Origin of the sequence: Microvirgula aerodenitrificans DSM 15089, assembly GCF_000620105.1 — a bacterium.
GTDB classification, from domain to species: domain Bacteria; phylum Pseudomonadota; class Gammaproteobacteria; order Burkholderiales; family Aquaspirillaceae; genus Microvirgula; species Microvirgula aerodenitrificans.
The window spans coordinates 53481-111151 of sequence record NZ_JHVK01000001.1 but is presented as its reverse complement, the minus strand read 5'-3'; the positions used below and the strand labels follow the sequence as shown (position 1 = coordinate 111151).

47 protein-coding genes and 1 pseudogene (2 of these 48 cut by a window edge) are annotated in these 57671 nt (G+C 64.9%); 12 read left to right on the top strand and 36 right to left on the bottom strand.

From position 1 onward, the window contains the following. From Q352_RS0100540 to Q352_RS0100490, 11 genes are all read right to left on the bottom strand, one after another. A protein-coding gene (locus tag Q352_RS0100540) for an ABC transporter substrate-binding protein (protein ID WP_028497641.1) crosses the window boundary here: on the bottom strand, nucleotides 1-452 show its 5' end (the start). Its footprint begins 1144 nt before the window's first position; the window shows 452 of its 1596 coding nt (coding positions 1-452); it begins with the start codon at nucleotides 450-452; its stop codon lies beyond the left edge, outside the window. Between the two features lie 216 nt (nucleotides 453-668). Then, the gene (locus tag Q352_RS0100535; protein WP_028497640.1) at nucleotides 669-863 is read right to left on the bottom strand and encodes a DNA gyrase inhibitor YacG; all 195 of its coding nucleotides are present in this window, start codon (nucleotides 861-863) and stop codon (nucleotides 669-671) included. Between the two features lie 8 nt (nucleotides 864-871). After that, the gene (gene zapD / locus Q352_RS0100530; protein ID WP_233495191.1) at nucleotides 872-1636 is read right to left on the bottom strand and encodes a cell division protein ZapD; all 765 of its coding nucleotides are present in this window, start codon (nucleotides 1634-1636) and stop codon (nucleotides 872-874) included. A gap of 25 nt (nucleotides 1637-1661) precedes the next feature. Continuing rightward, entirely contained in the window at nucleotides 1662-2276 is a 615-nt protein-coding gene (coaE, locus tag Q352_RS0100525; RefSeq protein WP_028497638.1) for a dephospho-CoA kinase, read from the bottom strand. A 52-nt stretch (nucleotides 2277-2328) separates the two neighbouring features. Continuing rightward, nucleotides 2329-3114, bottom strand: coding sequence for a prepilin peptidase (locus Q352_RS0100520; protein WP_036384672.1), 786 nt, complete (start codon nucleotides 3112-3114; stop codon nucleotides 2329-2331). A 9-nt stretch (nucleotides 3115-3123) separates the two neighbouring features. Next, nucleotides 3124-4380 (bottom strand): HlyC/CorC family transporter, encoded by a 1257-nt coding sequence (locus Q352_RS0100515; RefSeq protein WP_028497636.1) that lies wholly within the window; start codon nucleotides 4378-4380, stop codon nucleotides 3124-3126. A gap of 136 nt (nucleotides 4381-4516) precedes the next feature. Beyond that, nucleotides 4517-5590, bottom strand: coding sequence for a porin (locus Q352_RS0100510; RefSeq protein ID WP_028497635.1), 1074 nt, complete (start codon nucleotides 5588-5590; stop codon nucleotides 4517-4519). A gap of 372 nt (nucleotides 5591-5962) precedes the next feature. Further along, entirely contained in the window at nucleotides 5963-7597 is a 1635-nt protein-coding gene (gene groL, locus Q352_RS0100505; RefSeq protein ID WP_028497634.1) for a chaperonin GroEL, read from the bottom strand. Between the two features lie 52 nt (nucleotides 7598-7649). Continuing rightward, on the bottom strand, nucleotides 7650-7937 hold the full coding sequence (gene groES / locus Q352_RS0100500; protein WP_028497633.1) for a co-chaperone GroES: 288 nt from the start codon (nucleotides 7935-7937) through the stop codon (nucleotides 7650-7652). A gap of 179 nt (nucleotides 7938-8116) precedes the next feature. Beyond that, nucleotides 8117-12802: an autotransporter outer membrane beta-barrel domain-containing protein gene (locus Q352_RS0100495; RefSeq protein ID WP_169735622.1), complete on the bottom strand. Its 4686-nt coding sequence runs from the start codon at nucleotides 12800-12802 to the stop codon at nucleotides 8117-8119. A gap of 278 nt (nucleotides 12803-13080) precedes the next feature. Next, entirely contained in the window at nucleotides 13081-14394 is a 1314-nt protein-coding gene (locus Q352_RS0100490; protein WP_028497631.1) for a sodium-dependent transporter, read from the bottom strand. A 271-nt stretch (nucleotides 14395-14665) separates the two neighbouring features. Here Q352_RS0100490 and lhpH point away from each other — a divergent pair, with 271 nt between their 5' ends. Next, nucleotides 14666-15673, top strand: coding sequence for a trans-3-hydroxy-L-proline dehydratase (lhpH, locus tag Q352_RS0100485; RefSeq protein WP_028497630.1), 1008 nt, complete (start codon nucleotides 14666-14668; stop codon nucleotides 15671-15673). A gap of 23 nt (nucleotides 15674-15696) precedes the next feature. After that, nucleotides 15697-16614 (top strand): bifunctional Delta(1)-pyrroline-2-carboxylate/Delta(1)-piperideine-2-carboxylate reductase, encoded by a 918-nt coding sequence (gene lhpI / locus Q352_RS0100480; protein ID WP_028497629.1) that lies wholly within the window; start codon nucleotides 15697-15699, stop codon nucleotides 16612-16614. On the opposite strand, the gene Q352_RS0100475 is transcribed toward lhpI, so the two are convergent. Beyond that, nucleotides 16607-18187, bottom strand: coding sequence for an ABC transporter substrate-binding protein (locus Q352_RS0100475; RefSeq protein ID WP_028497628.1), 1581 nt, complete (start codon nucleotides 18185-18187; stop codon nucleotides 16607-16609). The two genes, lhpI and Q352_RS0100475, sit on opposite strands and share 8 nt — an antisense overlap. 110 nt (nucleotides 18188-18297) lie before the next feature. Further along, on the bottom strand, nucleotides 18298-19689 hold the full coding sequence (gene ccoG, locus Q352_RS0100470; protein ID WP_084299681.1) for a cytochrome c oxidase accessory protein CcoG: 1392 nt from the start codon (nucleotides 19687-19689) through the stop codon (nucleotides 18298-18300). A 139-nt stretch (nucleotides 19690-19828) separates the two neighbouring features. Between ccoG and Q352_RS0100465 the strand changes: the two genes are divergently transcribed. Beyond that, complete coding sequence (locus Q352_RS0100465; RefSeq protein WP_036384665.1) at nucleotides 19829-21247, top strand: aminotransferase-like domain-containing protein; 1419 nt, start codon at nucleotides 19829-19831, stop codon at nucleotides 21245-21247. Nucleotides 21248-21276: 29 nt separating this feature from the next. Here the strand turns inward: Q352_RS0100465 and Q352_RS19300 are convergent, their stop codons facing one another. The 9 genes from Q352_RS19300 to Q352_RS0100420 all read right to left on the bottom strand — a co-directional run bounded on the left by Q352_RS19300 (nucleotide 21277) and on the right by Q352_RS0100420 (nucleotide 33833). Further along, on the bottom strand, nucleotides 21277-21810 hold the full coding sequence (locus Q352_RS19300; RefSeq protein ID WP_051528579.1) for an ABC-type transport auxiliary lipoprotein family protein: 534 nt from the start codon (nucleotides 21808-21810) through the stop codon (nucleotides 21277-21279). Continuing rightward, nucleotides 21807-22712 carry an MlaD family protein gene (locus tag Q352_RS0100455; RefSeq protein WP_028497625.1) on the bottom strand — a complete coding sequence of 302 codons (906 nt, stop codon included), beginning with the start codon at nucleotides 22710-22712 and terminating at the stop codon, nucleotides 21807-21809. Before Q352_RS0100455 ends, Q352_RS19300 begins: the two co-directional genes overlap by 4 nt. Further along, nucleotides 22712-23506 (bottom strand): ABC transporter ATP-binding protein, encoded by a 795-nt coding sequence (locus tag Q352_RS19295; protein ID WP_199489747.1) that lies wholly within the window; start codon nucleotides 23504-23506, stop codon nucleotides 22712-22714. The genes Q352_RS0100455 and Q352_RS19295 overlap by 1 nt, the downstream gene beginning before the upstream one ends. 2 nt (nucleotides 23507-23508) lie before the next feature. Continuing rightward, on the bottom strand, nucleotides 23509-24621 hold the full coding sequence (locus tag Q352_RS0100445) for an MlaE family ABC transporter permease (RefSeq protein WP_028497624.1): 1113 nt from the start codon (nucleotides 24619-24621) through the stop codon (nucleotides 23509-23511). 38 nt (nucleotides 24622-24659) lie between these two features. Then, a complete protein-coding gene (locus Q352_RS0100440; RefSeq protein ID WP_028497623.1) occupies nucleotides 24660-25241 on the bottom strand; it encodes a DJ-1/PfpI family protein in 582 nt (193 codons plus the stop codon). A 142-nt stretch (nucleotides 25242-25383) separates the two neighbouring features. After that, nucleotides 25384-26796, bottom strand: a complete 1413-nt coding sequence (locus tag Q352_RS0100435) for a glutamate synthase small subunit GltD family protein (protein WP_028497622.1) — start codon at nucleotides 26794-26796, stop codon at nucleotides 25384-25386. A 138-nt stretch (nucleotides 26797-26934) separates the two neighbouring features. Continuing rightward, nucleotides 26935-31386 (bottom strand): glutamate synthase large subunit, encoded by a 4452-nt coding sequence (gltB, locus tag Q352_RS0100430; protein ID WP_028497621.1) that lies wholly within the window; start codon nucleotides 31384-31386, stop codon nucleotides 26935-26937. A gap of 318 nt (nucleotides 31387-31704) precedes the next feature. Beyond that, on the bottom strand, nucleotides 31705-32613 hold the full coding sequence (hemF, locus tag Q352_RS0100425; RefSeq protein ID WP_028497620.1) for an oxygen-dependent coproporphyrinogen oxidase: 909 nt from the start codon (nucleotides 32611-32613) through the stop codon (nucleotides 31705-31707). Between the two features lie 71 nt (nucleotides 32614-32684). Continuing rightward, complete coding sequence (locus Q352_RS0100420; protein WP_028497619.1) at nucleotides 32685-33833, bottom strand: trans-sulfuration enzyme family protein; 1149 nt, start codon at nucleotides 33831-33833, stop codon at nucleotides 32685-32687. A gap of 299 nt (nucleotides 33834-34132) precedes the next feature. Between Q352_RS0100420 and Q352_RS0100415 the strand changes: the two genes are divergently transcribed. Further along, nucleotides 34133-35902: an AMP-dependent synthetase/ligase gene (locus Q352_RS0100415; protein WP_028497618.1), complete on the top strand. Its 1770-nt coding sequence runs from the start codon at nucleotides 34133-34135 to the stop codon at nucleotides 35900-35902. 180 nt (nucleotides 35903-36082) lie between these two features. Here the strand turns inward: Q352_RS0100415 and Q352_RS19290 are convergent, their stop codons facing one another. The 6 genes from Q352_RS19290 to queG all read right to left on the bottom strand — a co-directional run bounded on the left by Q352_RS19290 (nucleotide 36083) and on the right by queG (nucleotide 41014). Beyond that, nucleotides 36083-36655 (bottom strand): GNAT family N-acetyltransferase, encoded by a 573-nt coding sequence (locus Q352_RS19290; RefSeq protein ID WP_211249580.1) that lies wholly within the window; start codon nucleotides 36653-36655, stop codon nucleotides 36083-36085. Further along, nucleotides 36634-37026 (bottom strand): VOC family protein, encoded by a 393-nt coding sequence (locus tag Q352_RS0100405; RefSeq protein ID WP_028497617.1) that lies wholly within the window; start codon nucleotides 37024-37026, stop codon nucleotides 36634-36636. The genes Q352_RS19290 and Q352_RS0100405 overlap by 22 nt, the downstream gene beginning before the upstream one ends. A 107-nt stretch (nucleotides 37027-37133) precedes the next feature. Continuing rightward, nucleotides 37134-37364, bottom strand: coding sequence for a hypothetical protein (locus tag Q352_RS0100400; protein WP_028497616.1), 231 nt, complete (start codon nucleotides 37362-37364; stop codon nucleotides 37134-37136). Between the two features lie 314 nt (nucleotides 37365-37678). After that, nucleotides 37679-38788, bottom strand: a complete 1110-nt coding sequence (locus tag Q352_RS0100390) for a porin (RefSeq protein ID WP_028497615.1) — start codon at nucleotides 38786-38788, stop codon at nucleotides 37679-37681. A 270-nt stretch (nucleotides 38789-39058) separates the two neighbouring features. Further along, entirely contained in the window at nucleotides 39059-39868 is an 810-nt protein-coding gene (gene murI, locus Q352_RS0100385; protein WP_028497614.1) for a glutamate racemase, read from the bottom strand. Between the two features lie 39 nt (nucleotides 39869-39907). Next, complete coding sequence (gene queG, locus Q352_RS0100380; protein ID WP_028497613.1) at nucleotides 39908-41014, bottom strand: tRNA epoxyqueuosine(34) reductase QueG; 1107 nt, start codon at nucleotides 41012-41014, stop codon at nucleotides 39908-39910. On the opposite strand from queG, the gene tsaE reads away from it, so the two are divergent. Together tsaE and Q352_RS0100370 are read left to right on the top strand one after the other, a co-directional pair. Next, entirely contained in the window at nucleotides 41013-41480 is a 468-nt protein-coding gene (tsaE, locus tag Q352_RS0100375) for a tRNA (adenosine(37)-N6)-threonylcarbamoyltransferase complex ATPase subunit type 1 TsaE (RefSeq protein ID WP_028497612.1), read from the top strand. The genes queG and tsaE overlap by 2 nt on opposite strands. Next, entirely contained in the window at nucleotides 41462-42727 is a 1266-nt protein-coding gene (locus tag Q352_RS0100370) for an N-acetylmuramoyl-L-alanine amidase (protein ID WP_028497611.1), read from the top strand. Before tsaE ends, Q352_RS0100370 begins: the two co-directional genes overlap by 19 nt. Nucleotides 42728-42790: 63 nt before the next feature. On the opposite strand, the gene Q352_RS0100365 is transcribed toward Q352_RS0100370, so the two are convergent. Both Q352_RS0100365 and Q352_RS0100360 read right to left on the bottom strand, forming a co-directional pair. Beyond that, nucleotides 42791-43531, bottom strand: coding sequence for a beta-ketoacyl-ACP reductase (locus Q352_RS0100365; RefSeq protein WP_028497610.1), 741 nt, complete (start codon nucleotides 43529-43531; stop codon nucleotides 42791-42793). Nucleotides 43532-43911: 380 nt separating this feature from the next. Further along, nucleotides 43912-45543: an ABC-F family ATPase gene (locus Q352_RS0100360; RefSeq protein ID WP_028497609.1), complete on the bottom strand. Its 1632-nt coding sequence runs from the start codon at nucleotides 45541-45543 to the stop codon at nucleotides 43912-43914. Between the two features lie 198 nt (nucleotides 45544-45741). On the opposite strand from Q352_RS0100360, the gene dapA reads away from it, so the two are divergent. Further along, nucleotides 45742-46617, top strand: coding sequence for a 4-hydroxy-tetrahydrodipicolinate synthase (gene dapA, locus Q352_RS0100355; protein ID WP_028497608.1), 876 nt, complete (start codon nucleotides 45742-45744; stop codon nucleotides 46615-46617). Nucleotides 46618-46637: 20 nt separating this feature from the next. Continuing rightward, nucleotides 46638-47801, top strand: a complete 1164-nt coding sequence (gene bamC / locus Q352_RS0100350) for an NlpB/DapX family lipoprotein (protein WP_028497607.1) — start codon at nucleotides 46638-46640, stop codon at nucleotides 47799-47801. Nucleotides 47802-48637: 836 nt separating this feature from the next. On the opposite strand, the gene Q352_RS0100345 is transcribed toward bamC, so the two are convergent. Beyond that, the gene (locus Q352_RS0100345; RefSeq protein ID WP_028497606.1) at nucleotides 48638-49780 is read right to left on the bottom strand and encodes a cupin domain-containing protein; all 1143 of its coding nucleotides are present in this window, start codon (nucleotides 49778-49780) and stop codon (nucleotides 48638-48640) included. Between the two features lie 100 nt (nucleotides 49781-49880). Between Q352_RS0100345 and Q352_RS0100340 the strand changes: the two genes are divergently transcribed. Further along, the gene (locus tag Q352_RS0100340; protein ID WP_028497605.1) at nucleotides 49881-50366 is read left to right on the top strand and encodes an FKBP-type peptidyl-prolyl cis-trans isomerase; all 486 of its coding nucleotides are present in this window, start codon (nucleotides 49881-49883) and stop codon (nucleotides 50364-50366) included. 142 nt (nucleotides 50367-50508) lie between these two features. On the opposite strand, the gene prmC is transcribed toward Q352_RS0100340, so the two are convergent. From prmC to Q352_RS0100315, 5 genes and pseudogenes are all read right to left on the bottom strand, one after another. After that, nucleotides 50509-51318 (bottom strand): peptide chain release factor N(5)-glutamine methyltransferase, encoded by an 810-nt coding sequence (prmC, locus tag Q352_RS0100335; protein WP_028497604.1) that lies wholly within the window; start codon nucleotides 51316-51318, stop codon nucleotides 50509-50511. Further along, nucleotides 51318-52595, bottom strand: a pseudogene (mgtE, locus tag Q352_RS0100330) (magnesium transporter); the annotation flags it as partial. The gene prmC and the pseudogene mgtE, both read right to left, overlap by 1 nt. A gap of 440 nt (nucleotides 52596-53035) precedes the next feature. Next, nucleotides 53036-53719: a monofunctional biosynthetic peptidoglycan transglycosylase gene (mtgA, locus tag Q352_RS0100325; protein WP_028497602.1), complete on the bottom strand. Its 684-nt coding sequence runs from the start codon at nucleotides 53717-53719 to the stop codon at nucleotides 53036-53038. Between the two features lie 272 nt (nucleotides 53720-53991). Next, on the bottom strand, nucleotides 53992-54816 hold the full coding sequence (aroE, locus tag Q352_RS0100320) for a shikimate dehydrogenase (protein ID WP_028497601.1): 825 nt from the start codon (nucleotides 54814-54816) through the stop codon (nucleotides 53992-53994). A gap of 48 nt (nucleotides 54817-54864) precedes the next feature. Further along, nucleotides 54865-55314: a rhodanese-like domain-containing protein gene (locus Q352_RS0100315; RefSeq protein WP_028497600.1), complete on the bottom strand. Its 450-nt coding sequence runs from the start codon at nucleotides 55312-55314 to the stop codon at nucleotides 54865-54867. Between the two features lie 328 nt (nucleotides 55315-55642). On the opposite strand from Q352_RS0100315, the gene glnA reads away from it, so the two are divergent. The 3 genes from glnA to glnL form a co-directional block, all read left to right on the top strand. Further along, entirely contained in the window at nucleotides 55643-57061 is a 1419-nt protein-coding gene (gene glnA, locus Q352_RS0100310) for a type I glutamate--ammonia ligase (protein ID WP_028497599.1), read from the top strand. Between the two features lie 251 nt (nucleotides 57062-57312). Next, the gene (locus tag Q352_RS0100305; RefSeq protein WP_028497598.1) at nucleotides 57313-57585 is read left to right on the top strand and encodes a hypothetical protein; all 273 of its coding nucleotides are present in this window, start codon (nucleotides 57313-57315) and stop codon (nucleotides 57583-57585) included. Nucleotides 57586-57657: 72 nt separating this feature from the next. Next, nucleotides 57658-57671 carry the start of a nitrogen regulation protein NR(II) gene (gene glnL / locus Q352_RS0100300; RefSeq protein ID WP_028497597.1) on the top strand. The gene runs 1042 nt beyond the window's last position, so the window shows 14 of its 1056 coding nt (coding positions 1-14); the start codon lies at nucleotides 57658-57660; its stop codon lies off the right edge, out of view.

Genomic DNA, 57671 nt, shown 5'->3' with positions numbered 1-57671 from the left:
TTCTCGACCTTGGCAATGGTCTGATTCATGCCCATGTCGGTGAAATACGGGAATTCGGTCGGATAAGCCTTGCGGAACGCATTGTTGCGGTCAAGCATGCGATCGAAGGTAAACACGACGTCGTCGGCGTTGAAATCACGCGTCGGCTTGAAATAGTCGGTGGTGTGGAATTTCACGCCCTTGCGCAGATGGAAGGTATAAGCCAGACCGTCCGGCGCAATATCCCATTTTTCGGCCAGGCCCGGCACGACTTTGGTCGAGCCGCGCTCGAATTGCGACAGGCGGTTGAATACGGTTTCGGCTGACGCGTCGAAATCGGTGCCGGTGGTGTACTGGGCCGGGTCAAAACCGGCCGGGCTGCCTTCCGAGCAATAGATCAGGGTGCCGGCAGCATAGGCCTGGGCCATGAAACCGGTTGCGGCTAGCGCCAGCGCGAGCTTCTTGATGCGCATATTCTCTCCAGTGTAGCGTCGTTATGGTGCGCGTGGTTCCACACGCATGTGCTAAAGCTACACAATGGAAAAACAATGGCGCAAGCGGAATATGCATTCTGTTGCGCTGCATCAGAGTCCAATGTCGGACAATTAGATCAAATCAGTAAAAATACAAGGCGATTTCAATAAATCCCGTGACAAACGGATAAACGGCCATCCCGACATACCCGCTTGTCAGTGGGTAAAATCCTGCCCGTTTTCAGTATCAGCCCGGGGATCGGCCGGTTCGCATGGCACGGTATAGCGACCCTCGGCCCATTGCCCGAGGTCGATCAGTTTGCAGCGCTCGCTGCAGAACGGCCGCCAGCGGCTCTCGGCGGTCCATTCGACCGGGCGGGAGCAGGTCGGGCATTTGACGACGGTGGTCATGGAAATCCTTACAGCTTGCAATAGGTCAGCGTGAACTCGATGTCCTTGCCGACCGGACGCGGCCGCTCGTTGCCGGTACCCGGCTGCACGAAACGGACGTTGATCGCGTACTTGTTGGCCGACAGTTCCGGCACGACACCATACAGCTCGTCGATGACGATGCGGATCATGTGGACGATGCGCCCCCCGGACATCTGCTGGAAATTGCCGCCACGGGCGACCAGCGGATAGGTCTTGCCATTGTCGCGCAGCAGCTGCAGCAGCACGTCGGCAGCAGCACGGGCCGGCTTCAGCGGCGCATACCAGCGATCGACGTCAGCGCGGCGCATGGCATCGGGCCGGTGCAGCCAGAAGTGATAGGACGGCAGGTCGAACTCGCACACCCCGCCGGGAATGCCGGAGCGCTGGCGGATGGTCGACAGCCATTCGTTCTCGCGCAAATGCTGGCCGACGCGACTGGTAGAGTCGAACAGACCGCTCATCGCCGCTTCGATATCGGCCAGCACCGCGTCCAGCGCGTCTTCGGCAATGGCCGGATTGTCGCGCAGCGCATCCAGCGCATGCTTCTGCCGGTCGAGTTCCTGCAGCAGCTCGCCCTTGACGTCGGAACGCGCACCGATCTCCGAAATCTCGAACAGCGACAGCAGCGCCGCATGATGGTCGGTCGGGGTACCGCGTTCCATGAAGTGCGCAAGACGCTGGAACAGATCTTCGAGGCGCAACAACAGACGGATGCGCTCGGCGATGGGAAACTCGAAGCTGATCACAGGCACTGTCGCAGCAAGAGGTTGATCGGGGTCAGGCGGCTGCCAGCGTCAGGTAGTCGTGGTGTTTTTCCGCCACGGCCAGCGCCAGCGACGACAGCGAACCGCTATTGTCGACAATATCGTCCGCCTGCGCCAGCCGCGCGTCACGCGGCATCTGGGCCGTCATGATAGCCCTGACCTGATCGGCCGCCAAGCCACTACGTGCCGTGACCCGCGCTACCTGCATCCATTCCGGGCAATCGACGGCCAGTGTGCGCTGGCACAGGTCGGCATAACCGCCGGTCTCGAACAGCAGCGGCACCACCAGCAGCACATAGGGGCCACAGCTGGCGGCAATCTGGCGCCGGCTTTCCGCATTGATGCGCGGATGCAGAATGGCATTCAGCCGCTGCCGTTCCGCCTCATCGCCGAACACCCGCGCCCGCATCGCCGCACGGTCCAGGCTGCCGTCAGCCAGCGCGAACTGCGGGCCGAATGCCGCCACGATGTCGGCCATCGCCGCCCCGCCGGCCACGGTCAGGTCGCGTGCGATCTGGTCGGTATCGACCACCGGCACGCCGTGCGACGCAAACAGGTCGGCAACGGCGCTCTTGCCACTGCCGATACCCCCGGTCAATCCGACCACAAACGGTGCTTTTTTTGTCATGCCTCACCCCTGGTCGCCATCAGTCTGATTTCACCCACGCCGATTCCTTCTGTCAAAACGGTGCGCGCCACAGCACGACCACGGCTGCAGCAGCAAGATACGGGCCAAACGGGATGGCATCATGACGATGACGCCGACCGGACGCGATCAGCAGCACGCCGACCAGCGCCGCCGACCCGGCTGCCAGCAGCAGCACCGGGCCCAGTTGCGGCCAGCCCAGCCAGGCGCCGATCGCCGCCAGCAGTTTGAAATCGCCATGCCCCATGCCATCCCGGCCGGTCAGCAGTGTGCATGCGCGACAAGTCAGCCACAAGACAGCATAGCCGCCCGCCGCGCCGATCACGGCGGCGGGGAGCGGCGCAAAACCGTCGGCGGACAGATTGAACAGCAGGCCCAGCCACAGCAGCGGCCGGGTCAGGCTGTCCGGCAGCAAACCGGTACGGGCGTCGATGACGGCCAGCGGCAGCAGAAAACCGCACAGCAGCAGTGCCCCCGCCAGCGGCCAGCCGGCGCCAAAGTGCCAGGCCAGCGCCGCCGCCAGCAGCATGCTGCCGGCCTCCAGCAACGGATAGTGCCAGCCAACGGGCGTGTGGCACGCGCGACAGCGGCCACGCAGCCCCAGCCACGACAGCAGCGGCAGGTTCTCCCATGCGCCCAGCACGTGCCGGCAATGCGGGCAATGCGAGCGTGGCGCCCACAGCGTATCGGCACTGTCGCCGAGCAGCCGTCGCGGCAAGCGGTGCACCAGCACGGTAAAGAAGCTGCCGAACAGCAGCCCGAGCACGGCGCAGCCCGCGATCAGCGGTGCCGGCGCAATCAGCGCGAGGACGCCATTCATGGCCGGGACTCAGCCCGGAGGCCGGATGCGGACCCGGCGCACACCCTTGTCGCCGGCCTGCACCACTTCGAACACGCAGCCATGCAGCTTGAAGCAGGTGCCCGGCTCGGGGATGTCCTGGAAGTATTCGAGCACCAGACCGTTGACGGTACGCGGTCCGTCGACCGGCAGCCGGGTATCGAACTTGCGGTTCAGGTCGCGCAGCTGCTCGCTGCCATCGACCAGCACCGAGCCGTCGGCCTGGCGGTCGAGGTGGGTGGCAAAGGTTGGCGCCGAGGTGGTGAACTCGCCGACCACCTGTTCGAGAATGTCTTCCAGCGTCAGCAGCCCCTGCATCTCGCCATACTCGTCGACGACGATGCCGATGCGGCGGCGGTTTTCCTGGAAATTCTGCAACTGGGTGAACAGCGGCGTGCCGGCCGGCACGTAGTACGGCGAGCGCAGCACGCTGCGCAGCCGCAGCGGTGTCAGTGCCGTGTCGGTCAGGCCAAGCACCTTGCGCGTATGCAGCACGCCGATCACATTGTCGCTGGAACCCTCGCAGACCGGCAGCCGGGTGTGATGGCAGGTGCGCAGCTGGCGCACGATATCGTCGATGTCATCGGCCAGGTCGATCATTTCGATCTGCTGGCGCGGGATCATCACATCATCGACCGTGCAGTTCTGCAGCTCGAACAGGTTCAGCAGCATCGACTGGTGCTTCTTGGCAATGAACTGCCCGCTTTCCAGCACCAGCACCCGCAATTCTTCCGGTGTCAGCTGCGTCGTTTCCGGCTCGGGCTGCACGCGCAGCAGACGGATCAGCCCGTGGACGAACAGGTTGACGAACCAGACTACCGGATAGGCGAGTTTCAGCAGCAACGTCAGCGGGTAGCTGGCGGCCAGCGCAATCCGTTCCGGGTGGGTGGCGGCAATGACTTTCGGCGTCGCCTCGGCAAACACCAGAATGGCGAAGGTCACCAGCACGGTGGCAATGCCGAGCGCGATCTCGTTCTGTCCGACCAGGCGGAAGGTGATGACCGTCGCCAGTGACGCCGCCGCCGCATTGACGAAGTTGTTGCCGAGCAGGATCACGCCGAGCAGCTTGTCGGTACGGGCCAGCAGCGCCTGCGCCAGCTTTGCCCCGCGATGGCCGTGCAAGGCCCGGTGTCGCAGCCGATAGCGGTTGACCGCCATCATGCTGGTTTCGGACATGGAAAAAAACGCCGACAGCACCAGCAGCAGGATCAGGGTGGTCAGCAACAGCGATAAGGGAATGTCGTCCAAGGTCGGTTTCGGGACTGGGTAGAACGGAAAGTATTGCCAGTGGCGACCCGCAGGTCAAGGCAGATGCAAAAACCCCGCCTGACGGCGGGGTTTTCCGTAACCGGCCGGAGCCGGTCATGCATTCCAATCGTAACGATTAGAACTTGTGTTGCACGCCAACGGCGAAGGTTTGTTCGCTGCTGACTTCGTTGGCCTTGTGGTCAACATAACCGTACGAAGCGTAGGTCGTGGTGCGCTTGGACAGGGCGTAGTCAACACCAACCACGTACTGGTTCAGGGCGCTGTCGGCAATCTTGTTGTCGTTTTGCTTGATGTCCCAGACACGGTTGTACGTGAACTTCGGCGTGAAGGCACCGATGGTGTAACCCACGGTCAGTGCAGCTTCCTTGGTCTTGAACTCGTCATTGCCACCAACGGCCAGGTTGGCCAGTTGGGCGTACGGGCTGTTGTCACCGTACATCTTGCTTTGACCGTAGGACACCACTGCCAGCAGGTTGTTGGCGTTGTAGCCGCCTTCAACACGCCAGTAGTTGGCGTTCTTGTCGCCAGCAGCGTTGTTGTCCTGGAAGCCGACATAGCCAGCGTCAACGAAGTAGCCGCTGTTTTCGTAGCCGAGGCCCAGGTTCCAGGTGTTCTTGTTGGTGCGATCGTCACCAACATAGGCACGCTGCTCGTCAGCACCGTACAGGGCGGTGAACTTGAAGCCGGCAAAGTTCGGGCTGTCGTAACGCACGGCGTTGTTCACGCGGCCGTCCAGCAGGTTAGCCGAGTTGTACGTCGAACCGTTCACGCCTGCGCCGTAGATCCAGGCGTCAAACTTTTCCATGTCCGAGTTCAGGTACGTGCTCAGACGACCCAGGCGGACGGTACCGAAATCACCGGTCAGGCCGACGAAGCTGTCGCGGGTCGCCCAGGTGTTGTTGTAGCCGTTGCCCGAACCCGAACCGGTGGTGCCGTCGATGTTCAGGCCTTGCTCGACTTGCCAGATGGCCTTCAGGCCATTGCCCAGATCTTCGTTGCCCTTGAAGCCGATGTACGAACCGGTGTCGTCGATGCGGACGCCACTCTTCAGCTTGCTGGTGTTGCTGTCGAAGTTGTAGCCGTTCGACTTGCCACCTTCAACGCTGGCTTCGATGTTGCCGTACAGGGTCACGTCGGCCATAGCGGCCAGCGGCAGTGCAGCAACGGCCAGTGCGATCAGTTTTTTCATGGTCAGTTACCTCTTTGGAGTAAATCAGCGGGTCGATGCGCCCGACTTCTAAACATCGGATCAGCACGTGCTCTGTGCTTTGTGTGAACTCACTATACGGTGCTTTGTTGCTATTTCGCCAACGCAATTCACGTTTATGCGTCTTTTTTGCAACATGCGGCCGAAACAACACGCAAATACATGATTCTATTGAATTTTTATTGTGACGACATTGTTGCACATTAGCAACATATGATTGATGACGTGGCAAAAACACGCCATTGCCCGGTCGGGATTCCGCGCCTGGCGGCCAGCGGCAGGCCATGAAAACCCCCCGCGAACCTGCGTTCGCGGGGGGTTTGCCGGGCATGGCGCGAGCGCCATGCAGCGGTATTACATCATGCCGCCCATGCCACCCATGCCGCCCATGTCCGGGGCCGACGGCTTGTCGTCCGGCACTTCGGCGATCATGCAATCGGTGGTCAGCATCAGGCCGGCGATCGAGGCGGCGTGTTGCAGCGCGCTGCGGGTCACCTTGGTCGGATCGAGCACGCCCATTTCAACCACGTCACCGTATTCGCCGGTGGCGGCGTTGAAACCGAAGTTGCCCTTGCCTTCGTAGACCTTGCTCACCACCACGCTCGGCTCGTCGCCGGCGTTGGCGACGATCTGGCGCAGCGGAGCTTCGATCGCCTTCAGCACGATCTGGATACCGGCGTCCTGTTCGGCATTGCTGCCCTTCAGGTTGCTCAGGTTGCCACGGGCGCGCAGCAGGGCCACGCCGCCGCCAGGAACGATGCCTTCTTCAACGGCGGCACGGGTCGCGTGCAGCGCGTCTTCGACGCGGGCCTTCTTTTCCTTCATTTCGACTTCGGTCGCGGCACCGACCTTGATCACGGCCACGCCGCCGGCCAGCTTGGCCACGCGTTCCTGCAGCTTTTCGCGGTCGTAGTCGCTGGTCGCTTCTTCGATCTGCTTGCGGATCTGGTCGACACGCGCCTTGATGGCGGCTTCCTGGCCGGCACCGTCGATCAGCGTGGTGTTTTCCTTGCCGATTTCGACGCGCTTGGCCTGGCCCAGCTGTTCCAGCGTGGCCTTTTCCAGCGTCAGGCCGACTTCTTCGGCGATCACGGTGCCGCCGGTCAGGATGGCGATGTCTTCCAGCATGGCCTTGCGACGGTCGCCGAAGCCCGGTGCCTTGACGGCCACGGTCTTCAGGATGCCGCGGATGTTGTTGACCACCAGGGTAGCCAGCGCTTCACCATCGACGTCTTCAGCGATGATCAGCAGCGGACGGCCCGACTTGGCCACCTGTTCCAGCACCGGCAGCAGGTCGCGGATGTTCGAGATCTTCTTGTCGAACAGCAGCACGAACGGGTTGTCGAGCTGGGCGATCTGTTTTTCCGGCTGGTTGATGAAGTACGGGCTCAGGTAGCCGCGGTCGAACTGCATGCCTTCGACCACGTCGAGTTCGTCTTCCAGGCCCGAACCGTCTTCAACGGTGATCACGCCTTCCTTGCCGACCTTTTCCATCGCGGCGGCGATCTTTTCACCGATCACGCTGTCGCTGTTGGCCGAAATCGCGCCGACCTGGGCGATTTCCTTGCCGGTCGCGCACGGCTTGGAGATTTTTTTCAGTTCTTCAACGATGGCGATGACCGCCTTGTCGATGCCGCGCTTCAGGTCCATCGGGTTCATGCCGGCGGCAACGTACTTCATGCCTTCCTGCACGACGGCCTGGGCCAGCACGGTCGCGGTGGTGGTGCCGTCACCGGCAACGTCGTTGGTCTTGGAAGCCACTTCCTTGACCATTTGCGCGCCCATGTTTTCGAAGCGGTCCTTCAGTTCGATTTCCTTGGCGACCGACACACCGTCCTTGGTGATGGTCGGCGAGCCGAAGCTGCGCTCCAGCACCACATTGCGGCCCTTCGGGCCCAGGGTCACCTTGACGGCGTCAGCCAGCACGTTGACACCAATGACCATCTTGGCACGAGCGGAATCACCGAATTTTACGTCTTTTGCAGCCATGTTCTTTTACTCCAGGAAATTGGATCGGGACAACGGGACGGGACCGGGTCGATTACTCGACGATGCCCATCACGTCTTCTTCGCGCATCACCAGCAGCTCTTCGCCGTCAACCTTGACGGTCTGGCCGGCGTACTTGCCGAAGATGACCTTGTCGCCCTTCTTGAGCTCCAGCGGACGGCGTTCGCCGTTTTCCAGAATCTTGCCATTGCCGGCGGCGACGACTTCACCCATGTCCGGCTTTTCTGCCGCGTTGCCCGGCAACACGATGCCCGAAGCGGTTTTCTCTTCGGCTTCGAGGCGTTTGATCACAACACGGTCATGCAGGGGGCGGATTACCATGGAAAAACTCTCCTGTACTCGAGTAGTTATCTGAAACAATCAGAAAACACTAAAAAAATCAGCGATTTGGCACGAGCGACTGGCACTCGTCCGTTGCGAGTGCCAATGGTATGGGCGAGGAAAGGGCTTTTCAAGGGTTGGCGGGCAAAAAAATTGCGGCGAATGGCCGCCGCACTGCGCTACCAGCTCATGTGCATGACGAGTTCGGCACGGCGGGCACCGCCGTGGCCGCCCGGTGCGCCCTGCCAGTCCAGGCTGCCGCGCACGCTGGTTTGTTTGCCCAGCCGGATGTCCAGACCGGCCCCGGCATCGGCCAGCATGCCGCGCATGCCGGTCCGGAACGGAAGATAGCCGTTGCCGGAAGAGAAGGATGCGCCCGGCCTGGCGGCGGACTCCCGGCCCAGCCCGGCACGAACCCAGACCGATGACGACGGCGATGCCGCATGCTCGCCGAGCAGACCGACCCGGGTCTGCAGCGACTCCATCCCGCCGAAGCGGACCTGGGCCGCACCATCGGACGCCGCGTCCAGCCGGATGCGCTGGTAGCTCAGCCGGACCTGAGGCGTCAGCCGCCAGGACGGGTCGACCCGCAGCGGGAAGCCGGCCTCCAGTGACACTGCGCCGCCATGGCCGCGGCTGTGCAGCGGCCGCACCTGGGCGGAGACGGAACGCACGCGGTATTGACTGGCCTGGGCCACGGCATCGACATAGGCCCCGCTGTCGGCCTGCCAGTTCCAGTAGCCGCCCAGCGTGCGCCCGTCGAGCTGGTCATGGCCGGCACGACGACCGTCATCGTGATCGACGGTGGCGCTGGCCTGGCCGATGGCCAGATACAACCCGCCACGCAGCACCGAGCCGTCCCGCCCATGACGGAGCAGCAGGTCATGACCAGCCTGCAGTGCCTGCAACTCGCTCGCATACCGCGGCCCGTTCGCCAGTATGCCGCCGCCATCGTAGTGGCCCGCCTCGTTGATCGCCCGCCCCCAGGCCGCCGGCAACGGCCGGGTGGTGGCCAGATTCGTCGCCCGGACCTCGCGCGTCGCCAGCATCGTCTGGCCATAGGCCAGCGCCATGGCCGGCACGACGGCATACAGCGAGGTTTCACCGCGGTAGTCGGGTCTTTTGCCATCATCCGGCGTATCCGCCTCATCGCTGCGCTCCGAACGCAGATACCAGTTGTCCGCCGTACCGGCCCCCTGGCCGCCGCGATACAGGCGGTAGGCGTACGGACCGGCCAGTACCGGCGCGTCGAGCCGGAACGCCTGAGCCCCGGTTTGCCCCCCGTTGCCGGTTTCGATCAGCAGGATGCCATCGCCCCGGGTCTGGGCACCGGCACCACCGACATTGACTACCTGCAGTGCGGTCTCGCCACTGGCGCGACCGCCATCCAGCAGTACGCGGTCAGCCGGCGAATCATCGCCGTCCAGCCGGGCATGAACCCGCAGCCAGGCAGAGCCGGTGCCACGGTAGTCACCTTGCAGCACCAGCGCATTGCCGACACCGGCACCGCCGAGCAGGATGCCGCCCCGGTTGTCCAGCGCCCCGCGGATTTCCAGTCTGCCGGTCCCGGACAGCCGCGTCGCAGCGTCAGCCACCACCAGATAGCCGTCGTTGCCGACATCGCCGACCACGACGCCGTAGCCACCCAGCACCGCCCCGCCGGCAACCGTGACCGGGCCGCCGCCTCCCAGCGTCGCGGCGGCATTGTCCAGTAGCAGTCCGCCGCCCTCAATGCGGGTACCGCCACGGTGATCGAGCCCCTGCCCGGCCAGCACGACACCGCTGCCGCGCTTAACCAGTTCGCCGGCCCCGGTCAGCGCATTCAGCAGCCGTCCCTCACCGGCAACGTCGAGAAGCAGCACACCCTCATCCGTCACACTGGCGCTGCCGAGCTGTCGCGTGTCGGTCACGGTCAGCCGGCTGTCGGCATCGATGTCGAAGCGACCGGCAAAGCCGTCATTGGCGCCGGACAGCGTCAGGCCGCTCTGCACCAGTTGCACATCCCCCCGGCCATCCAGCGCATTGGACAGCACGCCATTTGCCGCGTCGAAGCGCAGCGTGCCATCGTTGAAAATGCCGCCGCGTCCCAGCCCGCCGACATCGTCCACGACTGCGCTGGCGCCTGCCGCGATCTGCGTCGTTACCGCCAGCGCAGGATTGGCACCCTCCAGCCGCAGCTCGCCACCGGTCAGGGTCAGCAGGCCGCTGCCGGACAGCGTGCCGGCCGCGATGCGGCCGCCATTGCCGATACTCAGCCCGCCGCCGTCGAACGCCACGCGCGACCCGGTCCGGGCTTCGAGGCGGCCCGAGCCCCAGGGCGGCAGTACCGACAGCTGGCCGCCGGACAGCTGCAGATCGCCATCAATCAGCAATTCCCCCACGCCCTGCACATGCCCGTTGGCTGCAACGGTCGCCCCGGCATCGATGCGCAGCTGCGAGGTCTGTCCGAGCACATTGTCGTTGCCCAGTACCAGTGTCTTGCCGGAGACCTGCGTGGTGCCGGTGTAAGTGTTGGCCGCATTGTTCAGGGTAATGCTGCCGGCAGCCTCGATCAGCAGATTGCCGCTGCCGGTCAGCCTGGCATGCAGCGTCGAACCCGCCAGGGTGCCGTCGTCCCCGGTCAGGTGCAGCAGCTGGCCGGCCTGTATGTCGAGCCGGTGCAGGCCGTAGCCGACATACAGCCCGTCGTTGCCGGCACCGGTACCCAGATAAAAGCCATAGTCGCCAACGGCAACGGCCAGTCCGTGCTGCTCGATGCCGATCTGTCGTTCCGTTCCCAGCACCGTGCCATTCTGGTCGATCAGCGCCAGCAGGCTGGCGCTGCCGGTGATGCCGGTCGCACTGATCAGCCGGCTGACGATGGTATCGTCCTGGCGCAGCAGGGTCGGCGCCCGGCCATCCCATGCTTCGCCCGGCGTGTAGCGGTCGGGCACATAGGCCTGCACGCTGCCGCCCTGCAGGTCCAGCCGGCCGGTGGAGATCTCGCTGATGATGGTGGCCGGTGCCTCGGTCGGCAGTACCAGCGCACCGCCGGCAATGGACAGCTGTCCCAGCGCCAGCCGGTCATTGTCGACGGTGGTGGTATTGCCGCTTTCCAGCCGCAGTGTCGCCCGGGCCAGTTGCGCCGCCTGGTCGCCGTCCAGGTTGAACTGGCTGCGGCCCAGCGCCAGCGTGCCGGCAAATGCGGACCCCGCCCCGCTTCCCAGCCGGAAATCCGCAGACGGCGTTCCCAGGTCAACCCGTACCGTGCCGCTCCCCGTCAGTGCCCGGTCAAAGGTCCACGCCTGCGGCGTCGCGGCGAAATCGAGCAGGTAGACGGCGCCGGCTGCGACCGATACCGAATCACCGCTGATGGCACGGGCCGAATCCAGCCGCAATGTGCCAGCCTCGACCCGGGTCGGCCCGCGATAGCTGTTCGCGCCATTGAGGGTCAGCATGCCGCTGCCGGACTGGGTGAGCCCGCCATCGCCACTGATCGAGCGGGAAAAAGCCGTGTCATCGGCGCGGTCAAATACCAGTTCGCCATTGTCGATGATCGACCCATTGAACGAACCACTGGCGGCCCCCTCACCGATCCGCAGTGTGGCCCCCTGCGCAATCGTGGCCCCGCCCCGGCTGTCGACGGTGCCGCCGAGGGTCAGCCGTCCCTGCCGGACCGACAGGGTGTCGGCGGCGGTGCCGATCAGTGCCACATCGCCGCTGAGCGTCCAGTCGTCGCCGGCCATGGTCAGGGAACGGAATCCGTCACCGGCGCCCGCGCCCACGAAGCGGCTGTCTTCGACCGCGCTGCCCAGCAGTGTCAGCGTATTGTTGCTGCCGGCACTGAGCACATCGCCGTCCAGCACCGAACCACTGTCCAGTTCGAGCACATTGCCGGCGCCCCCCAGCCGGATCGCAGTGCCTGCCTCGCCGCGGATCCGGCCACGATTGCGTATCCGGTTGCCCGACGTCTGCAGGTCGATGCCGGTCTGTCCGCTGATGCTTGCACCAGGTCCGTTGTCGATGGTTGCCACGGCACCGCCGGTCACGCGCAGCCCTGCCGACCGGGTGCCGGTCAGCGAGCCGGTATTGCTGACCGTCGCCTGCGAACCCGTGATGAGCAGTCCGGTGGCACCGCGAACCGACCCGGTATTGCGGACCGTGGCATGCCCCTGAGCCCCCCCTTCGACGAAGATGCCATCGCTGGTCGTACCGCCTGCATCCACCGTACCCGACTGCGTGATATCCACCGTACCGGCATTGATCGTCCGCGCCTCGATGCCATTGGCCAGCGCGGTCTGCACCGTCCCGCTGTTGGTCACCGAGACATCGCCGCCCTGCAGGCTCTGCGCATACAGGCCGCGGGCGGTTGCACCCCGGGTGCTGATGCTGCCGGTGGATACCACGGAGGCGTTATTGTTCACCTGGACGAAGATGGCCCGCGCGTCGGCACCAAAGGTGGTGATATTGCCGTAGTTGATTACCGTTCCTGACGCACTTCCGACCGTCCCCCGGATGGAAATCCCACGGGCATAATCCTGCCGGGTGGTGATGGTCGCCCCCGCCTCGACCAGGACCCGTGCCGATCCGGCTTTGGTAAGCTTGCTGCTGCTGATTCCGATACCGACCGTATAGGGCCCGTCATTTTCGGCTGCACCGCTGGTATCGACAGCTACCTTGCCGGTCACGGTCAGATTGATATTGGCGTCGGTATAGCTGATACCATTTGCGTACGGGTTTTTCTGTCCGGCACTGCTGCCAGAGCCATTGCAACTGACGGTCAGACCGGTACCGCATTCATTGATGGCCCAGGCCGGGCCGGCAACCGTCCACAGCATTGCCGTGCCGACCAGCCAGCCCCTGCCGGTCGAAAGAGAAACCTGCACAGAATGAGCGTAAACCACACGATTCTCGATAAAAAAGACATCTTGCGGGTACCACAAGAAAATGGCATCGCCTGCAACCATGATTGGCGAAACAGGTAAACAGGGCAGATATCACCCTGACCTGGCGCATATCGGCAGGTTGCTCTTTTTTCATGAGAAAGGAAGGGAGAATACTGATTTCGTGCTCTCCCTTCATCGAACAGACAATAAAAACCTTCTATTTGATATTATTTTTTATTCAATAACGATTTAAAAACCGCCGCATCAAAAAAAGATTTTCATATATTCCAGACCAGGATCACGCCGATCAATACCGGTGCAAACAGCCGACACATCCAGCGCATTGCCACCGTCATTCCGGCGGGCAGCTCGAGCTCGTCGCGCAGCGTCGGCCAGATTTTCCAGCCGGCAAACAGCGCGGTGCCGATACCGCCGAGCGGCAGCAGGATATTGCTGGCGCCATAGTCCATCAGTTCGAACACATTGCGGTCGAACCACTTGTAGTCGGCCAGCAGACCGAACGACAGCGACGCGGGGATACCGGCGGCAAACACCAGGGCGGACACCACCAGGGAAGCGCGACGGCGCGACACACCCCAGTCGTCGATCGGCAGCACCACGATCAGCTCCAGCAGCGAAACCGACGAGGTCAGTGCGGCGAACAGCAGCAGGGCGAAGAACGCCAGGGCAAAGCCCTGACCGAACGGCAGGTGGTTGAACACGATCGGCATGGTCATGTAGGTCAGGCCGGGCCCGGCGGCGGCATCGAGGCCGAAGGCGGCGATGGCCGGGAAAATCATCAGCCCGGCCAGGATCGATGTCAGCGTGGTCAGCCCGGTCACCCACAGCGCCGCCCCGGTCAGCTTGACGTCGCGTCCCAGGTAAGAGCCGTAGGCGAGCATGCAGCCGGCGCCGACCGACAGCGAAAAAAAGGCCAGCCCCAGCGCGTCGACCAGCATGGCCGGCGTAACGCGGGAAAAGTCGGGCGCCAGGAACATCGCCACCCCGGCCGATGCGCCCGGCAGGGTCAGCGAACGGACGATCAGCACCAGCATCAGCAGGAACAGCGCCGGCATCATGATCTTGCCGGCCCGCTCGATGCCTTTCTGGATGCCGGACATCACCACCACCAGCGTCAGCAGGACAAACAGCGCCAGGGTCAGCAGCGGCTCGACCGGGCTGGACACATACTGGCCGAACAGGGCGGCCAGCGCCTCGGGCGAATCGCTCATGACCCGACCGTCGATCGCACGCCACAGGTAGCCGAGCGTCCAGCCGCCGACCACGCAGTAGAACGACAGCACCAGAAAGCCGCACAGCACGCCGGCGTAGCCGACCAGCGGCCAGCCACCGCCGCCCAGCTTGCGCAGCGCGCTGACGGCGCCGCAGCCGGCGGCGCGACCGATGGCGATTTCGGCCAGCAGCAGCGTCAGGCCAAGGGTGAAGGTAATGGCGACAAAGATGGCGAGGAAGGCGCCGCCACCATTCATGGCGGTCACATACGGAAACTTCCAGATCGAGCCGAGGCCAACGGTCGCACCGGCCGATGCGAGGATGAATCCGACCCTGGATCCCCATTGCGAGCGGGACATTGCATTCTCCTTTTGAGTGGGAATGCCGCCGCCAGGGACAGGCAGGAATGACAAGGCCGCCCTGTGCGGCGGCCTGTCGTAAGCAAAGAAATACCCGACGCCGCCCTTGTCAGGCGCGCCACCATCCGGCGAGAAAAACGGCTGTCATCGAAATATTCATATGTGGCGCCACCATGCCTTGCCCGGCGCCTCCGCGTCAAGCATTCTGTCCTGTCCCCACCGTGGCGACTGACCGGCACGGCCCCCGATCCCCGACCCGAAGCGAGGCTCCATGAACCTGAACCGCATGATCAGTACCGTCGAGATGCACACCGGCGGCGAACCGTTCCGCATCGTCACCAGCGGCCTGCCGAAGCTGCCGGGTGCGACCATTGTCGAACGGCGCGCCTGGGCCAGGGACCATATCGACGCGCTGCGCACCGCCCTGATTTTCGAGCCGCGCGGTCATGCCGACATGTACGCCGGTTTCCTGACCGACCCGGTCAGCGACAGTGCCGATTTCGGCGTGATCTTCGTTCACAACGAGGGCTACAGCGATCACTGCGGCCACGGCACCATCGCGCTGGCCACCGCCGCCGTGGCGCTGGGCTGGGTCGAGCGCACCGAGCCGGAAACCCGGGTCGGCATCGATGCGCCGTGCGGTTTCATCGAGGCTTTCGTCGAGTGGGATGGCGAGCGGGCCGGCGCGACGCGCTTCGTCAATGTGCCGTCGTTCCTGTATCTGCGCGATGTCGAGGTCGACACGCCGTCGTTTGGCCGCGTGCGCGGCGACATCGCCTTTGGCGGCGCATTCTATTTCTATACCCCGGGCGAACCGCACCAGTTGCAGATCCGCGAACACGAGGCCGAACGGCTGATCCGCTTCGGCGCCGAGGTCAAGGCGGCGGCCAACCGGGCGTTTCCGGTGGTCCATCCGCTGATTCCGGAAATCAACCATATCTACGGCACCATTGTCGACAACACACCGCGTCACGCCGGTTCGACCCAGGCCAACTGCTGCATCTTCGCCGACCGCGAAGTCGACCGTTCACCGACCGGCTCCGGCACCGCCGGCCGCGCGGCACAGTTGCATGCCCGCGGCCTGCTGACCGCGGACGACACCCTGGTTAACGAATCCATCATCGGCACCCGGATGCAGGCCCGCATCCTGCACGAAACCCGGGTCGGCGATATCGACGCGGTCATCCCCGAAATCAGCGGCCAGGCCCATCTGTGCGGCTTTGCCAACTGGGTCATCGATCCGCACGATCCGCTGACCCATGGTTTTCTCGTTCGCTGACCCCTTTCCCGGAGACCCGGACCATGTCCCCATCCGCCCCGCCCCGCGTATTTGACGCCACCGCGACGGCCGGCCTGCTGCCGTATCCACAGCTGGTCGACGCACTGGAACAGGCCTGCCGCGACTATGCCGCCGGCCGTATCGACTGCCCGGAGCGCCAGGTCGTACCACTGCCGCAACACGGCGTGATGCTGTCGATGCCGGCCGTGGCCGAACGCCTCGCCATTCACAAACTGGTCAATATCACCCCGGCCAACCGCGAGCGCAGCTTGCCGACCCTGCACGGCCAGGTGTCCGCCTACGACAGCGTGACCGGCCAGTTGCTGCTGATCCTGGATGGCCCGACCGTCACCGGCCGCCGTACCGCCGCCATCTCGCTGCTCGGCCTGCGCGCGCTGCTGCCGCAGGCGCCGACGGCCGTGCTGCTGATCGGCACCGGTACCCAGGCGAAGAATCATGCCGAAGCGCTGGCCGCGCTGTATCCGGGCATCACGCTGTATGTGCGCGGCTCGGCCCCGGGCCGCGACGAGGCATTCCGCCGCGAACTGGCGACGCTGGACGCCGACCTGCGAGCGGCGCCGGAACAGACGCCGGCAGTCGATGCCGTCATCACCCTGACCACCAGCCGCACGCCGGTCTACCACGATGCCGCCCGTGCCGGCCGGCTGGTGATCGGCGTCGGCGCCTTCCAGCCGACGGCGGCGGAAATCGCGGCGGACACCATTGCCGCCAGCCGGCTGTTCGTCGACGATCCGGCCGGCGCCCGCCACGAGGCCGGCGACCTGATTCTGGCCGGAGTCGACTGGGAGCGGGTCGAGCCGCTGGTGTCGGCGCTGGACCGGCGGCCGGACGACGGCCGGCCCATCGTCTGCAAGACGGTCGGCTGCGCCGCCTGGGACCTGGCGGCGGCCGGGCTGGCGCTGTCGAGGCTGGCTACCTGACCACGACCGGCGCGAAGTCCTGGCGGCCGAACGGACTGACCCGGTAGCCGCCGACTTCGCGCCGGACCAGCACCGTTGCGGTCGGATGGGCCAGCGGCACCCACAGTGCCTGGTCGTGAATCCACCTCTGTGCCGCCACGTACTGCCGGGTGCGCTCGGCCACATTGGCGGTACGCTTGCCGGCCTCGATCTGGCGATCGAGCGTCGGCGAGCAGTAGCGGGCGAAATTGGTGCCGGAGGTCACGGCCGCACAACTGAACTGCGGGGTCAGGAAATTGTCCGGGTCGCCATTGTCGCCGGCCCAGCCCATGAACAGCAGATCATGCTCGCCGGCCTTGCCACGCTTGATCAGCTCGCCCCATTCGATGACCTTGATCGAGGCGCGAATGCCGACGCGGGCCAGATCGGCCTGCAGCAGCTCGGCACCGGCGCGCGGGTTCGGGTTCAGCGTACTGCCGGACGGACGGGTCCAGATCGTGGTCTCGAAGCCCTTCGCCAGCCCGGCCTCGGCCAGCAGCGCCCGCGCGCGTGCCGGGTCGTGCGGCCACGGTCTGACGTCGCGGGCATAGCTCCAGGTATTCGGCGGGTAGATCTGGGTCGCGGCCACGGCCGTGCCGCCGAACACGCTGTTCAGATAGGCGGTGCGGTCGAAAGCCAGGTTGATTGCCTGGCGCACCTTCGGATTGTCCAGCGGCTTGTGCTGGCTGTTCAGTGCCACGAACGCGGTCATGAAGGCCGGCACCGACAGCGCCTGCAGCGCCGGATTGCCACGGATGCCGGCCACATCCTGCGGCTTCGGCGACAGCGCGATCTGGCATTCGCCGGCACGCAGCTTCTGCAGCCGCACGGTGGCATCGGGCACGATGCTGAACAGCAGCCGTTCGACCTTCGGCTTGCCACCGAAATAGTCCGGATTGGCGACGTAGCGAACGGCCGCATCCTTCTGGTAGGCCCTGAACACGAACGGCCCGGTGCCGATTGGCTGGCTGTTCAGCAGCGCCGGCTTGCCGGCCGCCATCAGCTTGTCCATGTACTCGGCCGAGTAGATCGACGCAAAGCCCATGGTCAGCATCGGCAGGAAGGTCGCGTCGGCCTCGTTCAGGGTAAAGCGGACGGTCTGGTCGTCGATCCGGTCCACGGCGCGCACCAGCTTCGGCAACTGCATCGACTGCGCATGCGGGAAGCCGTTGACGGCGATCCGGTGCCACGGATGGTCCGGCTTCAGCATGCGCTCGAAGCTCTGCACCACGTCGTCGGCGTTCAGCTTGCGCCCCGGCCTGAAGTAGTCGGTGGCATGGAACGCCACGTTGCGGCGCAGGGTAAAGGTATAGCTCAGGCCATCCGCGCTGACGGTCCAGCGTTCGGCAAGCCCCGGCACCACCTTGCCGGCGCGGGCATCGAACTCGACCAGCCGGTTCATCAGCACATCGGCCGAAGCGTTGGTGGTCACCAGCGAGTTGTACTGGACAACGTCGAAGCCTTCCGGACTGGCGTCGGTGCAGACAGTCAGCGGCTTCGCCATGGCCAGCGCCGGCAGGAGCAGCAGCAGCGGGATCAGGAGCGATAGTTTCATCAAGGGGGTCCGTCAGTGTTTCAGTCCGATAGTCCCTTTATATCGCATCGTCCCGCCAGGCTGCAGCATCGATATGCCACTTGCGAATAACCGGAAACGCTATAGGCGGATCATTCGGCGATGAAACTGGCGTCGGTTTCCAGCGCCTCGCCCTGCTGCGGCACCAGGCGGAAACGGAACGGATGACTGCCGCGCGGCAGGTCGGCGGTATCGGCACGCACCCAGGCGTAGACCGTCGCATCCCCGTTCGCCTCGACCCGGATTTTCTCCGGCCGGGTGCTGACGCTGGCAGACGGCAGGCCTTCCACCTCGACCCGGTAATCCTGTGCGCTTTCGCCGTAGTTCATCACCCGCAGCGTAAAGCCGTTTTCCAGCAGACCGTCGTCGGCTTCCCGGCTCAGGAAGGCGCGGTCGCGCAGGACGTTGAACTTGTACGGCTGGTGCTGCCACAGGCCGACGCCCATGGCCCCGATCACGGTGGCCATCAGCACGGCGTAGACCACCATGCGTGGCCGGAACAGGGTCTTCCAGCCAAACAGCCGGCCGACGCCGCGCGCCATGGCATTCTGCGAGGTAAAGCGGATCAGTCCGCGCGGCGCACCGATCTTGTCCATCACCGTGTCGCAGGCGTCGATACAGGCGGCACAGCCGATGCACTCGTACTGCAACCCCTCGCGGATATCGATGCCGGTCGGGCACACCTGCACGCAGATACTGCAGTCGACACAGTCGCCACGCGGCTTGTCGCCCTGCTTGCGCGAACCGCGCGGTTCGCCGCGCACCGGATCATAGGAGATGATCAGTGTGTCATCGTCGAACATCGCGCCCTGGAAGCGCGCATACGGGCACATGTGCTTGCACACCTGCTCGCGCAGCAGACCGGCCAGCACATAGGTGAACACGGCATAGAACAGCAGCCAGAACTGGGTCCAGCCCCCCAGCGCAAACCACGAGCCGCTGGTGGCAATGTCCTGGATCGGCGTGAAATAGCCGACAAAGGTCGCACCGGTCAGCAGCGCAAACCCCATCATCAGGCCGTGCGACAGGCCCTTGCGCCACAGCGTGTTCCACGCGCGCGGCGCCGCATCCAGCCGCATCCGCGCCGGGCGGTCGCCCTGCACTGCACGCTCGATCCACAGCATGATCTCGGTGTAGACCGTCTGCGGACAGGCGTTGCCGCACCACAGTCGCCCGGCCAGTGCCGTCCAGCCGAACAGGCCCAGGGCGCTGACGATCAGCAAACCGGCCAGGTAGACCAGATCCTGCGGGCCGAGAATCAGGCCGAACAGATAGAAGCGTTCGTGGTCGATATCCAGCAGCACGGCCTGACGGCCATTCCACTGCAGCCACGGCAGGCCGAAGAACACGGCCTGGGTGATCAGTACGGTCAGCACGCGAATGGTGTTGAAACGACCGCGCGTCAGGCGCGGATAGATCTTGTTGCGCGCATCGCGGGCCGCTTTGGCACTGACGCGATGCAGGGGTTGGACGGTGGTCGACATGACGGCTCCGGGCGGAATGGGAGAACGTCGCGCAGGCTATACCCCGTCTCTGGTATCAGGAACACACAGGTTTTTGCATTTTCAATGCATACAGATGCGACAATGCCACCCGGATGCGATGTTCCACGGTAAAGCCCCCATGCCACCAGAAGCCACAGCCCCCGTACGCAAGTTCCGACTGCTGACCGATACCCTGATCCATGCCATGCGCAGCGGGGCGATGAAACCCGGCGACCGCCTGCCATCGGTGCGCGCGCTATGCCGTATCCACCAGCTCAGCACCAGTACCGTGCGCCGCGTACTGGAGGACCTGGAAGCGGCCGGCCTGATCGAGGCGCAGCCGCGACGCGGCTATTTCGTTCTCGAACCGCGCATGCCGTCGCCGTCGCCGTCCGCGTCCCGGCCACAGAAGGTCGCGGTCGCACCGCTGGCGCTGCGCCTGTTCGACGCGCTGCGCGACAGCCATATCGCGCCGTTCGGCTCGCCGTTCATCGAACCGGCCTGGCTTGATCTCGACCGGGTCAACTACCACCTGCGCCAGGCCGCCCGGCGCTTCTCCCCCGAGCGCGGGCTGCGCGACCTGCCGCCCGGCAGTGACGCGCTGCGCCAGCAGATCGCCCGCCGCGCCCTGCATCAGGGGGTCACGCTGGACTGGGAGGAAACCGTCATCACCTGCGGCGCCATGGAGGCACTGAACCTGGCCCTGCGCGCCGTGGCCCGGCCCGGCGACGTGATCGCGGTCGAATCGCCCACTTTCTACGGCCTGCTGCACGCCATCGAAAACAACGGCATGCAGGCGCTGGAGATCCGCACCGACCCGGCACGCGGCATCGACCTCGACGAACTGGATGCCGCCATCCCGCGCCACAACGTCGCTGCCTGCCTGCTGATGCCCTCGCTGCAGAATCCGCTGGGGTTCGTCATGCGTGAAGCCGACAAGCAGCGGCTGATCGACATCCTCGAACGCCACCGGATCCCGCTGATCGAGGACGACGCCTATCGCGAGCTGGCGTTCTCCGACGTGCCGTACCGGCCGGTCAAGCATTACGACCGCAGCGGCCGGGTGCTGTACTGCTCGACGTTCTCGAAGGCATTCTCGCCGGGACCGCGCATCGGCTGGCTCGCTGCCGGCCGTTACTACCGCGAGACGCTGCTGCTGAAGCTGATGGGCACGCTGGCCACGCCGATTCCGAACCAGATGGCGGTCGCCAGCTATCTGCAGCATGAAAAGCCGGACCGGCGCCTGGCCCAGCTGCGCCGCCGCCTGTCCGGCCAGCTGGCGCGGCTGGCCGACGAGGTCGAACGGCACTTCCCGCCCGGCACCCGCGTGTCACGCCCCGCCGGCGGCTACGTACTGTGGGCCGCCCTGCCGGACAACGTCGATACCCTGGCCGCCTACGACGCTACCATTGCCGACGGCATGAGCTACGTACCCGGCACGATCTTTTCCCCGTCCGGCCGCTTCGGCCACTGCCTGCGCCTGAACGGCGGCTTCGACTTCGACCGCGATGCGCTGGCCCGCCTGGCCCGGCTGGGGCGGCGGCTGACAACGGGCTGAGCGCCAGGGCAGTGCGCGCCCGCTTGCCGTTACGGGTGTTGCGCCGCCCAGCGCAGCGCCCGGGCCAGCAGTTCGTCACTGGCGGCGGACAGCGCCGCCACGCCGGCGGCCGCGTCGGCGCCGGCCGGCTTTTCCACGCTCAGCCGCGTGCTGTCGACCAGGCGGCCGTCGCGACCGTCACGCAGGCTCAGTGACGCGTCGACGCGGCCGACGCTGTCGGTCGGCGACGAGAACACCTGGCTGAAGTCGTTCAGGCGGATATCGAGAGTCCGCATCCCGGCCTGCGGTGCCGGATCGATGCGCTCTCCGACCAGGTTCGGCACCGCCGACGCCCAGGCACTGCCGGCATAGCGGTAGAGGCGGTGCGGATCGCGATAGGCCAGCCGGTAGTACATGTCGCGGCCGTCCAGCCAGCTTGCCGCCGAGACGGTGACACTCAGCGGCGCGCGCGCCATGCTCCGGGTGTCCAGGGTAAAGCGCGCCGGCCGGGCGACCGGTGCCAGTGCGCAGGCACTCAGGGCCAGCGCGGCCGCGAGGATGAGGAGGGTGGGCAGCCGTTTCATTGATGAGGGTCCTTTTCCCCGGCAAATCCCGGCTCGCCCGGGCCCGGCGGCTCGCTGGCCGCACCGCGCAACAGCTGCTGCGGATCACGCCGCTGCGACTCGATCAGCCGATCGAGCGAGGCGCTGGTCCGCCGCAGTTCATCTACCGCCCGCCGCACTTCCGGCAGCACGCCACGGTCGGCGCGCTCGCCGAGCGCACCGAGACGATCGGCGGTCTGACTGACCGAGCGGGCAGCAGCGACCACACTCTGGTCGATGCGGGCCAGGCTGCCACGGCTCTGCTCGCTCAGCGCCTGCAGGCTCTGCATCAGCGCACGGCTGTCGCGCAGCGCGGCACGGGCGTCCTTGCCCAGCGCCGGCAATTCGCGACTGCTGCGGTCGAGATTGGCCAGCAGCGAGGCAATATGTTCGCGGTTGTCCGCATTCAGAATGTCGTTGACGTGCGCGGCCAGCCTGCGCACTTCGAGCATGGTTTCCGGAATCAGCAGGCCGACTTCCTGCAGCATGGAGGGCGCGACCTCGATCACGTCGCGCTCCGGGTCGAAGGCCGGCCCGCCGCCGTCATCGATCAGTTCGACGAAGGACAGCCCGGTCACGCCCTGGGTGCCGAGCTTGGCGTGCAGCTTGCGGCTGAAATGCAGGCCGGGGTCGATCTTGGCGGTCATGCGCACCTTTTGCATGTCGACCGGATCGATGCGCATGCTGGTCAGCCGCCCGACCTGCAGTCCGCGCAGCAGCACCGGCGCTTCCGGCCGCAGCCCGGCGACCGACTGGCTGGCGACCAGCTGGTAGTCGACCGGCCGCGTACCGCCGCCGCTCATCCACACCACCATGGCGACCAGCAGCGCCAGCAGCGTCAGGGTGAATACCCCGGTCCACAGGGCCAGGCTCTTGCTTTCCATCAGGATTCTCCGGCGGCGTCCCGACCGCTGGCGGCGGGAGGATTCCCGCCGGCGGTCGTGGCGAATTCCGCCCCGAAATAGGATTGAATGAACGGGTGCTGCACCTGGCAGATCTGCGCCAGCGTACCGATGGCGACCAGTTTCCGGTCGGCCAGCACGGCGACCCGGTCGACCAGCCGGCGCATGCGCGCCAGGTCATGGGTCACCATGACGGCGGTCAGCTGATGGCGCTGGCGGGTTTCCAGGATCAGGTCGACGAAGCTCTGCGCCGACAGCGGGTCGAGGCCCGAGGTCGGCTCGTCGAGGAACAGCAGTTCCGGGTCCAGTGCCAGTGAGCGCGCCAGCGCCACGCGCTTGACCATGCCGCCGGACAGCGCCGACGGCGGCTTGTGCAGGTCGGCACTGGCAATGCCGACTTCATCGAGCTTCAGCCGGGCGACCATGCTGGCCACATCGGCCGGCATCCGTGCCGCCTTCAGCGGCAGCATGACGTTTTCCAGCACGCTGAGACTGCCGAACAGCGCGCCGAACTGGAACACCACGCCGAGACGGCGACGCAGCGCACGCTGGCGCATGAACGACATCTGGCCGGGGCGCTCGCCGAGCACGGTCACGCTGCCGGCGGCCGGTTCGGTCAGGCCGATCATGTGCTGCAGCAGCGTGGTCTTGCCGCTGCCGGAGCCGCCGACCAGCGCCAGCACCTCGCCGGTCGCGACCTGCAGCGAAATGTCGTCGTGAATGACCCGCCCGCCAAGCACGGTATGGATATGGGACAGCTGGATGGCGATCGGCACGGTCACTGGACCTGGAACGGAGAGAACAGGATGGCGAACACGGCATCGGCCAGGATCACCAGCGTGATGGACACCACCACCGCACGGGTGGTGGCCGCACCGAGGCTTTCGCTGTTCGGCGCGACGCCGAGCCCGTTGCGGCAGGCCACCAGACCGATCAGCGCCCCGAACACCAGTGACTTGCCCAGCCCGAGATACAGGTGCTTGACGGCGACGGCGGTCGGAAAGCGGTCGATGAACACCGCCAGCGGCAGATCCAGCGATACCCATGCTGCCAGCGCGCCGCCGATCAGCGCCATCACGTCGGTCCACAGCGCCACCAGCGGCATGGCAATGATCAGTGCCACCACCCGGGGCCATACCAGACTCAGGTTCGGCGACAGGCCCATCGCCAGCATGGCATCGAGCTCCTGGCGGATTTTCATCACCCCGAGTTCGGCCGTGATCGCCGAGCCGGAGCGACCGGCGACCAGGATCGCCGCCAGCATCGGCCCCAGTTCGCGCAGGATGCCGACGCCGAGCAGGTCAACCACCAGAATATTGGCGCCATAGCGGGCCAGTTGCTGCGCCGACAGATAGCTGAGCACGATGCCGATCAGAAAACCGACCAGCGCGGTGATGCCGAGCGCCTTGACCCCGACGCGGAACAGGTTGGCCGACAGGCCGCGCCACGGCATGTCGACCGGATAGCGGAGAATCCAGCCGCTGGCAATCAGCAGCTGGCCGAACAGCATGGTCACGTCGCGCAGTTGCCGGCACAGGGTCAGCATCACGTCACCGACGAAGACCGGCAGGATGCGCCAGCCGGAGGCCTGTCCGCCGGGTGGCGCCGGCAGGGGCGGCAGCGCAGCCAGCCGTGCCAGCAGGACGCGCAGCGGCTCGGCCGCCGTCACGGCCTGCGGCCAGCGCTGTCCCCACACCTGCCACAGCAGGGCGGCACCGCAACTGTCGAGGTGGCCGATGGCGTCGAGATTCCAGCCGGCGGCCTGTGCGGCCGCCTGCTCCAGCCGCTCGCGGAACCGCGCATCCGCCGCCGACAGACCACTCTGGGTCCAGTCGCCGAGCAACGTCAGTGTCCCGTCGGCGGTATCGACCTTCAGCCCGGGAGGATTCATCCGCGAGCGCCCCTTTCCATCATGCCAGTGGCACGAGTTTACAGGGTGATGCGGGTTCCCAGCACCTGCAGAAACTGCGCCAGCCATGCCGGGTGCGCCGGCCAGGCCGGCGCGGTGACCAGATTGCCGTCGGTATGGGCGCTGTCGACCGGGATCGCCTGGTAGCGACCGCCGGCCAGCGTGACCTCGGGCGCGCAGGCCGGGTAGGCCGAACACTCGCGCCCGTCCAGCACGCCGGCGGCCGCCAGCAGCTGGGCGCCGTGGCAGACGGCCGCGATCGGCTTTTTGTGCGCGGCGAAGTGGCGGACGATATTCAGCACCCTGTCGTTGAGGCGCAGGTATTCGGGTGCCCGCCCGCCGGGAATCAGCAGTGCGTCGTAATCGGCGGCATCGATATCGGCAAAGTCGGCATTCAGCGCGAAGCGGTGGCCGGGCTTCTCGCTGTAGGTCTGGGCGCCGTCGAAGTCATGGATGGCGGTCTGCACATGCTCGCCGGCCTTTTTGTCCGGGCACACCGCATGCACGATATGGCCCACCATGGTCAGCGCCTGGAACGGCACCATGGTTTCGTAGTCTTCGGCATAGTCGCCGACCAGCATCAGGATTTTCTTCGCTGCCATCGCTGTCACCTCTTCGCATCGAATCGCCCCAGCGGCGATCCACCGCGTTCAGCATAGCCCTCCGGGGCAGCCGGCGCGCGAGGATGAAAAAAAGCAGGCGCGAGGCCTGCTTCTTCGATGCGAAACACGATGGCACGGCCCGTTACCAGACCTTCAGGTAAGCAAGCATGCCTTCGGCAGCCTGGCGGCCTTCGAATACCGCCCGCACCACCAGATCGGCGCCACGAACCTGGTCACCGCCGGCGAACACCTTCGGGTTGCTGGTCTGGAACTTGTACAGCTGCTTTTCCGCCGCACGGGTGCGACCTCGCTCGTCGGTGGCAATCGATGCACCGTCGAACCACGACTGCCGCTCGGCCTGGAAGCCGAAGGCGATGATGACGTGGTCGCACTCGATGACCTGCTCGCTGCCCGATACCACTTCGGCCGAGCGGCGGCCCTTCGCGTCCGGCTCGCCAAGCCGGGTTTCCGCCAGCTTCAGCCGCAGCGACCCATCGGCAGCGGCTTCGATCGCCACCGGCTGACGGTTCCACAGGAATTCGACGCCTTCCTCGCGCGCATTGCCGACTTCGCGCCGGGAACCCGGCATATTGGCCTCGTCGCGACGATAGGCGCAGATCACCCGCTTCGCGCCCTGACGGATCGAAGTGCGGTTGCAGTCCATCGCCGTGTCGCCGCCGCCCAGCACGACCACGCGCTTGCCTTCCATGCTGACCGGCGCTTCGTCCTTCAGCGTGCCAAGGCTCTGGCGCACGTTGTTGATCAGGAACGGCAGCGCTTCCATCACGCCCGGCAGCGCCTCACCGGCAAAGCCGCCCTTCATGTACTGGTAGGCGCCCATGCCCATGAACACCGCGTCGTACTCGCCCAGCAGCGTGTCGATGCTGATGTCGCGGCCGATCTCGACGCCGAGGCGGAATTCGACGCCCATGCCTTCCATGATTTCGCGACGACGCGCGACCACGGATTTTTCCAGCTTGAACTCGGGAATGCCGAAGGTCAGCAGCCCGCCGATTTCCTCATAGCGGTCGAACACCACCGGCTTCACGCCGTTGCGCACCAGCACGTCGGCGCAGCCGAGGCCGGCCGGGCCGGCACCGATGACGGCGACCTTCCGGTCGGTCCATACCACCTTGCTCATGTCCGGACGCCAGCCGGCCTTGAACGCCTCGTCGGTAATGTACTTTTCGACCGAGCCGATGCTGACCGCGCCGAAGCCGCCCTGGTTCAGGGTACAGCTGCCTTCGCACAGGCGGTCCTGCGGGCAGACGCGACCGCAGATTTCCGGCAGCGAGTTGGTCTTGTGCGACAGCTCGGCCGCCTCGAACAATTTGCCTTCCGTCACCAGCTTCAGCCAGTTCGGGATGTAGTTGTGCACCGGGCACTCCCACTCGCAGTACGGATTGCCGCAGGACAGGCAGCGGCCAGCCTGCTCGTCCGCGTCATGCGCGTCCAGCGGTGTGTAGATTTCGATGAACTTGCGCCGGCGCAATTCGGCGGGAAGCTTCTCGCCCGGATTGCGCTGCACGTTCATGAACTGGAATACGTCACCCATGATTATGTTCCAGTGAGCCGCGCGCGAATCATTGCCCGCGCGCGGCGGATTTCCCCGGGGACGGCCGGCCCGTGGCGCGGCAGCCCCCCTCTGTGACCCGGGTCCGGGCGCGGTCCCGCGCCCGTCCCGTTTGCAGCATCAGTCTTTCAGCAGGCTTTCGAGCGTGGCCGCCTTCGGTTTCACCAGCCAGAAGTAGTCGACGTAGTCGTCGAAGTTTTCCAGCATCGCGCGACCGACCACCGATCCGGTGAATTCGACATGCCTGGCGATCTTGTCGAGCAGATAGGCACGGTACATGCCGGTCGCTTCGTTGTTGATCAGGTGAATGTCGACCAGTTCGTTGTTGTAGCGGTAGGCAAAGCGCTCATTCGGGTCGTAGACGAAGCCGAAGCCGCCGGTCATGCCGGCACCGAAGTTGTAGCCGGTTTCACCAAGCACGATGACCACGCCGCCGGTCATGTATTCGCAGCAATGGTCGCCCGCACCTTCGATGACCGCCAGCGCGCCGGAGTTGCGCACGCCGAAGCGCTCGCCGGCCATGCCGGCCGCGAACAGCTGACCACCGGTGGCGCCGTACAGGCAGGTGTTGCCGACGATGATCGACGCATTCGATGCGTAGGCGGCCTGTTTCGGCGGGTAGATGACGATGCGGCCACCGGCCATGCCCTTGCCGACGTAGTCGTTGGCATCGCCTTCGAGGTCCAGATGCAGACCGCGCGAGTTCCAGACCCCGAAGCTCTGACCGGCGGAACCGTGGAACCTGAAGGTCAGGCAGCCGTCGGGCAGGCCGTCGGCGCCGTAGCGGCGGGCAATCTCGCCCGACACCCGCGCACCGATCGAGCGGTTGATGTTGCGGATCGGATAGTCGAGCGTCAGCATCGCCTTGTGCTCGATGGCATCCATCGCGTCGACCACCATCTGCTCGGCCAGCTCACCCTTGTCGAAGCTCGGGTTCGAGTCGACCACGCAGAAGCGCGGTTCGCTGTCGGGAATGTCGCCCATCGACACCAGTTCGGACAGGTCCAGCCGCTTCTGGCGGTCGGTCCTGCCTTCGGCCAGTTCGATCAGGTCGAGGCGGCCGATCAGTTCTTCCATCGAGCGCACGCCGAGCTTCGCCATCCATTCGCGCGTTTCCTGCGCGACGAAGGTGAAGTAGTTCATGACCATTTCCGGCAGGCCGATGAAGTACTTGCTGCGCAGCTTGATTTCCTGGGTCGCCACGCCGGTGGCGCAGTTGTTCAGGTGGCAGATGCGCAGGAACTTGCAGCCCAGCGCAATCATCGGGCCGGTACCGAAGCCGAACGACTCGGCGCCGAGGATAGCGGCCTTGATCACGTCGAGGCCGGTTTTCAGGCCACCGTCGGTCTGCATCCGCACCCGGCCGCGCAGGCCGTTGGCGCGCAGCACCTGCTGGGCTTCGGTCAGGCCGAGTTCCCACGGGCTGCCGGCATACTTGACCGAGGTCAGCGGGCTGGCGCCGGTACCGCCGTCATAGCCGGAGATGGTGATCAGGTCGGCATAGGCCTTGGCCACGCCGGCGGCAATGGTGCCGACGCCGGGTTCGGCCACCAGCTTGACGCTGACCAGTGCGGTCGGGTTCACCTGCTTGAGGTCGAAGATCAGCTGGGACAGATCCTCGATCGAGTAGATGTCGTGGTGCGGCGGCGGCGAGATCAGGCTGATGCCGGGCTTGGCGCAGCGCAGGCGGGCGATCAGCGGGCTGACCTTGTCGCCCGGCAGCTGGCCACCTTCGCCGGGCTTGGCGCCCTGCGCCACCTTGATCTGCAGCACTTCGGCATTGACCAGGTAATGCGGGGTCACGCCGAAGCGGCCGGAGGCGACCTGCTTGATCTTCGACATCCGTTCGGTGCCGTAGCGGGCCGGGTCTTCGCCGCCCTCGCCGGAGTTCGAGCGGCCGCCGAGGCGGTTCATCGCCGTGGCCATCGCTTCGTGGGCTTCCGGGCTCAGCGCGCCGAGCGACATGCCGGCCGAGTCGAAGCGCTTCAGGATCGCCTCGACCGATTCGACCTGGTCGATGTCGATGGCCTGCGCCGGATCGAGCTTCAGCCCCATCAGGTCACGGAACATCGCCACCGGGCGGGTGTTGACCATGTGGGCATAGGTCTGCCACGCATCGTAGTCGGTGTTCTGCACCGCCTTCTGCAGCATCATCACCACGTCCGGGTTGTACGCGTGGTACTCCTCGCCGTGGACGTACTTCAGCAGCCCACCCTGCGACAGCGGCCGCATCGGGTTGAAGGCAAAGCGGGTCAGCGCCTGCTGGTCGGACTCGAAGTCCTCGAAGCGGGCGCCGGAGATGCGCGACGTGGTGCCGCGCAGGCACAGCTCGACCACGTCCTCGTGAACGCCGACCGCTTCGAACAGCTGCGAGCCGCGATAGCTGGCGACGGTGGAAATCCCCATCTTCGACAGTACCTTCAGCAGGCCCTTGTTGATGCCCTTGCGGTAGTGCTGCAGCGCCTCGTTGATCTTCTGGCCGACGACGACCTGGGTGTTGACCAGATCGACGATGACCTGGTACGCCAGGTACGGGTAGACCCCGGTCGCGCCATAGCCGATCAGGCAGGCGATCTGGTGCGGGTCGCGCGCGGTGGCGGTCTCGACCAGGATGTTGGTGCGACAGCGCAGGCCGGTCTCGATCAGCGCATGGTGCACGGCGCCGGTGGCGAACAGGGCATGGATCGGCAGGCGGTTGTGCGCGACATTGCGGTCGGACAGCACGACAATGACCGTACCTTCGCGCACCGCCTCGACCACGTGCCCGGTCAGGCGGCGGATCGCCGCTTCCAGGTCGATGTCCGCCGGGTCGTAGCACAGGTCGAAGGTGGTCGCCTTCAGGTTGGGGTCCGGACGGGTGGTCAGGTGAACGAATTTCTCGTGGCTCAGTACCGGGCTGCGCACTTCGAGCCGCTTCGCGTGTTCGGCGGTTTCCTCGAACATGTTGCGTTCAGGGCCGAAGACGGTGTTCAGCGACATGACCACCGCTTCGCGGATCGGGTCGATCGGCGGGTTGGTGACCTGGGCGAACTGCTGACGCAGGAAGTCGAACGGCGAGCGCACGCGTTCGGACAGCACCGCCATCGGCGTGTCGTCCCCCATCGAGCCGACTGCTTCCTGGGCCTGTTCGGCCAGCACGCGCAGCACCTGGTCGCGTTCTTCGGCACTGACGTTGAACAGCTTCTGGTAGATGGCCAGTTGCTCGGGCGGCATTACCGCCAGCGTGGTGTCGTCGTCGAGCGAGAATTCGAGCTTGCGCGCGTTGTCCTTGATCCACTGCCGGTACGGCTTGGCGGTCTTCAGCATCGCGTCGATGTCGTCCGGCAGCAACAGCTCGCCGGTGCTCAGGTCGGCGCCGAAGATCTGGCCCGGCTTGACCCGGCCCTTGGTGACCACGTCTTCAGGGGCGTAGTCCCACACGCCCACTTCGGACGAGATGGTCAGGATGCGGTCCCTGGTGACCACGTAGCGCGCCGGACGCAGGCCGTTGCGGTCGAGCATGCAGGCGGCGTAGCGCCCGTCGGTCAGCACGATGCCGGCCGGGCCGTCCCACGGCTCCATGTGCATCGAGTTGAATTCGTAGAAGGCGCGCAGGTCCTTGTCGGTCGAGTCGACGTTCTGCCAGGCCGGCGGTACCAGCAGGCGCAGGGCGCGGAACAGCGGGATGCCGCCCATCAGCAGGCCTTCGAGCATATTGTCGAGGCTCATCGAGTCGGAGCCGTCGACCTGCACGATCGGACGCACCGCGTCCATGTCCAGCACCGGCGATTCCATGATCCGCTCGCGGGCGCGGGCCCAGTAGCGGTTGCCCTGCACGGTGTTGATTTCACCGTTGTGCGCCAGGTAGCGGAACGGCTGCGCCAGCTTCCACTGCGGCCAGGTATTGGTCGAGAAGCGCTGGTGGAACACGGCCAGGCTCGACTCGAAACGCGGGTCGTTCAGGTCGAGGAAGAACAGCGGCAGGTTGTCCGGCGTGACCAGGCCCTTGTACGACAGGGTGTCCGGGTTCAGGGTCGGAATGTAGAAGGACTTGTCGCCCTGATTGGCCTTTTCGGCCAGCCGGCGGCCAACGTACAGGCTGCGCTTGAACGCCGCCTCCTCCATCCCGAACGGACAGTTGACGAAGACCTGCTTGATCACCGGCAGCGTCTTCAGTGCATATTCACCACAGGCCGACACATCGGTCGGCACGTCGCGATAGCCGGCGACTTCCAGCCCCTGCTGTTCGAGCGTCTCGCTCAACCGGGCCAGCGACGCCTGGCCGACCGCGGGGTCGGCACCGACGAACACCAGACCGGCCGCGTAGATTTTCTTCAGCGCGATGCCGCTTTCGGCGGCGACTTCACGCAGGAAGCCGTCGGGTTTGCGAAAAAGCAGGCCACAGCCGTCACCCGACTTGCCATCGGCGGCAACCGCGCCGCGGTGGGTCAGTTGGGCCAGCGAACTGATGGCGGTCTTGACCAGCCAGTGGGACGGCTGATCGTCAAGCTGCGCGATCAGGCCGAAGCCACAGCTGTCCTGCTCGAAGGCGGGGCGATACAAGGTCCCCCGCAACCACTGCTGTCTTTCCATTACTGCCTGCCTAACAATCATGAATCAATGACACGGATGTGAACGATTGTAGGGTCGCACGGGCACCAGCGGCAAACCTTTTTTGTGCATTGCATTATCAATTTCAAATCAATGACTTGCCGTTTTTTTCTGCTGATTTTTCCCGTCAGTTTGTACATATTTGCGTCAGAATTTTCCGTACTTCGGACATGACTGTTTAATATTCCGCACCAGATGTTTGATCTTTTTTTACACCCGGGACCGGACAAAATGCTGATTGCCGGACAAGAAAAATGCCGCGGCAAGCGGCATTCGGGGATTTGATGCCAAAAATCCGGCTCAGGCCGCAGCCAGCCAGTCGCGCGGCGGCAGGAAAGCGTCAAGCAGCCGCGCTTCGTCACTGCCGGCGGCCGGCGCATGCGCATAGCGCCACTCGACTCTGGGCGGCATTGACATCAGGATCGACTCGGTGCGTCCCCCCGACTGCAGGCCGAACAGCGTGCCGCGATCGTAGACCAGGTTGAATTCGACGTAGCGTCCGCGACGGATCGCCTGCCACTCGCGTTCGCGCTCGCCGAAGGGCAGATCGCCGCGCCGCGCCAGGATCGGCAGGTAGGCGCCGAGAAAGGCGTCGCCAACCGAGCGCGTCAGCGCAAAGCTGCGCTCGTAGCCAAGGTCGTTCAGGTCGTCGAAGAAGATGCCGCCGATGCCGCGCGCCTCATTGCGGTGCTTGAGGAAGAAGTAGCGGTCACACCAGGCCTTGTAGGCCGGATGGCGATCGGCGCCGAAGGGCGCCAGCGCGTCGCGACAGGCGGTGTGGAAATGGCGGGCGTCGTCCTCGAAGCCGTAATACGGCGTCAGGTCCATGCCGCCGCCGAACCACCACACCGGTGCCTCGCCGTCGCGGGTGGCGACGAACACCCGCACGTTCATGTGCGTGGTCGGTGCATACGGATTGCGCGGATGCAGCACCAGCGACACGCCGAGCGCCTCGAAGCCGCGGCCGGCCAGTTCCGGGCGCGAGGCCGAGGCCGACGGCGGCAGACAGGCGCCGCTGACATGGGAGAAATTCACCCCGCCGCGCTCGAACACATTGCCGCCCTCGATCACGCAGCTGGTGCCGCCGCCGCCTTCGGGACGTGTCCAGCTGTCGCGGACGAAGGCCTGGCCGTCCAGCGCTTCCAGGCTGCCGACGATGCGCGCCTGCAGGCCGGTGAAATAGGTTTTGAGTTCGGTAACGGAGAGCATGGCGGGCGGGAGGCAGTCGGAAACCGGTATTGTAACGGCATTGCCTCCCGTGCCCATGCCGATCGGCCGGCTCAGTCCGCCAGCGCCCGGGTCAGGTCGTCGATCAGGTCATCCGCGTCCTCGATGCCGATCGACAGCCGCAGCATGCCTTCGCGGATGCCGCAGGCCGCTTTGACCTCGGCCGGCATCGAACCGTGCGACATGGTCGCCGAGTGGTTGACGATGCTTTCGACGCCGCCGAGCGACTCGCCAAGCGCGAACAGCTGCAGCCGGTCAGCCACCCGCGCGGCGGCAGCACGGCTGTTGTCGCGCAGATAAATGGTGACGATGCCGCCGAAGCCGCGCATCTGCCGGCGGGCCAGCGCATGCTGCGGATGGCTGGCCAGTCCCGGATAGATGACCTTTTCCACTGCAGGCTGCCCCTGCAGCCATTCGGCGATGCGACCGGCGTTTTCCTCATGTCGCTGCATGCGCAGATGCAGGGTCTTGATGCCGCGCAGCACCAGAAAGGAATCCTGCGGGCCGGCAACGGCGCCAGCGCTGTTCTGCACCAGCTTCATCTGCTGGAACAGCGCGTCGTCGTCGACGCAGGCCACGCCCAGCAGCACGTCGGAGTGACCGCCAAGGTATTTGGTGGCCGAGTGGACAATGATGTCGATGCCGAAGTCACGCGGCGACTGCAGGTAGGGCGAGGCGAAGGTATTGTCGATCGCGGTCGGCACGCCACGCGCGCGGCAGATCGACGCGACCCGTTCCAGGTCGACGATGTTCAGCAGCGGGTTGGTCGGCGACTCCAGCCACACCAGCCGGGTACGCTCGCTGATCAGCGCGTTCAGCTGCCCGGGGTCGCTCGCCAGGTCGGCGAAGGTCACGATCACGCCGGACGGCTGGTACAGCCGGGTCAGCAGCCGGTAGGCGCCGCCATAGCAGTCGGCGACGGCGATGATCTCGTCGCCCGGCTTCAGCATCGCGCGCAGCACGCTGTCGATGGCCGCCATGCCGCTGCCGAAGGCCAGGCCGTACTTCATGCCTTCCAGTGCGGCGACATTGGCTTCGAGTGCCGCCCGGGTCGGGTTGCCGGAGCGCGAATAGCAGAACGGCTGCTCATCGCCGAGGTGGTCATAGCTGAAGATCGAGGTCTGATAGATCGGCGGCATCACCGCATGGGTGGTGGCGTCACGCTCATAGCCGGCGTGAATGGCTCGGGTTGCGAATTTCATGGCAGTAAGGATGACGGACGGAGCGGACTAGCATAGCAGGGTGGCCCGCGCACGTGTCACTGGCATGATCGCGCGTGTCAAGTCGTGGCAACGCCATTTTATTCCTCACGGATATCAAGGTGTTATCTGCCATTTTTTTGAATTAGAGCAAAAACTCTTATTGTCTGACAAAAACGGTCACCTGCAGAAAACAATGCCTCAAAACCCTTGATCTGTTTCAGCTTTTCCCTCGTCAGAACTTTACATCGCCAGGCAAAAGTCTTACCTTCGGCTCCTTCGCAGTCAATTCAACCTTTCGAATGGCTCTTACCCGTGTTTTTGACCTGATCCGCCACCAGCTCGCCTCCTACCCCCGCCCGGACTGCCTCAATGCCCGGGACGGCCACGGCTGGCGCAGCTACAGTACCCAGGACGTTGTCGACACCGCCGACCGCCTGAGTCATGGCCTGCTGGCCATGGGCATCCGCCGCGGCGACAAGGTGGCGCTGGTATCGAACAACTGCCCGGAGTGGCTGCTGGTCGACCTCGCCCTGCAACAGATCGGCGCGATCAGCGTCCCGCTGTACCCGACCCTGCCGGTCGACGACATGCGCTACATCGTCGACCATGCCGGCATCAAGCTGGCGTTCGCCGGCGACAAGGCGCTGTTCCAGCGCATCACCGAAGCCACCAGCCACCTGCCCGCCTGCCCGGTCTACACCTTTGCCGATGTCGCCGGTGCGCCGTCCTGGCATGAAGTGCTGCTGCGCGGCGGCGATGGTCACCCGGCCGTGCTTGATGCGCTGCGCGACTCGGTACAGGCCGATGACCTGCTGACCATCATCTACACCTCCGGCACCACCGGGCGGCCCAAGGGCGTCATGCTGAGCCACCACAATGTGGTCAGCAACGCGATGGCCGTTTCGCGCTTCACGCCGCTGGAATACGGGATCTGGAAGGCGGTCAGCTTCCTGCCGCTGTCGCACGTGTTCGAGCGCAGCGTCACCTACATCTATTTCTATGCCGGCATTGGCGTGTATCACGCCAAGAATGTCGACGCGATCGCCGCGACCCTGGGCGATGTCCATCCGGAAGTGTTCACCACCGTTCCGCGCCTGCTGGAAAAGGTCTACGAAAAGCTGGTAGGCAAGCAGAACGAGCTGCATGGTGTCACCCGCAAGCTGTACCAGGCCGCGATCCGCCATGCCGAGACCTTCGAGCCGCGCGACAAGCCCGGCGTCATCGGCCGCCTGCGCCACCAGCTGTTCGACCGCCTGGTCTACAGCAAGTGGCGCGCCGCGCTCGGCGGCAACACAAAGATGATCGTGGTCGGTTCGGCCGCGCTGCAGCCGCGCCTGTCGCGCCTGTTCTGGGCCGCCGGCATCATCGTGTCCGAAGGTTATGGCATGACCGAGGCGTCGCCGATCCTGACCGGCAACGTGTTCAATGCCGAACACACCGCCATCGGCACCGTCGGCGTCCCGATGGACAATGTGGAAATCCGCATCGCGCCGGATGGCGAGATCATCGCCCGCGGGCCGAACATCATGCTCGGCTACTACCGCGACCCGGAGCAGACCGCCGAAGCCCTGAAGGACGGCTGGCTGCATACCGGCGACGTCGGCGAATTCGATGCCGAAGGCAATCTGCGCATCACCGATCGCAAGAAGGAAATGTTCAAGACCAGCTGCGGCAAGTATGTCGCGCCGCAGGTGATCGAGAACAAGCTGAAGGAATCGGCCTTTATCGATCAGGTGATGGTGGTCGGCGACGGCCGCAAGTACGCCAGTGCGCTGGTGGTGCCGCTGTTCGAGCAGCTGCGCGCCTGGTGCGTACAGCAGGGGCTGAACCTCAGAAGCGAAGCCGAGATGATCGCGCACCCGAAAGTCCGCGAGCTGATCGAGCACGAGGTCAAGCGCTTCAACCGCCTGTTCGGCAACTGGGAGCAGGTGAAGAAGATCGCGCTGGTCGACCGGCCATGGAGCATTGACGCCGGCGAGCTGGCGCCAACGCTGAAACTGCGCCGCAAGGTGATCACCGAACGCTTCCATACGCTGATCGACAGCATGTACGCGGGCCATGCCCTGTAAGCCGGGACCAGACGGCGACAAAGGTGGGCATCAACGGTCACCGTGGCGTCGGTGCACGCCCGCCTGACAGAATCTGCCGTCCCCGCCGCCGCGGGGAAACCTCGCTTCGCTTGTCCGTTCTTTGCAGGCAGCGTTTATGGACTGTCCAGGGCCCGCTGATGCGGGCCCTTTCTTTTTCGGCTATCCATCACCGTGCTGTGCCGGTGCGGATGCGTGTCGGGGCGCCAGCATCCGGACCATCGCCACCCGCCCGGCGAGGCCCGCCTCGGCCTCCGCCGCGAGGATGTCGGCGATAAAGCCGGGAATGTCCTTGTTCGCCAGCGGCAAAAACCCGCCGCGCCGGTACAGCGCCATCCCCGGCCCGAATGCCTGGAACGTGGTCAGGTACAGGGCCGGCGCGCCCGCCTGCTGCGCCCAGTCGATCACGGCGTCAAGCAGGCCGCTGCCGATGCCGCGGCGGCCGTGCGCCGGATGCACATCGATCTCCGCCAGCAGCGCGGCCTTCCCTTCCCGGCGCGCGCAGGCAAACCCGACCACGGTTCCGGCCGGATCGCGGGCGACCCACAGGCGGCCTTCGCGCTGCGCCGCCTCCAGTTGCGGCAACGGCAGGGTGTCGCCGCGCAATGGCACGGGCAGCAGGGACAGCGGGAAACGGCTCGCGGCAGCACGTTCGACAGCGGCCAGCGCCGGTACCTCGTCCGGCTGTGCCGGTGCAAGCCGGTAGCCGTCGATCAACCGCCGATGGGGGAGCACAGCTCGACCAGCACCCCGTTCATGTCACGCACATAGGCGACCGTCTGGCCCCATGGCTGCACGGCCGGTACCGCGACCGAGGTCGCGCCGGCCGCCACGGCACGGGCATGGGCGGCAACCACGTCGTCGCTGACGAAGGCCAGCTCGATGCCGAGCGGATCGGCTGCCGGCGCCGCCTTGACGTAGCGCCCGCCCAGCAACTGGTCTCCCATGCCGTGCGACGCGAATGCCAGCGCGGTGCCGCCGGTCTCCAGCTCGCCGTACTCGCCCGACTCGTGCAGGAAGCGGGTATCAAAGCCAAAGGCCTGCTGGTAGAAGGCCAGCGTTTCCGCGACCGATGCCACATAAACGATGGTGTAGCCGAATTTCATGCAGGGGGACTCCGGGCAAGGGGTTTTCAGGAACGGCAGGCAAAAAAAACGGCCGCCAGATGGCGACCGGGTCAACTTTGCCTGTATCAGTTCCCTGCTGGCAACGCTCAGAACGACGACGACAGCGTCGCGGCGAGTGCCACGCACAATCCCATCAGCGACAGCGGCGCCACCCAGCGCGCCGATGAGCGACGAACGGCCGGGCGCTTGCGCAGGATCGCCCGCGGCATCGCTTCGTCGCCAAGATAGCAGCTGGCACGGTCAAGCGAACCGGTCAGGTAGTCGAAGGCGTCATGCTTCGGGTGTTCGATGCGGGCGGTAGAGTAGCGGCCGTTCATTTGGAAATCTCCACTGGGTCAGTGCGTGCTTGCATGTTACACCAAAGGTACGGCATGTAACAGCTTGTACATGATCAGCGGCAAAATACCCTTGCGGCATGGCTTTCACGACAAATGGTGCATCGCCATATCCAGTGCATCTGCCTGCGATATGACGAAAAACACTTGGTTTTCCATACCGGAAACGGCGTCGACCACAGGAACCGGCCTGTATTCCTGGTGTGGTATTTTTCACACGCCGCAGACGAAAAAAACCGCCACCTGTCCAGGTGGCGGAAAAGCGGGCTCTTTATACCCCGGCATGCCAGGCAGGATCAGAACCTGTGCTGCAGGCCGACCGCCACCGTGTGCTCGCTGTCGTCGCTGCCATTGGTGTACTGGTCGCTGCCGTACTTTGTATAGCCATACGATGCATAGGCCGTGGTGCGCTTGCTCAGCGCGTAGTCGACACCGACGATGTACTGGTTGTAGCCGCTGTTGTTCTGGGTGCTGCCATTGACCTTGGCATCGTCGCCCCATGCATAGGTCACGCGCGGCGTGATGGCGCCAAAGGTGTAGCCAACGGTCAGTGCGGCTTCCCGGGTTTCGATCTTGTCGCTGTTGCCGAAGCTGCCGACCCCGGTCACGCTGCCGTTCAGGTCATTGCTGCTGCGGCCCCAGATATTGCTGGAGCCCAGCGTGGCATCGCTGCCGTACTGCTTCGACTCCTGGTAGGCCGCCGACACCAGCAGGTTGTTGGCGTGATAGCCACCCTCCAGCCGCCAGTAGTTGCCGTCCTGACCATTGGCGCCCTGGTCCTGGAACTGCATGTAGCCGAGTTTGCCGAAGAAGCCGCTGTTCTGGTAACCCATGCCGACGCCCCAGGCATCGCCGTGATTGCGCCCGTTGCCCTGGTGCGAGCCGTCCGGCTGCTCGTTCTCGCCCACGCTGTAGATGGCGGAGAAGTCGAAGCCGTACAGCGTCGGCATGTCGTAGCGGACGGCATTGTTGTAGCGGCCGTCAAAGCGGGTCATGGTGCCGAGCCCGTTGACACCCTGCCCGTACAGCCACGGGTCCATGGCTTCCATGTCGGAGTTCATGTAGTCGGACAGCTTGCCGACGCGCACGGTACCGAACTGGCTCTGCAGGCCGACGAAGCTGTCGCGGGTCGCCCATGAGCCATTGCCGTTGATGTCGGAGCCGTCGACGCTGAGGTAGGACTCGACCTGCCACAGTGCTTTCAGGCCGTTGCCCAGTTCCTCGTCCCCCTTGAAGCCGATATACGAGCCGGTGTCGTCGACCCGGGTCTGGCTGCCGTGGCCCTGGTCGGCATTCATCAGGCTTTTGCCGCTCTCCACATCGGCCTCGATATTGCCGTAGATCGTGACATCGGCCAGGGCGGTCAGCGGCAGCATGGCCACTGTCAGTGCAATCAGTTTTTTCATCTGCATTTCCTTCTCGTCAAGTCGGGGGATCGCCACGACAGGGTGGCGACGGCACAAGCGCCTTCACGCCCTGCACAGCCGGAATATACATACATACATACATTCAAGTACGTATTTTAATTGGCGAACCGGCGGCAGGCACGATGGACGCCATCCGGCGCAAAGCGCTTTTTATTCATCAACTTGCCGAGAACCCCCCTGCATGTTGCACAAAAACAACACGCCCCGTCCGGCAAGGGACGGGGCGTGTGCGGGGCAGCGGGTGAAGGCTTACAGATTGACCATTTCCAGCCGCTGGATGCTGCGACCGAGGAAGCGCTCGCCAATGGTCTGGAACTTCAGCGGGATGTCGGTCACGAAATAGCGGTAATGGGTTTCGGGCGACGGTCCGTTCAGCAGGTTCAGCGCGCCGAGCGTCTGTGCGGTCGATTCCGCCGTGGTCACGGCCGAGTCGACGAGTTCGATGCCACCACCGGCCACGTCGGCCAGCAGCGGCTTCAGCAGCGGGTAATGGGTGCAGCCGAGCACCAGGGTGTCGACGTTCTCGATCAGTACCGTCTTCAGGTATTCCTCGGCGGTCAGCCGGGTGACGGCATGGTCGAGCCAGCCCTCCTCGACCAGCGGCACGAACAGCGGACAGGCCTGCGAGTACACGCGCGCATCCGGATTGATCTGGTGGATCGCCCGCGCATAGGCATTGGCATTGATGGTGGTCGGCGTGGCAATCACGGCGATGTCACCGGAGCGGCTGGCCGCTGCCGCCGCGCGGCTGCCGGCATCGATCACGTCCAGCACCGGCACGTCGCCGGCCACTTCGCGCACGATGTCGGCCGCCACCGCCGCCATGGTATTGCAGGCGATGATCAGCGCCTTGACGTCGCGCGCCAGCAGGAATTCGGCAATCTGCCGGGTATAGCTCTGGATGGTCGAAACCGACTTGCTGCCGTACGGCACGCGGGCGGTGTCGCCAAAATAAAGGATGTTCTCGAACGGCAGGCGGTCCATCAAGGCGCGCACGACGGTCAATCCGCCAATGCCGGAATCGAATACGCCTATCGGGCGTCGGTCGGGAGCAGTCATGATCTGGAAACCTGGGGCGAACGAAACAAGCCGGCCAGTCTACTCCTTGTCGGCACAAGACTCATGTCCGCCGGACTGCCCGTGCCGGGCCCAGGCCCAGTGCACATGCTCGCGCACCAGGGCCGACGGATCGTCCAGCCGGCTCTGCAGCGCGGCCAGCACCGCCGGCGTCGTCGGCGCATTGCCGAGCGCCACGGCGATATTGCGCAGCCAGCGCTCGTGGCCGATGCGGTGGATGGCGCTGCCGGCCAGGCGCTCGGCAAAATCCGCCGCACTCCAGGCGAACAGCCCGACCAGGCTGGCGCTGTCCAGCCCGTGCCGCGGCGCGAAGTCGGCCTCGGCGGTCGGCACCGCAAAGCGGTTCCACGGGCAGACCAGCTGACAGTCGTCGCAGCCGTAGATCCGGTTGCCGAGCAGTGGCCGCAGCGGCTCGGGAATCGCGCCTTGCAGCTCGATGGTCAGGTAGGAGATGCAGCGCCGCGCGTCAACGGTGTATGGCGCCACGATGGCGCCGGTCGGACAGACGTCGATGCAGCGCGTGCAGCGGCCGCAGTGCGGTTCAATCGCCTGATCGACATCCAGCGGCAGGTCGGTAAACAGCTCGCCAAGGAAGAACAGCGAGCCCTGCTCGCGCGTCAGCAGCAAGGTGTGCTTGCCGCGCCAGCCGAGCCCGGACTGGCTGGCCAGCGCAACCTCCATCACCGGCGCACTGTCGGTGAAGGCGCGATGGCCGAACGGGCCGACTGCCTGCTGGATGCGCTCTGCCAGCTTCTGCAGCCGGTTGCGCAAGACCTTGTGGTAGTCACGGCCCAGCGCATAGCGCGAGATGTAGGCACGATCGGGGTCAGCCAGTTGCTGGTCGGCATCGTGCGCGCTGCCGGGCCAGTAATTGAGCCGCACGCTGATGACCGTGCGCGAGCCCGGCACCAGCTCGGCGGGCCGGGCGCGCTTGAAGCCGTGCCGGGCCATATAATCCATGTCACCATGAAATCCGGCGGCCAGCCACGATTCAAGACCGGTTTCGGCCCCGACAGGCAATGACGCCCGGGTAATCTTGATGTCGGTGAAGCCAAGATCGCGCGCCCACTCTTTGACTCGATCGGTCAATTCGCGATAATCGGTGTTTTCTGGGATGGATGCGGACATGGCGACGGCAACGGACACGCTGGAATGGGTTCTGGCCGACGAAGCCGCCACGCTCGCTTGTGGCGTTCGGCTGGCGGCTTTACTACAACCGGGAATGACGGTCTTTCTGGACGGCGATCTCGGCGCCGGAAAAACCACGTTGACCCGCGGCATTTTACGGGGTTTCGGCCATGCGGGCCGGGTGAAAAGCCCTACCTATGCGCTGGTCGAGCCCTACGCATTCGATACCTTTACCGTTTATCACTTTGACCTCTACCGATTCGCCGATCCGGATGAATGGGTGGACGCCGGCTTTCGCGAGCTCTTTCGCGACGACAGCATTTGCCTGATCGAGTGGCCGGAAAAAGCCGGGGCGCTGTTGCCGGCCCCCGACCTGACTGCGCGTCTGCTGCCTGACGGTGACGGGCGCACGCTCAGTCTGACCGCGCACAGCGCCAAGGGAATGCAATGTCTGAATCGACTCTGATCACCCGCCGCCGGCTGCTGCAGGCCGGCGGTGCCGTCATGCTGCTGTCGCTGTCGCGCGTGGGTTGCGCCGCGGCGCCGACCATTGTCGCCGTCCGCAGCTGGCCGTCCAATACCTACACCCGCGTCACGCTGGAGTCCAGCGAGAAGCTGAAGTTCCGCTCGTTCACCATGCAGAACCCGGACCGGGTGGTCATCGACATCGAGGGGGTGCAGCTGAATGCTGCGCTGCGCGACGTCGGCAATGCCATTCTCGGCGACGATCCGTATATCCGCGCCGCCCGCGCCGGCCAGTTCGACCCGAACACGGTACGGCTGGTGCTCGACGTCAAGGCACCGGTCAACCCGCAGGTGTTCACGCTGCCACCGGTGTCCGAGTACCGCCACCGGCTGGTCATCGACCTGTATCCGACCCACAGCGCCGACCCGCTGCTGGCGCTGCTGAACGACTACAACAACGGCAAGATCCAGAACGATGTGGCCACGCCGCCGCCGGCCCGGGACAAGGACGTCGCGCCGTCGCGCCAGCCGGATCGCGGCCGGCGCGAGTTTCTGGTCATGCTCGACCCCGGCCATGGCGGCGAGGACCCGGGCGCGATCGGCCCCAGCGGCGCACGCGAAAAGGATGTGGTGCTGGCGATCGCCAAGCAGCTGAAACGCCGCATCGACGCCACGCCGGGCATGCGCGTGATGCTGACCCGCGACGACGACATCTTCATTCCGCTCGGGGTGCGGGTCGCCAAGGCACGCAAGGCGAATGCCGACCTGTTCATCTCCATCCATGCCGACGCATTCACCACCCCGGCCGCCAACGGCTCCTCGGTGTTCACGCTGTCGGACAAGGGCGCGACCAGCACCGCCGCCAAGTGGCTGGCCAAGACCCAGAACGACGCCGACCTGATCGGCGGGGTCAGGATCGACGCCGGGCGCGACCGCTACCTGGCCCACACGCTGCTGGACCTGACCCAGACCGCGACCATCAACGACAGCATGCGGCTGGCCAAGTCGGTGCTCGGCGAGATCGGCGACATCAACCGCCTGCACAGCGGCAAGGTCGAACAGGCCGGCTTTGCGGTACTGAAGGCGCCGGACATCCCGTCGATCCTGGTCGAGACGGCCTTTATCTCCAACCCGGCCGAAGAGGCCCGGCTGGTGACGTCGTCGCACCAGGCCAAGATCGCCGATGCAATCCTGACCGGGGTCAAGCGCTACGCGTCGCGCACCAACTCCATCGTCGCCCGCAGCTAGGGCGCCTGGTCCGGACGAAAAAAAAGCATCCTCTGCAGGATGCTTTTTTCGTTCCGGCTGCGCTTACAGCGTCAGGCCGCCGGTCACTTCGATGGCGGCGCCGTTGATGTAGCTCGCTTCGTCGCTGGCCAGGAAGGCGTAGACGTTGGCGATTTCGGCCGGGTCGGCCATGCGCTTCATCGGCACCTTGTCTTCCATGGCCTGGATGACTTTTTCCGGCATCGACTTCAGGATCGGGGTGGCGACGAAGCCCGGGCACACGGCGTTGGCACGGATGCCCTTCTTGCCGAGTTCCTTGGCCCAGGTCTTGACGAAACCGATCACGCCGAACTTGGTCGCCGCGTAGTTGGTCTGGCCGAAGTTGCCGTAGACGCCGACCACCGAGCTGGCGTTCAGGATCACGCCGCTGCCCTGTTCGATCATGGTGTCGACCACGGCGCGGGCGCAGTTGTAGACGCCCTTCAGGTTGATGTCGATCACGCGGTCGAACTGCTCGTCGGTCATCTTGACCAGTTGGGCGTCGGCCACGATGCCGGCGTTGTTGACCAGCACGTCGATGCGGCCGAAGCGGGCCTTCAGGTCGCCGACCATGTCGTTGATCTGCGCGCGGTCGGTCACATTGACCACGTAGCCGGCAGCCTTGGCGCCAGTGGCTTCGAGTTCCTTGACGACCTTGTCGACCGCTTCCTGGCTCAGGTCACACACGGCAACGATCGCGCCTTCAGCGGCGAACTTCAGGGCCGTTGCGTGGCCGATGCCGCTGGCGGCGCCGGTGATGATGGAAACTTTCCCTTGCAGACGCATTGCAGTTCCTTTTCTGAATGGATTACGACCGGCCCAAAACGGCGAGTGCCACGCTCCATCCTCTCCCGTAACGACCGGAGCCCGTCGTGCACCATGCTGCGGCAGCACACACCGGCATTCCCCCGTCCGCGAGTATCGATTTTGACGTTATTCGGGCCCGGCGCGGTGCCTTATGTTGCACTGCACCGAACACGGCGGACTATAACCCAAGGGTTGTGGCCGGTCAAAACCCCCATGTCGTATTTAACGTAAACGTAAAGCGGGCCCCAAAGCCCCGAACAGCAAGAAACCCCGGCCACTGGCCGGGGTTTCTTGCTGTTTCGGACGGACGGGCTGCACGGCGAACACTGTCGTCGGCAGTACCGCCCGTCGGCTGGTACCTACACCAGGCCGCGGGACGCCAGATAGTCGTCGTAGCTGCCGGTGTAGTGGGTGTAGCCACCGGTGCCGTCGAGCTCGATGATCTGGGTCGCCAGCGAGCTGACGAACTGGCGGTCGTGCGAGACGAAGATCAGGGTGCCGGTGTACTTTTCCAGCGCCATGTTCAGCGATTCGATCGACTCCATGTCCATGTGGTTGGTCGGTTCGTCCATGATCATCACGTTCGGGCGCTGCAGGATCAGCTTGCCGTACAGCATGCGACCCTTCTCGCCGCCGGACAGCACGCGTACCGACTTGGTCACGTCGTCGCTGCCGAACAGCAGGCGGCCGAGGGTCGCGCGAACGGCCTGCTCGTCATCACCTTCCTGCGCCCATTCGCGCATCCACTCGGACAGGTTGTCGTCCGAATCGAAGTCCGACTCGTGATCCTGGGCGAAGTAGCCGACCTGGGCTTTTTCCGCCCACTTGATCCGGCCGGCATCGGCATGAATGCCGTCGCCGAAGGTCGGCTGGTACGCGCCGGCCAGCAGCTTGACCAGCGTGGACTTGCCGGCGCCGTTCGGACCGATGATGGCGATGCGCTGACCGGCTTCGAGAATCAGGTTCAGGTCGCGGAACAGCACCTTGTCGTCGTAGGCCTTGCACAGCCCGCTGACTTCCACTGCCTGGCGGTGCAGCTTCATCTTGTCGTCGAGCTCGAAGCGGATGAACGGGTTCTGCCGCGTCGACGGCTTGACCACCACCATGTCGCTCTTCAGCTTGTCGACCTGCTTCAGGCGACTGGTCGCCTGACGTGCCTTGGACTTGTTGGCCGAGAAGCGCGCCACGAACTCCTGCAGTTCCTGGATGCGTTCCTTCGCCTTCGCGTTCGACGACATCTGCCGTTCACGTGCCTGGGCCGCGGCGAGCATATAGTCGTCGTAGGTGCCCGGATACACGGTGATGGTGTTGTAGTCGAGGTCGGCCATGTGCGTGCACACCGCATTCAGGAAGTGGCGGTCGTGCGAAATGATGATCATGGTCGAGTTGCGCTGGTTCAGCACATCCTCGAGCCAGCGAATCGTATTGATGTCCAGGTTGTTGGTCGGTTCGTCGAGCAACAGGATGTCCGGATTCGAGAACAGCGCCTGTGCCAGCAGCACGCGCAGCTTCCAGCCCGGCGCCACTTCGCTCATCGGGCCGTTGTGCTGTTCCAGCGGAATGCCGACGCCCAGCAGCAGTTCGCCGGCACGCGCTTCGGCGGTATAGCCGTCGTACTCGGCGAACTTGGCTTCAAGCTCGGCCGCGCGCATGTAGTCGTCCTCGGTCGCCTCGAGATTCGCGTAGATGGCATCGCGCTCACTCATCGCCGCCCACATCTCGCCGTGCCCCATCAGGACGACGTCGATCACTCGCTGATTCTCGAAGGCGAACTGGTCCTGACGCAACTTGCCCAGGCGCAGACCGGGCTCGATCGACACATTGCCCGAGGTCGGTTCCAGATCACCGCCGAGGATTTTCATGAACGTCGATTTGCCCGAGCCGTTGGCGCCGATCAGGCCATAACGGTTGCCTTCGCCGAACCGGACCGACACGTTCTCGAATAACGGCTTTGCGCCGAACTGCATCGTAATGTTCGCGGTAGTAATCACGCGTGAAGATTCCTCGTCACCTAAAGGTTTGTCCGATAACCGGAAAACAGCGGATTCTATCACAGCAGTCCGTCACCGACCCATGCCGTCGCGCCGCAACAATTCATTACGATTGCATGCCGGGCGCATTCGCGCGCGGCGAAAGATTTGGGCTACAATCCTGCGCTCGTAAACCTTGAACACATGACAGGCAGTCCCATGCTTAGCGGAAGTCTGGTCGCGATCGTGACCCCCATGTTCGAGGACGGCAGCGTCGATTTTGCGTCGCTGGACCGTCTGGTCGATTTTCACATCGAGTCCGGCACCAGCAGCATCGTCGCCGTCGGCACGACCGGCGAGTCAGCGACGCTGACGGTCGACGAGCACCTGCAGGTGGTCGAGTCGGTCATCAAGCGCGCAGCGGGACGCATTCCGGTCATCGCCGGTGGCGGCGCCAACTCGACCCACGAAGCGATTGCGCTGACCCGCGAGGCCAAGCGCCTCGGCGCCAGCCATGTGCTGTCGGTGGTGCCGTATTACAACAAGCCGACCCAGGAAGGGCTGTACCAGCACTTCCGCGCGATTGCCGAAGCGGTCGACATCCCGGTCATTCTGTACAACGTGCCGGGCCGCACCGTCGCCGACCTCGGCAACGATACCGCGCTGCGCCTGGCCGAGATCGACAATATCGTCGGCCTGAAGGACGCCACCGCCGACCTCGAACGCTGCTGCGACCTGGTCAAGCGGGCGCCGAAGGATTTCGCGCTGTTCACCGGCGACGACGCCACTGCCATGGCCTTCATGCTCTGTGGCGGCCATGGCGTGATCTCGGTCACCGCCAACGTCGCCCCGAAGCAGATGGCCGATCTGTGCCGCGCGGCACTGGCCGGCGACGTGAAGGCGGCGCGCGCCATCAACAATCCGCTGCAGGATCTGCACAGGAACCTGTTCTGCGAAGCCAACCCGACCCCGGTCAAGTGGGCACTCGAACGCATGGGCCACATCGCGGGCGGTATCCGCCTGCCGCTGGTCCCGCTGACCCCGGCCGGCCAGGCCAAAGTCGAAGCCGCGCTGGTCGCTGCCAACCTGATCTGAACCATTCTTACGGAGCACGGATGAAACGCCGTCACCTGATTCCCCTTCTGATTGCCACGGCAAGCATCGCCGCCTGCTCTTCGACCACCGAAGGCGGCAAGTCCAAGATCGACTACCAGAGCGATACCCCGGCGCCGAAACGCACGCTGGAAGTGCCGCCGGACCTGACCGCGCCTGACCTGACCAACAACTTCGCGCTGCCGTCCGGCGGCGTGACCGCCCGTGGTCTGGCCAGCCAGCAGCAATCGCAGCAGTCGCAGCAGTCCGCAATTGCTGCCGGCACCGCCCAGGTCGCCGCCTCGCCGAGCGCCAACCTGAAGATCGAGCGCGCCGGCACCCAGCGCTGGCTGGTCGTCAGCGGCAAGAGCGCCGAGCAGCTGTGGCCGCAAGTGCGCGAGTTCTGGCAGGACAACGGCTTCGTGCTGAAGCGCGACGAGCCGCAGGTCGGCATCATGGAAACCGACTGGGCGGAAAACCGCGCCAAGATCCCGCAGGACGGGCTGCGCAACCTGCTGTCGAAAGTCGGCCTCGACGGCCTGTACTCGACGCCGGAACGCGACCGCTTCCGCACCCGCTTCGAGCGCCACGGCAGCGATGTCGAGATCTACATCAGCCATCGCGGCATGGTGGAGAGCTTTACCGAAGGCAAGAACGACACCAAGTGGCAATCGCGCCCGGATGATCCCGAGCTCGAAGCCGAATTCCTCAGCCGCCTGATGGTCACCCTCGGCGCCGACGAGAAGAAGGCCAAGGATGCCGTCGAACAGGCCGCCCAGCCGAAGTCGCAGCAGGCCGCCGGCTCTCGCGCGCGTGTCGATGGCGACAGTGTTGTCGTCGACGACGGCTTCGACCGCGCCTGGCGCCGTACCGGCCTGGCGCTGGACCGCACCGGCCTGATCGTGACCGACCGCGACCGCACGGCGGGGACCTACTTTGTTCGTCCGGCCAAGAGCGATGCCGACAGCAAGGGCGACGACGACAGCGGTTTCTGGTCCAGCCTCGCCTTCTGGCGCGACAAACCGGACACCCGCAGCAAGGTCAGCCAGGAGTTCAGCTACCGCGTCGTGGTCAAGCAGGTCAGTGACAACGAAAGCCGCGTCAGCCTGCTCGACCCGAACGGTCAGCCGGTCGACGGCAAGGTACGCGACGCCGCACTGCAGAAACTGGCCACCCAGTTGCGCTGAGCAGAAACGACAGAAACCCCGGGATGCCCTCCCGGGGTTTTTTCATGCCTGCCGTTGCGCAAGCACACATGCAAATACGCCCGGGCACAAGCCGTGGGCGTATCTGCATGGATCTCCCGCCAGCGGCGGGCAACAAAAAAGCCGACCTAGGTCGGCTTTTTCGCTGGAGAAGTAAAGATTACTTCTTTTCTTCGGCCGGAGCGGCAGCCGGAGCAGCAGCGTCAGCAGCCGGAGCGGCGGCAGCGTCAGCAGCCGGGGCAGCAGCGTCAGCAGCCGGAGCGGCAGCGTCAGCAGCCGGGGCAGCCGGCGCAGCAGCGTCAGCAGCCGGAGCTTGTTGTTCAGCAGCCGGAGCAGCAGCGTCAGCAGCCGGAGCTTCTTCTTTTTTACCGCAAGCGGTCAGGGCAACGGCCAGCAGGGCAGCAACGAGGAGCGACTGTTTCATTTGTATACCTATTTGGGAAGTAGCGTTGGACAAAGACAGCAGCCAACCCGAGGTGTGTGTTGCATTACGGTTAGCTGTTGGGGCGGATTGTAGCATGTTTTGATGTTCGGAAAAGGCGGCAGAATGTTCGATCTGCGACCATCTGCGTTCATCTTACAAAGCGTTACAAAGCAAACCGGTACTGAAACGCCAAATAGCGGTTTTGTCGGCATTTGTGGCCGGCAAGTATGTCAATCAGGTTTATCTATAAGATTCGGATAACAATGCTGCCGAAAACACTCACCCTTGGTAACAAAGCGACGCATTGGACAACGCTGCAAGGGGCGCCGCCCCCCCGGCGAACTGTTGTATTCAAGCATCAACCGTTCACCGGGCCCGACTTTTACCGGCTGTTTCAGTCTGCAGCCGGGCGACTTTCACCCAGTTGCCAGTAACCAGCCTCGTATCCCTCGTACAGCGCGTCGAGCATGCCGTCGGACACGGCCGCCCCCGCCAGATGACGGGCGTTGCCGAACTGCTGCCAGCGCGCGGCATCCTCTGCCCCGGTCTCCAGCCGCTCGCCGTTGGCGTACACCGCGTCGTCGGTGAACAGGATCTGGCTCTTCAGGTCCAGCCTGATGCCCTGCTCCACCACCGCATCGGCAAATGCGTCGAAATCCAGCGCCGCGTCCGGGCCCTCGTAGAACACGTGCGGTTTTGGCTCACTCAGGTAACGACCGAGAAAATCAGCCACCGTGTCGCGATCCCAGTGAATGCGTTCCAGCATCGCGGCGACCTGTTCGACCATGTCGTCGCCGATGCGGGCCGGTGCGTCGACCGGACGCAGTCCCGGATCGGCATACATGCCGTCCAGACAGATCGAGTCCTGCAGATGCACCAGGAACTGGGTTGCCATTTCCTGCACCGTCGGTGCACGGAAGCCGACCGAATAGGTCATGCCGGCATCGAGGGCGACGCCGTAGTGCGACAGCTTCGGCGGCAGGTACAGCATGTCGCCGTGCGCCAGCTCCCAGGTATCGAGCGCCGTGAACGAGTCCAGTACCTTGATCGGCGCGCCTTCCTGCAGCCGCTGGTTGTCCGGGCTGCCGATCTGCCAGCGCTTGCGGCCGCCGACCTGCAGCAGGAACACATCATAGGAATCGAAATGCGGCCCGACCGTCCCGCCGGGTGGCGCATAGCTGATCATCAGGTCGTCAATGCGCGCATACGGCAGGAAATCGAACTGCCACAGCAGGTCGGCAATATGCGGCAGGTGGTGGTTGACGTTCTGTACCAGCAGGGTCCAGTCGCTTTCCGGCAGGCGGGCGAGCCGGGACGGCCGCAACGGGCCGGACTCGACGAACCAGCGCCCCGCGCGCGACTCGATCAGCCGTGACTCGACGTCATCACGCTGCGCCAGCGCCGACAGCACCGCCAGATCGGCATGCGGACCGACGTCGGGAAAGGCGCCCCGCACCAGCAGGGGTTTTTTCTGCCAGTATTCGGACAGGAACTGCTCGGCGGTCAATCCGCCCAGAAAAGAGATCGGCGTTTTCATTTTCATATGGCGCCCGGCTCGGCGGGCCCTCCGGATTACATTACAATGCCGGGCAGCACGGCGTTGGCCGTGAGCCCGAAACTCTTTCAGGAAAACCCTCATGCAAATCGCCAAGAATACCGTCGTGTCGCTCAACTATGAGATGTACGACGCCGACAACAACCTGATCGACAAGACCGAAGAGCCGATCAGCTATCTTCATGGCGGCTACGATGGCATCTTCCCGCTGGTGGAAGAAGCCCTGCATGGCAAGTCCGCTGGCGACAACATCGACGTCAAGCTGGACCCGGACAATGCGTTCGGCGAACCGGACGAATCGCTGGTCCGCGTCGAAGACCTCAGCGTGTTCCCTGACGACGTGGAAATCGACGTCGGCACCATGTTTGAAGCTGACGATCCGGAAACCGGCGACGTCGTCGTGTTCCGCGTGACCGACATCTCCGAAGGCAAGGTCGTCGTTGACGGCAACCACCCGCTGGCCGGTCACACCATCCGCTTCGTCGCCACGGTGGCCGAAGTCCGCCCGGCAAGCCAGGAAGAGCTCGACCATGGTCACGTGCACGGTGCAGGCGGCCATCACCACTGATCGGCCCCCGCATTCGGGAGAGTGAAGCGTAACGGCGGGTCTGCTGCCGCGCCGCTTCCTTCTCCCTGCACCAGCTCACGCCGCCCTTTCGGGCGGCGTTATGCATTATCGCAGCAGTGACGACACTGGCATACGCATCAGATCAAGCCCGCTGGCCGACCGTGACCCGGTCCAGCCCGGCCAGGTCGTGCAGCGTGGCGACCCGCTCCAGCCCGGCCGCCGCAAACAGCGTGCGGCAGGCCTCTCCCTGGTCGTAGCCGTGCTCGATCGCCAGCCAGCCTTCCGGCCGCAAGCGCGATGCCGCGCCGGCGACAATGAGGCGGATCGCCTGCAGGCCGTCGGCAAAGTCGGTCAGCGCGCCCGGCGGTTCAAAACGCAGATCCCCCTGTTCCAGGTGCGGATCGCCACTGGCGACATAGGGCGGATTCGAGGCGATCAGATCGAACGTCTCGCCGGCTTCCAGCGCGGCAAACCAGTCGGACAGCAGAAAGCGGCAGCGTGCGCCAAGGTCGCGGGCATTACCGCTGGCGATCGCCAGCGCCGCCGGCGACACATCAAGCGCCGTCATGTCGGTGTCGGGCCGTTCCAGCGCAATGCTGACGGCAATGGCACCGCTGCCGGTGCCCATGTCCAGACAGCGCGCCTGCGGTGGCAGATGCGCGAGGGCAAACTCGACCAGCACTTCGGTTTCCGGCCGCGGAATCAGTACGCCGGGCGCCACATGGAAATCCCGGCCAAAGAACTCGCGCACCCCGACCAGATAGGCGATCGGTTCGCCGGCCAGCCGGCGGGCGACCAGCGCATCGAAGCGGGCGGCATCGGCCTCCGGCACTTCCAGCTCGGGCCAGGTCGACTGACGGGTACGGCCGATGCGCGCCGCCTGCTCGAGCAGCATGCGCGCTTCCAGCCTCGGCAGGCCACTGCCGGCCAGCAGTTCGGCGACGGTCCGCATCACATCAGGAACACGGTGGCGAGACCGAGGAAGATGAAGAAGCCGCCGGAATCGGTACAGGCAGTGATCAGCACGCTGGAACCCAGCGCCGGATCACGTCCCAGTTTCTGCATCAGCGTCGGGATCATCACCCCCATGGTCGCTGCCAGCACCAGGTTCAGCGTCATCGCCGTGGTCATCACCACCCCCAGTTGCCAGCTGCCGTACAGCGCCCAGGCCAGTACGCCGAGCGCACTGCCCCAGACCAGGCCATTGATGACGCTGACGCCGATTTCCTTGCGCCACAACCGCCATGCCTGGTTCAGCTGCATCTGGCCCATGGCCAGTGCGCGCACGATCATGGTGATGGTCTGATTGCCGGAGTTGCCGCCGATCCCGGCCACGATCGGCATCAGTGCCGCCAGCGCGACCAGGTTCTGGATCGAATGTTCGAAGGCGCCGATCACCCGGCTGGCGACAAAGGCCGTGCACAGATTGACCGCCAGCCACGCCCAGCGGTTCTTCACCGAGGCCAGCACGCCGGCGAACAGGTCTTCCTCTTCCTTCAGGCCGGCCATGCTGAGCACTTCGCTCTCGCTCTCCTCACGGATGTAGTCGACCATGTCGGCCACCGTGAGCCGGCCGACCAGCCGGTAATTGCTGTCGACCACTGGTGCGGACACCAGGTCATAGCGCTCGAACGCCTGGGCCGCATCCCCGACGTCGTCGTCAGGCAGGAAGGTGACCACATCGCGCGCCATGACCGACGACACTTCGGATTCGGGATCGGAAATCAGCAGTTTGTTCAGTGGCAGTACGCCGACCAGGGTTTCCTCGTCGTCGACGACGAAGATCTTGTCGGCGTGGTCGGGCAGTTCCTCGAAGCGGCGCAGATAGCGCAGCACGACTTCCAGTGTCACATCGGCGCGGATCTTGACCAGCTCGAAATCCATCACGCCGCCGACCTGGTCCTCGCGGTACGACATCGCGCTTTGCAGCTGCTCGCGTTCCTTCAGGTCCAGGCCGCCCATGACCTCGTACACCACCTGGCTCGGCAGGTCGGGCGCCAGGTCGGCGAGTTCGTCGGCATCAAGCTGTTCGGCGGCGGCGACCAGCTCTTCGCGGTCCATCGACTCGATCAGCGTCTCGCGCACCGCGTCGGACACTTCGAGCAGGATGTCGCCATCGCGGTCGGCCTTGACCAGATCCCACACCCGCAGCCGCTCGTCCAGCGGCAGCGATTCAAGAATGTAGGCGACGTCGGCGGGGTGGAGCTGGTCGAGCTTTTTGCTCAACTCGGCGCTGTGCTGCTTGTGGACCAGATTCTCGACCAGCTGCTGGCGAGGCATGTCCTGCTTGTGGACGAGATCCTCGACCAGCTGCATGCGGTTCAGCAGGTTCTGCACCTGCGTCAGGCTGGCCTGGAGGTTGTCCTGGTTTCTTGTGGTATCGACGGTCATGCAAGTCGTCTCCCGTACCCGCACGGAAGATCGGCGCCGGCGAATACGTCAGTCGTTATGTTTGTAGGGAGAAGGCGGCGGGTAACTGGGTAAGTCCATGGTTGGAGCCGGGGAAAGGTGCGCCCGGCAGAGTACACAGAGGGCGCGAATTGTAACGCCGGCGCAATAAACCACGCCAGACTGCTGACGAAAATTGCTGCGCCGCACGCCATCGCGTCGATCGCGATCCGGCGTGCGCCACGCGCGCCGGACACCGGCGCAATGATGCGGCGCAAACATTACGGGATGTCGGCGTAGGCCATTCGCCGCTGCAGGATGGCAGCCTTGCGCCGGAGCCGGGAATCATTGCGGTGATCATCGTAATAGCGCGGATTCGGCACCATGGCCGCCAGTCTGGCTGCCTGCGACGCCGACAGCCGCGACGCGCCGGTCTTGTAGTAATGCCGGGCCGCCGCTTCGGCGCCGAACACGCCATTGCCCCACTCGATCACGTTCAGATAGATCTCGAAGATGCGCCGCTTGTCCATCACCGCTTCCAGCATCACGGTGATGATGGCCTCCTCGGCCTTGCGCCACGGCGTGCGTTTGGACGACAGGAACAGGTTCTTCGCCAGTTGCTGGCTGATGGTCGAGCCGCCGGCGACGATGCGGCCCTTCTGCATGTTCTTCTCCCAGGCGGTCTGCATCCCCTCCCAGTCGAACCCCTCGTGGGCAAGGAACTTGGCGTCCTCGCTGGCGACCAGCGCCCGCTTCAGGTTGCTGGAAATGCGGTCGTACGACACCCAGCGATAGCGGATCTCGATATCGGGATTGGTTTCGGCCAGCACGGCCTGCTGTTCGGTCATGAAGGCGGTCGTGGACGGGTTGTTCCACTTCCAGTACAGGATGTGCCCGAACAGCCACAGTTGATACAGCAGGAACACCGCGGCCAGCAGACCGACCAGCTTGAAAAGCAACTTCACGAAAAGCTCCGCAAAAAAGAAAACAGCCGGAAGAACCGGCCCAGACTGCCCACAAACCCCGTCCATTGAAGAACGGACGAGCGAAGCGAGGTTTCCCCGCAGCGGCGGGGACGGAAGAGGCAGGAGTCAATCAGACAGACTGCCGTACTCACGGCAGATCCTGTCAGTCGGGCGTGCACCGACGCCACGGTGACCGTCGGTGCCCACCTTTATCAGCAGTCTGAGCCGGAAGAACCGGCCGTGGGTCGGGCATGTAACGGCGCAGCCGTCAGTCATGCCAGCAAATCGCGAAGGCTGTTCATCACCGGACGTGTCTCCGGCTGCACGCCATGCCAGATCCGGTACGACTCGGCCGCCTGTTCGACCAGCATGCCCAGTCCGTCGGACAGCATACCGGCCCGTTCGGCCTGCGCCCGCGCCAGGAACGGCGTCAGGCCCTTGCCGTACACCATGTCGTAGACCAGCTCGCTGTCGGTCAGCACCCCGTCCGGCAGCGGCGGCAGCGCGCCGCTGAGGCCGGCCGACGTGCCGTTGATGACGATGTCGAAGTGGCGTCCGGCCAGTTGCTCGTACGCACAGACCTCGATCCGGCCCCAGCCGGCGAAGTCGGCCGCAACCTGCTGCGCCTTGTCCAGCGTGCGGTTGACCAGGGTGACGCTGGCCGGCTTCTGCTCCAGCAGCGGCAGCAGCACGCCGCGCACGGCGCCGCCGGCGCCCAGCACCAGCACATTCTTGCCGGCGATGGCGACATCGAGGTTGACGGTGATGTCACGGGTCAGGCCGATACCGTCGGTATTGTCGCCATGGACCTCGCCATCGCGGAAAGTCAGCGTATTGACGGCCCCGGCCGCACGGGCACGCTCGGTCAGGTGCTGCCGCGCCAGCTCATGCGCTTCGAGCTTGAACGGCAGGGTCACGTTCAGTCCGTGGCCGCCGCCGGCGACAAAATCGCGCACGCTGGCGGCAAAGCCGTCCAGCGGCGCCAGCAGGCGTTCATAGGCCAGCGGCACTCCCTGCAGGCGGGCGAACTCGAGGTGGATGTACGGCGACTGGCTGTGCGCAATCGGGTTGCCGATAACGGCGTAGCGTTGGGTCATGATGGTCACTATCGCAAAGGGAAATTCGGAATTCGGTCGCGGGGCGGCTCAGCCCTGCCGCCATGGCAGGCCGCTGACACGCCAGCCGCCAAGGCGGTTGCGCTGGCCCTGCCCGTCAAGCGGGCCCTCGAAGCCGTCGAGGATGTTGTAGGCCTGGTAGCCCAGCCCGGCCGCCAGCGTGGCGGCGGCCACCGAGCGGACCCCGCTGCGGCACAGGAACAGGACCGGCAGGTCTTTCGCCACCGCCGCTTCGAGCTGGCCGGCAAAGGCCGGATTGGGCTGCATGCCGGGCCAGGTCCTGAATTCGATGCCGGTCGCGGACGGCGGCATGCCGACAAAGCTCCACTCGGCAGCGCTGCGCACGTCGACCAGGCGCGCGGCGCCCAGTTCGACCAGTCGCCAGGCCTCCGCCGGGGTCACCTCACCGGCATAGGCGCTGCCCGCTTCGCGTCCGCGTGTCGCGGCCCGGGCCAGAATTGTGTCAATTGTGTCGTCCATCGCGAAGCCAGCAAGCCGGGTGTCATGTTCGGGCGATTATAGTAGCAGCGAATGCACGGACAATGACAAGGCTTGTCCGGCAGTCGCCGGACGGTCCAAACCGGTGCATGCCCGTCAGCAATGCACCTGTTTTGTGCCACCGCACGGCAAATTGCACGCTTATGGTGCATCATGCCATTGAGCGAGCCGGACGGGACGGCGTCCAGTCCCCGGGAATGCCGCGACAGCGGGCATGGCACAGTTTCTGCTATGTCTTCTGCCAGCTATCCGGTGCGCCCGGACCTCAACTTGAACGACTCGTAACACCTGAACACTTTGGGAGATTTGTATGGCGGCTGCCGACGTTAAGAAACTGATCGAGGATAACGACGTAAAGTTCGTTGACCTGCGCTTTACCGACACCAAGGGCAAGGAACAGCACGTCACCATCCCGGCGCACGTCCTGACCGAAGATGCCGAAGCCTGGTTCGAGCACGGCCATGCGTTCGATGGCTCGTCCATCGCCGGCTGGAAGGGTATCCAGGCCTCCGACATGCTGCTGATCGCCGACCCGGCGACGGCCTTCATCGACCCGTTCTACGACGAACCGACGGTGTTCATGACCTGCGACGTGGTCGATCCGGCCGACGGCAAGGGCTACGACCGCTGCCCGCGTTCGATCGCCAAGCGCGCTGAAGCCTACCTGAAGGCCAGCGGCATCGGCGATGTCGCCTTCTTCGGTCCGGAACCGGAATTCTTCGTGTTCGACAGCATCACCTGGCACGCCGACATGTCCGGCTGCCACGTGAAGATCAACTCGGAAGAAGCCGCCTGGTCGTCCGCCGATCCGCTCGACGGCGCCAACACCGGCCACCGTCCGCGCGTCAAGGGCGGCTACTTCCCGGTCCCGCCGGTCGACAGCTTCCAGGACATGCGCTCGCAAATGTGCCTGGTGCTGGAAGAACTCGGCGTGCCGGTCGAAGTGCACCACCACGAAGTGGCGACCGCCGGCCAGTGTGAAATCGGCACCCGCTTCAGCACGCTGACCCAGCGCGCCGACTGGACCCAGATCACCAAGTACGTGGTGCAGAACGTCGCCCACAGCTTCGGCAAGACCGCCACCTTCATGCCGAAGCCGATCTGCGGCGACAACGGCTCGGGCATGCACGTTCACCAGTCGATCTGGAAAGACGGCGTGAACCTGTTCGCCGGTGACGGCTATGCCGGCCTGTCCGACTTCGCGCTGTACTACATCGGCGGCATCATCAAGCACGCCAAGGCGCTGAACGCGATCACCAACCCGGGCACCAACTCGTACAAGCGCCTCGTGCCGCATTACGAAGCCCCGGTGAAGCTCGCCTACTCGGCCCGCAACCGTTCGGCCTCGATCCGCATTCCGCACGTGGCCAGCCCGAAGGCCCGCCGCATCGAAGCGCGCTTCCCGGACCCTTCGGCCAACCCGTACCTGTGCTTCGCCGCGCTGATGATGGCCGGCCTGGACGGCGTGCAGAACAAGATCCACCCGGGCGAACCGGCCAGCAAGAACCTGTACGACCTGCCGCCGGAAGAAGACAAGCTGATCCCGACCGTCTGCGCGTCGCTGGACGAAGCGCTGGGCGAGCTCGACAAGGACCGCGACTTCCTGACCCGTGGCGGCGTGTTCAGCAACGAGTGGATCGATGCCTTCATCGAACTCAAGATGCAGGAAGTCAACCGCATCCGCATGACGCCGCACCCGGTCGAGTTCGACGAGTACTACAGCCTGTAAGGGCCTGGCAGGGCGGGCACCGGAACACCGGGAGCCCGCCCGGCTGATACGGGGGACTGTCACACGACAGTCCCCCGGTTTTTTTGCACGGCCGGGCACCGACGTTCACCGTGGCGCGGTGCACGCCGGCTGACAGGATCTGCCCCGCTTCCGTCCCCGCCGCCGCGGGGAAACCCCGCTTCGCCCGTCCGTTCGACGTGGTCACTTTTTTCAGTCTTTTCCGACCCGGTCGATGGCGTATCATCGGCAGCATGACTCTGCGCCCCGCCCTTCCGCTGCTGGCTGCGCTGCTGGCGCTGCCGGTAACCGCCGCGCCCGTGCCGGTGGACGGCACGACGCCATACCCGACGCCGCCCGACATCCGGCTCTCGCGCCCGGTGCCGACCGCGCCGTATGCGCCGCCGTCCCGCTTCGGCACCATCGCACCGATCCCGCCGGCGAGTGATTGCCAGCCGGCACCGGTACGCGATATCGACATGGACATCCGGCCCGCGCCGCGCCGTCTGCCCGACCGTCCGCGCTGAGCCCGGCACGGGTGCCGGCCACATGGCAGGCATTTTGCTTTATCGTCGTTATCCATTCCCTTTTGGCTGCCGATGCCCGATTCCGT

Excerpts from the sequence above, each read along its gene's own strand:
- Q352_RS0100440 (WP_028497623.1), bottom strand. The coding sequence starts at position 25,241 with ATGGCAGCGAAGAAAATCCTGATGCTGGTCGGCGACTATGCCGAAGAC.
- Q352_RS0100455 (WP_028497625.1), bottom strand. The coding sequence starts at position 22,712 with ATGGAAAGCAAGAGCCTGGCCCTGTGGACCGGGGTATTCACCCTGACG.
- murI (WP_028497614.1), bottom strand. The coding sequence starts at position 39,868 with ATGACTGCTCCCGACCGACGCCCGATAGGCGTATTCGATTCCGGCATT.
- Q352_RS0100340 (WP_028497605.1), top strand. The coding sequence starts at position 49,881 with ATGCAAATCGCCAAGAATACCGTCGTGTCGCTCAACTATGAGATGTAC.
- Q352_RS0100420 (WP_028497619.1), bottom strand. The coding sequence starts at position 33,833 with ATGAAATTCGCAACCCGAGCCATTCACGCCGGCTATGAGCGTGACGCC.
- Q352_RS0100445 (WP_028497624.1), bottom strand. The coding sequence starts at position 24,621 with ATGAATCCTCCCGGGCTGAAGGTCGATACCGCCGACGGGACACTGACG.
- Q352_RS0100405 (WP_028497617.1), bottom strand. The coding sequence starts at position 37,026 with ATGAAATTCGGCTACACCATCGTTTATGTGGCATCGGTCGCGGAAACG.
- prmC (WP_028497604.1), bottom strand. The coding sequence starts at position 51,318 with ATGCGGACCGTCGCCGAACTGCTGGCCGGCAGTGGCCTGCCGAGGCTG.
- Q352_RS0100400 (WP_028497616.1), bottom strand. The coding sequence starts at position 37,364 with ATGAACGGCCGCTACTCTACCGCCCGCATCGAACACCCGAAGCATGAC.
- tsaE (WP_028497612.1), top strand. The coding sequence starts at position 41,013 with ATGGCGACGGCAACGGACACGCTGGAATGGGTTCTGGCCGACGAAGCC.
- lhpI (WP_028497629.1), top strand. The coding sequence starts at position 15,697 with ATGTCCCCATCCGCCCCGCCCCGCGTATTTGACGCCACCGCGACGGCC.
- Q352_RS0100365 (WP_028497610.1), bottom strand. The coding sequence starts at position 43,531 with ATGCGTCTGCAAGGGAAAGTTTCCATCATCACCGGCGCCGCCAGCGGC.
- Q352_RS0100465 (WP_036384665.1), top strand. The coding sequence starts at position 19,829 with ATGCCACCAGAAGCCACAGCCCCCGTACGCAAGTTCCGACTGCTGACC.
- Q352_RS0100305 (WP_028497598.1), top strand. The coding sequence starts at position 57,313 with ATGACTCTGCGCCCCGCCCTTCCGCTGCTGGCTGCGCTGCTGGCGCTG.
- bamC (WP_028497607.1), top strand. The coding sequence starts at position 46,638 with ATGAAACGCCGTCACCTGATTCCCCTTCTGATTGCCACGGCAAGCATC.
- queG (WP_028497613.1), bottom strand. The coding sequence starts at position 41,014 with ATGTCCGCATCCATCCCAGAAAACACCGATTATCGCGAATTGACCGAT.
- aroE (WP_028497601.1), bottom strand. The coding sequence starts at position 54,816 with ATGACCCAACGCTACGCCGTTATCGGCAACCCGATTGCGCACAGCCAG.
- Q352_RS0100435 (WP_028497622.1), bottom strand. The coding sequence starts at position 26,796 with ATGGGTGACGTATTCCAGTTCATGAACGTGCAGCGCAATCCGGGCGAG.
- Q352_RS0100535 (WP_028497640.1), bottom strand. The coding sequence starts at position 863 with ATGACCACCGTCGTCAAATGCCCGACCTGCTCCCGCCCGGTCGAATGG.
- Q352_RS0100475 (WP_028497628.1), bottom strand. The coding sequence starts at position 18,187 with ATGAAACTATCGCTCCTGATCCCGCTGCTGCTGCTCCTGCCGGCGCTG.
- ccoG (WP_084299681.1), bottom strand. The coding sequence starts at position 19,689 with ATGTCGACCACCGTCCAACCCCTGCATCGCGTCAGTGCCAAAGCGGCC.
- groL (WP_028497634.1), bottom strand. The coding sequence starts at position 7,597 with ATGGCTGCAAAAGACGTAAAATTCGGTGATTCCGCTCGTGCCAAGATG.
- gltB (WP_028497621.1), bottom strand. The coding sequence starts at position 31,386 with ATGGAAAGACAGCAGTGGTTGCGGGGGACCTTGTATCGCCCCGCCTTC.
- Q352_RS0100510 (WP_028497635.1), bottom strand. The coding sequence starts at position 5,590 with ATGAAAAAACTGATCGCACTGGCCGTTGCTGCACTGCCGCTGGCCGCT.
- Q352_RS0100345 (WP_028497606.1), bottom strand. The coding sequence starts at position 49,780 with ATGAAAACGCCGATCTCTTTTCTGGGCGGATTGACCGCCGAGCAGTTC.
- coaE (WP_028497638.1), bottom strand. The coding sequence starts at position 2,276 with ATGACAAAAAAAGCACCGTTTGTGGTCGGATTGACCGGGGGTATCGGC.
- dapA (WP_028497608.1), top strand. The coding sequence starts at position 45,742 with ATGCTTAGCGGAAGTCTGGTCGCGATCGTGACCCCCATGTTCGAGGAC.
- Q352_RS0100490 (WP_028497631.1), bottom strand. The coding sequence starts at position 14,394 with ATGTCCCGCTCGCAATGGGGATCCAGGGTCGGATTCATCCTCGCATCG.
- Q352_RS0100390 (WP_028497615.1), bottom strand. The coding sequence starts at position 38,788 with ATGAAAAAACTGATTGCACTGACAGTGGCCATGCTGCCGCTGACCGCC.
- hemF (WP_028497620.1), bottom strand. The coding sequence starts at position 32,613 with ATGCTCTCCGTTACCGAACTCAAAACCTATTTCACCGGCCTGCAGGCG.
- Q352_RS19300 (WP_051528579.1), bottom strand. The coding sequence starts at position 21,810 with ATGAAACGGCTGCCCACCCTCCTCATCCTCGCGGCCGCGCTGGCCCTG.
- lhpH (WP_028497630.1), top strand. The coding sequence starts at position 14,666 with ATGAACCTGAACCGCATGATCAGTACCGTCGAGATGCACACCGGCGGC.
- groES (WP_028497633.1), bottom strand. The coding sequence starts at position 7,937 with ATGGTAATCCGCCCCCTGCATGACCGTGTTGTGATCAAACGCCTCGAA.
- glnA (WP_028497599.1), top strand. The coding sequence starts at position 55,643 with ATGGCGGCTGCCGACGTTAAGAAACTGATCGAGGATAACGACGTAAAG.
- Q352_RS0100520 (WP_036384672.1), bottom strand. The coding sequence starts at position 3,114 with ATGAATGGCGTCCTCGCGCTGATTGCGCCGGCACCGCTGATCGCGGGC.
- Q352_RS0100370 (WP_028497611.1), top strand. The coding sequence starts at position 41,462 with ATGTCTGAATCGACTCTGATCACCCGCCGCCGGCTGCTGCAGGCCGGC.
- Q352_RS0100315 (WP_028497600.1), bottom strand. The coding sequence starts at position 55,314 with ATGGACGACACAATTGACACAATTCTGGCCCGGGCCGCGACACGCGGA.
- Q352_RS0100415 (WP_028497618.1), top strand. The coding sequence starts at position 34,133 with ATGGCTCTTACCCGTGTTTTTGACCTGATCCGCCACCAGCTCGCCTCC.